The organism is Ventrimonas sp. (genome assembly GCF_048380235.1).
GTDB lineage: Bacteria > Bacillota > Clostridia > Lachnospirales > Lachnospiraceae > Brotaphodocola.
In genome coordinates this window covers 1-45,787 of record NZ_DBFCCJ010000083.1, presented here as the reverse complement: position 1 = coordinate 45,787, position 45,787 = coordinate 1, and the positions used below count along the sequence as shown (strand labels likewise).

Genomic DNA, 45,787 nt, shown 5'->3' with positions numbered 1-45,787 from the left:
CAACGGTGTCATCGCTACGGTGGACGGTCATCAGGTGGCAGCTGGTAACGACAAGCTCATGAATCGTCTGGGGGTCCAGGCTATTCCGTGCCACAGCGTAGGCACCATTATTCACATGGCGATTGACGGGAAATATGCCGGACATATTGTTATTTCCGACATCGTGAAGCCTCACTCCAAGGAAGCCATCCAGGCATTAAAGTCGGCTGGGGTTCGCAAGACTGTGATGCTTACTGGTGACGCCAAGAAGGTGGCTGACAGTGTGGCCTCCGCTTTGGAGTTGGATGAGGTTTACAGTGAACTGCTTCCTGCTGACAAGGTGGAGAAAGTGGAGCAGTTGATTCAGAACAAACCAGAGAAAGAAAAACTGGCTTTTGTGGGAGATGGCATCAACGATGCCCCGGTGCTTCGCCGGGCAGATATCGGCATCGCTATGGGTGCCATGGGTTCTGACGCCGCCATTGAGGCTGCTGATGTGGTCCTGATGGATGATGACCCCTTGCAGATCTCCAAAGCAATCAAAATCTCCCGCAAGTGCCTTGGCATCGTTTATCAGAACATCGTGGTGGCCATCGGCGTAAAACTGGCCTGCCTCGTGCTGGTCGCTCTGGGCTTCGCCAATATGTGGCTGGCCGTGTTTGCTGATGTGGGCGTGATGATTATAGCCGTCCTCAACGCTATCCGGGCACTGTTTGTGAAAAATCTTTAAAGATCAGAAATAAACGAAAACAGAAAGAGGGACTCTTCCCGCATGAAGGTTTTAACTCAAATATTGTATCTTAACTCAAAAAGAGTTATAACACAGAAAAAGAGTTAAGATTGCAGGTGATGACATGGAATATCTCGATAAAGTTCTGGGAGTCAAGGTTATCTATGATGATGTAGAGTTTAAGCATTTGCCCAATTTTATAGCCACAAGGTATCGCTTACAGATGGTGTCTATGAATGAACAGAAGATGATTTTTCTTTACAATGATTTGAAAGACCCCTCCGTCAGCGGCTTTTTTTGCTTCCCCGCCAAGGTTGGGGACGGAATACCATCGGCGGATTCAATTCTATGATTGAGTATATTTTTTCATTAGTTCTTGACAAGTAACCATTCGGTAACTATAATAGAGTTACCGAATGGTTACTTTGATAAAGGAGAGGTTTTCTTCTAATTTGCGTAAAATGCTGACGCTGGAATTCTATGGTCCAATGTATCTTTTATACAGTGTCTACGACGGTGCTGAGGAAAAAGAATCTGCTTCTTCTTTGCTGGCAACACATATTGATCGCTTTATTGTCAAGGTTGAGTCTGATTACAGAAAGAAGGGGAGAACAACATGAAAGATAGCGAAGAAGAAAAGCGCTGGGTCTTATGCCCGTGGTGCGGTGCCAAGACGCGCTTGCAGATATTGCGGGAGACGGAATTAGTAACTTTTCCTCTGTTTTGTCCCAAATGCAGGCATGAGAGTATTATCAACGCAAAAAATTTTATCATTGAAACCAAACAGCCAGACGCTAAGACGCAGTGCTGATCGCAAAATCGATCATGCGCTGCGTCTTATTTATTTTGAAGGGAGGATCTGCTATGGATGCAATTATTTACACTACCAACACTGGAAATGGCGAGCGCCTTGGAACATGCAAAAAACGAGGATGGCTTTGTAAAGCTCACCTGCTTCATGGTTGACGGCCGCACAAGCGTGGAAGCTTACTTTTGTGATGCGTGCAGAAGGATCAAGATTCAGTATTGAGCGGTGCAGTGAGAAGCGAAAATATTCTGCTGCCGATCATGCAAAATCATTGATAAGAGAGAAGGAGAAAAAGTTATGTCAGAAAAGAATATTATTATTCGTCTGGAAACGAAAAACGATTACAGAGCTGCCGAAAACCTGACCCGCGAGGCATTCTGGAATGTTTACCGGCCCGGCTGTATGGAGCACTATGTGCTGCACTGTTATCGGAATGCCCCGGCATTTGTGCCGGAGCTGGATTTTTTGATGGAACTGGACGGTGAGCTGATCGGGCAGATTATCTATGTGCAGTCGGAGATTGACTGTGATGATGGACGAAAGGTATCGATCATGACCTTCGGCCCCATCAGCATTGCACCCGCATACAAGCGGCAGGGCTATGGAAAGCAGCTGCTTGACTATTCCATGGAAAAAGCCAGGGAAATGGGCGCAGGAGCGCTTGCCATTACCGGTAATATTGACTTTTACGGCAAGTCTGGCTTTGTTCCGGCCAAAACCAGGGGCGTACGCTATGCCGACGACCCGGATGCGGACTATTTTCTCATCAAAGAACTGAAATCCGGATTTCTGGACGACATTTCCGGCACTTACAAAGACCCCGATGGGTATTTTGTCTGTGAGAAAGATCCGGAGGAGTTTGAACGGTTTGAAGCCACCTTCCCGGTAAAAGAAAAGCAGAAGCTGCCGGGACAGCTGTTTTGAACAGGAGGAATAATGACATCAAGTAAAGAGTATCTTCATTTCATTTTAGAACAGTTATCCGCTTTGGAACTTATGCCTGCGGCAATTTGCGATCTTCCGTATGAGGGTGGTTGTTATGAACATCTGTGCCCGATCCTAACCTTTGGTTAATGGTTATCTTTTTTAATCCGACGTATAATATCTGTACGGTGGATTTTATATTTGACTTAGGAGGAACGGTAAAATGAAGGGTTGGAATAAATGTATGGTTTTTCTGCTGGCGCAGGTCACATGTCTTAGCCTTGCCGCTTGCGGAGTGGGCAGCAGTGAAGGTGAAAACGAAGATTACTATATCCCCGGTGTGATTGAGGACACCAACTATGACTTCACCGATGATAATCCGGCGGAGCAACTGGGTTATGACTCCATTGAGGATATGCGCACACAGGAACATGAAATCATCTCTTCCGATGATAACGACAACACAGTCGCCGAGGGATATTGGTATCCTGACGGGGATAGGAGCAGCCCCCTCTATTTTATGGTCCAGAGAGATACCATTTACTGGTATGAATTTGACCCAGAGCAGGGGGATGTTCAAGTGGGAGCCCCAGATGGAATTGTACTCAAGTTAGGAAATAAGCGTCGTCTTCAGAGCGGGCAGACATTTCAGTACACAACTTCCAGAGGATTGGATATGAGCTACAGCAAAATCTGTTTCGAGGGAGACACAACAGAATATTTTTGGAGAGAGCGCTGAAAGGTATTCCTGTGGTTGCGAAAGCAAGGCGTTGCCCGTTTTCCGGTTCTTTAATGCAAGAGTATATTTTTTGATTAGTTCTTGACAAGTAACCATTCGGTAACTATAATGAAGTTACCGAATGGTTACTTTAATAAAGGGGATAATTATGGCAGAGAGTACAAAGGAACGGATTTTGAGAACAGCACTGGAGTTGTTTGCGCAGAACGGCTATCTGGGGACATCTATGAATGATATTGCAGGGCAGTTGGGATTTACGAAAGCCGCCTTATATAAGCATTATGCCAGCAAACAAGAAATCTTAGATAAGATCGTGGAGCGGATGAACAGGATGGACTATGAGCGCGCTGAGGCGTATGAAATGCCGGAAACGGAACCGGACGGCTTGGCGGAAGCTTATCTGCATACACCAATTCAAAAAATTCGCACATACAGCCTTGCCCAGTTTGATCATTGGACAAAGGAACCGTTTTCCTCCAATTTCCGTAAAATGCTGACGCTGGAGCAATACCGTGATCCAAAGCTTGCACAGCTTCACCACGATTATCTGGCGGGAGGTCCTCTGGAGTACATGGCGGCCATCTTTCGCAAGCTGGCAGATTCTGATGAGGACGCTATGCAGCTGGCGTTGGAATTCTATGGCCCAATGTATCTTTTATACAGTGTCTACGATGGTGCAGAGGAAAAAGAATTTGCTTCTTCTTTGCTGGCGACACATATTGATCGCTTTATTGCCAAGGTTGAGTCTGATTACAGAAAGAAGGGGAGAACAACATGAAGGATGGCGAAGAAGAAAAGCGCTGCGTCCTTTTTTGTCGGAGCGGAGATTGTCTATCTGGGCTGGATCATGGCAGGTTTGGTCAAGGGCTATGCAGTGGCTGCGAAGCGCTATCGGGTGTGCGCTATACTGACGACCCGGAGGGGGTTGAATAGTTTGAAGTCACTTTTCCAGCAAAAGAAATGCTGTTAGTGGATGAGGTTGATAGCAAAGCGTTTTTTATGAAACTGTTTGAGGCAATGTACGATGAATTGCTCTTACCAAAACAAAAATGAAAGAACAACTGAGCGCGGTAGAAACCACATTCATGGGAAAAGGGAAAGTAAAACTGGGAGTATTGGAGGAATAACGGATGAAATATATTCGGATCACAAAAGAAAATATTGACAAGGAACATATCTGCTGCGCCATGTCCGGCAGGCAGAGTGTTGCAAAAAAGGAATGGCTGAGACAACGCTTTGATGATGGACTTGTTTTCTATCGCAGCGAAGAACGCGGCAAATGTTTTATCGAATACATTCCGGCTGAAAATGCCTGGGTTCCTATTGCGGCAGATGGTTATCTTTACATTAACTGCCTATGGGTATCTGGTTCTATGAAGGGACACGGATACTCGAATGATCTGCTGGAGGCGTGTATCCGTGATGCTAAGGAGCAGGGAAAGAAAGGTATTTGTATTCTGTGTGCGGAGGGCCGGAAGCGGGAATTCCTCGCTGACCCGAAATTCCTTACTTATAAGGGGTTTTGTGCGGCAGACATATCCGACTGCGGGATCAATCTCATGTATCTTCCAATTGAATCGGGCACACAGCCGCCGCATTTCAAGGAATGTGCGAAACATCCGGTGATTAAGGAAGCAGGTTTTGTTCTCTATTACACCGATCAGTGTCCATATACCTATTATTGGGTGCCAAGGGTGCAGGAGGCGGCGAAGGAGCATGGTATCCCGTTCAAGGCTACCCATATTACTGACAAAGAATCTGCACAGAATGTACCTACACCGGTCACGACCTATGCCCTGTTTCGGGACGGTCAGTTTCTAACACAGAGTGTCCAGTCAGATAAAAAATTCCTGGCGCTGGCAGGTTTGTAAAATTGAGTTTACTCCGCTATTTGTTGCGTATGGAAGGAGTATAAGTGAAATTATGAAACAAATTTACAATATTATGCCAATTATTGCGGGAATCTGTTTTGGCTCAGCCGGAATTTTTGTACGCGAATTAAGTGAGAATATGAACAGCACCTCGATTATTTCATCCCGAGTGCTTCTGGCAATTGTCCTTCTCGGAGCATGGATCGCGATCTGCCATCCGATATATTTTAAGATAAGGCTCACAGATATCTGGATTTTCGTGGGAGGTGCTGGTGCTGTTTTTTACGCATTGTATAGTGTGTTTTCAAAAATCGGAATGAAAAAAGATTATCCGGCACTTACAATTACCTTTTACAGCATGGTCGCAATTGCGGTTGTCCTGCTTCCGTTTACCCAGTGGGGACGTATTGCTCATTATATTACCGTGGATCCGGTAAGAAATACCTTGTTCATGCTGATGCATTCTTTGTGTACAGCAATGTGTCCTTATGCTTTTTATACAGTAGCACTGGATCATATGGAGGCGGGAAAGGCATCTATTCTGTGTTCCTGTGAGCCGGTTGCGGCAATGGTATTTGGCGTTTTCTTTTTTAGGGAAATTCCTACAGTGCTTTTGATTACAGGACTGATCATTGTACTGACCGCACTTGCTATACTTGTGCTTTTGGGTAAAAAGCCGAAAGACGCGGAGGAATATGATCATGTCAAAAGATGAGTATTGGCTATAAATGATACAGAAAAAGAGTTTGTCTCTGAGAGAAAGCCTGAATGATGAGAAAGAGGATGATATATGATGAAACAGAAACCGACAATCATTTATGAAAATACAGTTACTGGGATATTTGTCCGCAGAATCAACCGTTTTACAGCGGAGGTGCTGATTGACGGAGAACCGGAGATTGTTCATGTAAAAAATACTGGTCGTTTGCAGGAACTGCTTCTGCCGAAAGCAAAGGTGACGCTGCAAAAGACATTGAACGCGAATCGAAAAACGGCATACGATCTGATTTCTGTATATAAGCAAAGGCTGAAGTGGGTGAATATAGACAGCCTGGCACCGAATATGCTGATGAAACAGCAGTTAATGAGCCTGAACTACGATCTTGTGAAACCGGAATATACTTACGGAGAATCCAGAATTGATTTTTACATGGAAAGTAATGGCGAAAGATTTCTGACTGAAGTGAAGGGCTGCACGCTGGCAGATGATTTGCATCCGGGGACCGGATTGTTTCCGGACGCACCGACGGAGCGAGGCGTGAAGCACTTACAGGAACTGACAAAGGCGGCAAAGGAAGGCTACCATTGCTCAATTGCTTTTGTGATTCAGATGAATGGCATTCATTGTGTGCTGCCAAACGAGGGGGCGCAACCGGAATTTAAGGAGGCACTTGTGAAGGCTGCCAGGGCAGGTGTCCAAATTGTCTGCTACAGCTGCCATGTCGAAGTCGACAGCATAAAAATCACGGGCGTAGTGGGAGATACTTCGAGATTCGTAAATATGTAGGACCTGTTATTTTGCTATGCCTGAGAAATCTGGGAGGTGTTGACATGGGGAAAGACAAAAAACCGGACAAAATAGAAGTCAGAGGCGCAAGAGTTCATAATCTGAAAAATATCAGCGTTGATATTCCGCTGAATGAGATTGTCGGGATTGCCGGAGTATCCGGCTCCGGTAAAAGCTCTCTTGCGCTGGGGGTGCTGTATGCCGAAGGATCGAGACGTTATCTGGAATCTCTTTCTACATACACGCGCCGGCGGATGACGCAGGCATCGAGAGCGGATGTGGATGAGGTGCTGTATGTTCCGGCGGCGTTGGCATTGCATCAGAGACCGGCGGTTCCTGGCATCCGTTCGACTTTCGGGACAGCAACAGAGCTGCTCAACAGCCTGCGGCTGATGTTCTCCCGCCTTGCCAGCCATCGCTGTCCGAATGGCCACTACCTGAAGCCCAGCATCAATGTTGCCGCGATGAATGGAGAATTAGTCTGCCCGGAGTGCGGGGAGCATTTTTATGCCCCGGGGGCAGAAGAACTTGCCTTTAATTCCACCGGGGCGTGCAAATGCTGCAGCGGCACGGGAATGGTGCGGACTGTTGACCGTGCAACACTGATTCCGGATGAAAATAAAACCATTGATGAGGGAGCCGTTGCGCCATGGAATTCTCTGATGTGGTCTTTGATGACAGATGTCTGCCGGGAGATGGGGGTGCGCACGAATGTTCCGTTCAAAGACCTGACAGAGCGGGAAAAGGAGATCGTCTATGATGGTCCGATGGAGAAGAAGCATATCTTCTATGTCCCGAAGAATAAGAATAGCGCTGCGGTCGGGGAACTGGATATGACCTATTACAGTGCCACGGCAACTGTCCTCAATGCACTGAATAAGGTAAAGGACGAAAAGGGCATGAAAAGGGTTGAGAAATTCCTGCGGGAGGATATTTGTCCGGAATGTCATGGGACAAGACTTTCAGAAGAGGCCAGGGCGCCGAGACTGATGGGGATTTCGCTGGCAGATGCCTGCAGGATGACCCTGAAAGAGTCTGTTGCCTGGGTGAAGCGTGTACCGGAAGCTCTGCCGGAGGAGATGCGGAATATGGCGGAAGCTGTTTGTGAGTCGTATCTGGAAGCAGCTGTTCGACTCATGGATTTAGGGCTTGGCTATCTGACACTGGATCGGGCATCTTCCACGCTCTCCACGGGGGAACGGCAGCGGATGCAGCTTGCAAGGGCTGTGCGCAACCGCACAACAGGCGTTCTATATGTTCTGGACGAGCCTTCCATTGGTTTGCATCCGGCAAATATTGTGGGGTTGAACGGTGTGATGCATGATCTTGTCCGGGACGGCAATTCAGTCCTGCTGGTAGATCATGATACACAGATCCTGCAGGAAGCGGACTGGCTGGTGGAAATGGGACGCGGTGCCGGAGCGGACGGAGGAACGGTGATCGCCAAAGGAACGATCGGTGACATCGGAAAAAACCCGGATTCGGTCATCGGACCGTATCTCTCCGGTGCAGAGACTGCCGGAAAAAAGACAAAGCACAAAGCTGATTTTTCCGATGGAGTCATCCACATGGAAACCGGATCGATCCATACGGTAAAGCCGCTGACAGTGGATATTCCAAAGCACCGGCTGACTGTGATCACCGGAGTATCCGGTTCCGGAAAGACAACGCTGGTTCTGGAAAGCCTGGTTCCCGCATTGGAGGCAGTCTGTTACGGAAAACGTATGCCGGAGCATATCCGGAAGATCGATGCAAATGGAATTCATCAGATCAAGCTGATCGATGCAACACCGATCGGCGTGAATGTGCGTTCAACGGTTGCCACCTATGCGAATGTGCATGATGAGCTGCGAAAGATTTACGGCAGGACAGCGGAGGCAAAACGGCTTGGATATAAAGCCGGAGATTTTTCCTACAACACGGGAAGTCTGCGGTGTCCGGTCTGTGATGGTACCGGTATGATCTCACTGGATGTCCAGTTTTTGCCCGATGTGGATATTCCATGTCCGGAGTGTCGTGGTTCACGCTATGGAAAACAGGCGAAGCGGATCCGTTATACAAACAAGGATGGAGAAAAACGGTCATTGCCGGAACTGATGAATATGGATGTCAACGCTGCCGCGCAGTACTGCCGGCACATGAATTCAGTCAGACCGAAGCTGGAAATCCTGCGTGATCTGGGACTTGGGTATCTGACCCTTGGGGAGGAAACACCGTCACTTTCCGGTGGAGAGGCACAGCGCTTAAAGCTGGCAAGCGAAATGGACCGGAAACAGACGGATTCGGTTTTTGTTTTTGATGAGCCGACCATTGGTCTGCATCCGAAAGACGTAGAAACCCTGCTTCAGGTCTTTGCAACCCTGATCGATAATGGTGCAACGGTGATTGTCATAGAGCATGATCTGGATGTGATCCGCACCGCAGACTATCTTGTGGATATGGGGCCGGACGGCGGTGAGGACGGCGGCAGGATCGTTGCCTGCGGCTCACAGGACGATATCGTAAACTGCAGGGAAAGCGTAACCGGAAGATTTATCTGACAACAGACGAGCCGGTTGCTGCAAACTTTTGTGATTGCGGATGGCTGGCATTCCGATGCCGGTTGTTTTGCAGGATTGAAATTCCCGTTACTTAATGATAGAATCAGTATACCTGTCAGCATGAACAGAGTTTAACACCAGAAAGGGATTTGTTTTTATAATGAAAGAGAGGGATGGTTTTAAAAGCCGGACCGGTTTTGTGCTTGCGTGCATCGGTTCGGCGGTTGGTATGGGAAATATCTGGCGTTTTCCATACATTGTTTCAGACTGGGGTGGCATGACATTTCTGCTTCCCTATTTGATGTTTGTGGTTTTGATCGCTTCTACCGGCGTGATTGAGGAGATGGCGCTGGGACGTGCGGCCAAGAGCGGCCCCATCAAGGCCTTTGGAATGTGCACAGAGCTTCGGACCGGAAAGAAACGGGCGGGAGAGCTGATCGGCATGATCCCGGTTCTGGGCTCCATGGCGCTGGCAATCGGTTATACAGTAGTAGTCGGCTGGATTTTCAAGTATGCGTTTCTGGCGCTTAGCGGAAATCTGTATACACTGGGACAGGATATGGGGGCCATTGGTGGTCTGTTCGATGGTACTGCTTCCGGATTTGGAAATAACAGCTGGCTTGTCATCACAGTTCTGGTAACTGCAGTCATCATGGCTTTTGGTATTGCCGGTGGAATTGAAAAAGCCAACAAGGTAATGATGCCGCTGCTATTTGTGCTGTTTCTGGGACTTGGCGCATACATTTTTACCCTGCCTGGTTCTGAGAACGGCTATCATTATATTTTTACCATTGATCCGGCAGGCTTAAAGGATGTACGCCTTTGGATCTATGCGTTTGGCCAGGCATTTTTTTCTCTGTCTATTGCCGGAAATGGAACAGTTATTTACGGTTCCTACTTAAGTGATTCCGAGGATATTCCTGGTTCGGCAAGAAATGTGGCATTTTTTGACACACTGGCGGCGCTGCTGGCTGCCTTTGTGATCATTCCCGGCATGGCGGCAGGCGGAGCGGAGTTATCCTCCGGAGGCCCGGGTCTGATGTTTATTTATCTGCTAAACGTATTTAACGGCATGCCGGGCGGCAGAATCTGCGGCATGGTATTTTATGTCTGTGTCCTGTTTGCCGGCATGAGTTCCCTGGTCAATCTGTACGAGGCTCCGGTGGAAACCCTGCAGGAGCGCTGCGGTCTGAAACGCCCGGCAGCGGTTGCAGTGATCGCGGTGCTCGGCTGCGGTGTGGCACTGTTTATTCAGGGGATCGTATCAGGCTGGATGGATGTGGTATCCATCTATATTTGTCCGTTAGGGGCTATGCTTGCGGGTATCATGTTCTTCTGGGTGGCAGGAAAAGAATTTGCCTTGGAGGCAGTCAACCGCGGCGCAAAGCGTGAGATTGGTGTCTGGTTTGTACCGCTTGGAAAGTATGTGCTGGTACCGGCGGCCTTTGTGGCACTGGTGGCCGGCGCGCTGATGGGCGGTATCGGCTGATAATAAAGGACAGGAAGGAGACTGGGATCATGAGAGAAAAACTGACAAAATCAGACGTGGAAAAGATTCAGGCAGAGATTGAGCATCGGAAACTGGAGGTGCGTCCTAAGTGCCTGGAAGCAGTCAAGGAAGCGCGTGCCCACGGAGATCTGAGTGAGAACTTTGAATATCATGCGGCAAAGAAGGATAAAAATCAGAACGAAAGCCGCATCCGTTATCTGGAGAATATGCTGAAAAACGCAATTGTGATCTCCGATGAGTCAAGATCCGATGAGGTCGGTCTGAATAAGGCGGTTACCCTCTATATGGAGGATGACGATGAAGAGGAGACCTACAAGCTGGTCACCAGCATCCGCGGCAACTCCATGCACAATATGGTCAGCATTGAGTCACCTCTTGGCAAAGCTATTCTGCGCCACAAGGTGGGGGACCGGGTAGAGATTACCACGGACAACGGTTACAGCTATTTTGCGGAGATCAGGAAAATTGAAGATATTGGAGATGAGGATGATACGATCCGAAAATTCTGATATTTCTGAGATATCAGAACTCCCGGATTGGAGGATCAGTATCTTGATCTGGTGTAAAAATTGATCACAAACTCCATAAAATGATGCACATAAGGCTTTAAGATAAAATTCTTATGGTAAACCAGATACAGGCTGCGGCTGTCTGCAACCATCGGAAGATCAAAAACAAGAAGTTTCTGATCCGATCCGGGGCTGCAGGCGGCCGCTTTTGATATGACAGAAATACCCAGACCGTTAGCAACGAGATTTTTGATGGATTCCTGGTCGTTCAGGCGGGCGGTGACCTGCAGGGAGCTTTCCGGAATGTTCAGCTTTTCCAGCAGTTCGCAGACAAATTTGCGGCTTCCGCTGCCTTCCTCCCGCAGGATCAGGTCCTCGGTCTGCAGAATCTGCTCTATGGGAAGGCAGTTGTCCTTAAGCTTCTGGAAATAGTGGTTTTTCTGTGTGATAAGCACCATCTGGTCCTGGTAGAAGGGTTCAAAGCAGAACCGGTCATCTTCGCTGATCATGCCAACCAGACCCAGGTTAAAGCTGCCTTCCAGAATTTTGTCCAGAATGCCCTGGCTGTCACTTTGATGGATATTGAAATAGGTTTCCGGACACAGCTTTTTGTAGGCAGGAAGAAGCTCCGGCAGCAGATAGGTGGACGGAATCGTGGAGGCACCCATGTGGATCACGTTCCGGCTTTCATTGGTCCAGCTTTCGATTAAATGATTTTTCAGACTCAGAATGCTTACGGCGCATTCATAAAATTCCTGTCCACGAGGCGTAAGCTCAATGCTTTTGGTAGTACGCACCAGCAGACAGGACTGAAACTCATCCTCCAGCATACGGATATGGGTGCTTATCGTAGGCTGGGAGATGAAAAGTTTCTCTGAGGCTTTCGTAAAGCTGCCATAATCGACGACAGCGACGAATGATTGCAGTTGCTTGAATTCCATATGTCTCCTTTGTATCAGATCCAGCCGCCGTCCAGGCCGATCACCTGGCCGGTCAGATAAGAACCCTTGTAACCAAGGTGATAGACAAAGTCTGCTACCTCCTCCGCGCGCCCAAGGCGTCCTGCCGGAATTTCCTCGACAAGCTGGATCAGCTCGTCTTCCTCCATCCACTGGTTCATTTCTGTGTCAATGGCGCCGCAGGCTACTGCGTTTACCTGAATATTACTGGGAGCCAGTTCCTTGGCCAGCGCTTTTGTGAAGGCGTTGATGCCGCCCTTGGTTGCGGAATAGGCAACTTCACAGGAGGCACCTACACAGCCCCAGACAGAAGAAATATTGACGATCTTTCCGTGTCTGGCCGGAAGCATCAGCGGGATAGCCAGCTTGCAGCAGTTAAAGACGGAAGTCAGATTGGTGCGCAGGATGCGGTCCCAGTCTTCCGAAGACATGTCCTGAAGAAGGCCGATGTAATCGATCCCGGCATTGTTGACAAGTACATCCAGAGAGCCAAATTGCTTACGGATCATGGAAAACATCTGCTCACAGACGGACATATCCCCCATGTCTCCGAGAAATGCGGTACAGGTTACCTGATAGCTTTCGATTTCTTTTTTAGTCTGCATCAGCTCCTGTTCGCGGTGCGCGCAGTTGATAATAACGTTGTAGCCTTTCTTGGCGAATTTTACGGCAATGGCCTTTCCGATCCCACGGGAAGCGCCGGTCACAAGCACAACTTTCTTTGCCATAAAGATCACTCCTTTCTTTGGCTCTATTCTACCATAAAAATGAAATATTTGCCCTGTAGTTTCTGAAATGATTGAGACATTTTACAATTCAATTACAATTTTGCGAACGCTCTGTAACTTTTAAGATAGTTATGCTATACTGGAGGACAGATTACAGTGGAAACAGGACAATGGCTGTGGCTTCACAGCTGGAAAGGCAAATACGCATGAATATATGGAAGAGAGTACTGGTAGTGAGCTGTCTCTGCGCAGCGACATCCAGCCCGTTTGCCGCTTATGCGGATGCATCAAAGTCTGTTCATGAGGCAACACTTGTGGCAGCACCTGCAGATTATGAGAATATTGCGGTATCGCAGGTATCAGATTATGTAAACATTCGGGAACAGGCAACTACAAATAGCAAGATTGTCGGTAAAATCTATAATAACTGTGCGGCTACCATTCTGGAGACGGTGGAAGGAGAGGGCGGAAGCTGGTACCGCATCCAGTCCGGAACAGTTAACGGTTTTATCAAATCTCAGTATTTTATCACCGGACAGGAGGCAGAGACTCTGGCGCAGTCGATCGGGCGGGAGTTTGTCACTGTCAGTGCGGATAACCTGCGCCTGCGAGAGGAACCGAACCTCACCAGCAATGTCCTGACTATGGTTTCCAGCGGTTCCCGCTACGTGGTCCAGGGAGATGAAGGTGATTTTTATAAGGTTGAGGTCGATGCAGACCTGATCGGCTACATTGCCAAGTCATATTGTCAGGTAGAAGTGGAATTTGATCAGGCAGTATCCCTGGAGGAAGAACGCCAGAAGCTGGAAGAAGAAGCGCAGAGAAAGCGTGATGCCCAGACAGCTATCGCAAACCTGGAACAGACCATCAAGATGGAAGAAAATAAGGATGTCATCATTGCGGCCAATCCATCCCAGAGCGATGATTCCGCAATGACAAGTGCTCCGACGGCGAATAATGCGCAGAGCAGTCAGTCCCAGAGTTCGTCAGCAGGCCAGTCCCAGAGCCCGTCAGCAGGCCAGAGCAGTCCAGGCAGCAAGCCGGCGGCCTCTGCTCCGGGAAAGACAGATTCTTCGCAGAACAGTTCCTCTCAGAGCGGCTCCAGCCAGATCGGATCTTCCGGTCCGTCTGCCGGTACGGTATCTTCACCGGTTGCCGGTCCCGGAAGTCCTGCAGCAGTCGTATCTGCGACCAGAACAGCTATCGTGGCTTATGCGAAACAGTTTTTGGGCAATCCATATGTTTACGGAGGCACCAGCCTGACAAATGGCGCAGACTGCTCCGGCTTTACCCAGTCAGTTTTTGCTCACTTTGGTATTACGACAGGAAGAAGCTCAAGAGATCAGGCGGCAAAGGGAAAAGAAATTTCCATGTCAGCCATTCAGCCGGGCGATCTGCTGTTCTATGCCAGCGGTAATTATATCAACCATGTGGCTATTTACATAGGCGATGGAAAAATCATCCACTCCAGCAATCCGACTACGGGTATCACCATCACCAAATACAACTACCGTACGCCGTGCAAGGCCGTAACATTCCTGAATTAGGAGTGAGAGGGCTATGAATGAAAAAAAACAATACTGCGGCCTGGATCTGCTGAAATTTATCATGGCAGTCCTGGTGGCCGCGCGGCATATGATCCAGGTATTTTATCCGGCAGAGAGCCGCTGGCGTCTGGTGATCGGCAGCTGGCTTTCTAACCTGGCAGTTCCGGTGTTCTTCATCATTGCCGGTTTTCTGCTGTTTCGCAAGATCCCGGATACCGACAAAAAGAGCGGATGGCCGGTGGCAGGACGTTATGTCTGGCGCATTGTGAAGCTGTATCTGCTCTGGTGCGTGATCTACTGGCCCATTGATATCTTCAACTGGTATCATGGTACAGCCGGTATTGCGGAGACCGTGAAGGCATATATCCATTCCTTCTTTTTCTCGAGTACCATTGCCCAGCTGTGGTATCTTCCGGCGCTGGCAGTGGCGGCCCTTCTGGTCTGGACCGCTTACCGGGCAGGGCTGGGCGTGCGGCAGCTGCTGGTGCTGACCGGTGCGCTGTTTGTGTTTGGATGCATCTGCGACAACTGGTATTTTACCGAGCGGGCGCCTATGAAGATCCAGGAGTTCGTCTGGTGGTACGCACCAAAGTTTGTCACCATGCGAAACGGTCTGTTTTATGGCAGTTTTTACCTGACACTCGGACTCTGGTTTTCCAGAAAGACCTGGCGCATGCCGGTACTGCTTTCTCTTGGAGGCAGTGTGGTGTTTCTGATTCTCATGTACAAAGAGGTGTCCACCTGCTTCAATACCAATATGGTATTCACCGCGGCTCCGGCGGCAGTCTGCCTGACAGAGCTTTTTATGGGCTTTGCGGGAGCGTATTCCCGTTTTTTTGTAATCCTGCGGGAAATGAGTGAATGGATATACTTTTCCCATTTTTATTTCTTCTATTTCTTTTCGTGGACAGTAAAGTGGAATCCACTTCCGCTCACCAAACAGAATATTACGCTGTGTATTTTTGTGCCGATGCTGCTGTTTGCGCTTTTGGTATCACTTTTATCCCACCGGGAAAAAGGAAAGTGGCTTCGGAAATTTATTTGAATGAACGTCAAAACGCCTCCGGGAAATCATATTCCCGAAGGCGTTTTGTGTATGAAAGTACTCTGATCCTCGTATGGAATTGTTTAGAACTCCGGCTCGATCAGTCCGTAGGTCTGTCCTTTTCTCTTATAAACAACGTTGACTTCCTCAGTCTCTGCATTTAAGAATACGTAGAAGTTATGTCCTAACAGCTCCATCTGCACGCAGGCTTCTTCCGGATCCATGGGTTTCATGGCGAAACGTTTGGTCTTCACGATCTGGATCTCGTCCTCAGCCTCGACCTCTTCACTGATGAACAGATCGGAGAAGGCCTGTGCGGACTGTTTCTGGTCAATGAGTTTGTTTTTGTACTTACGAAGCTGGCGTTCGATGATCTCTTCTACCAGGTCAATGGATACGTACATATCACTGCTGGATTCTTCGGCACGGATAATGTTGCCCTTAACCGGGATGGTAACCTCGATCTTCTGTTTGTCTTTCTGTACGCTGAGCGTTACGATGATTTCTGTATCCGGAAGGAAGTAACGTTCCAGTTTTCCGATTTTTTCCTCAATGGCGGCGCGAAGCCCCGGAGTCACATCAATATTTCTGCCTGTAATTGTATAACGCATAAGTCATCAGCTCCTTCTTTTGAGATGTTCTAAGTATAACATATAAAACCGAAAATTTCAACAAAAACGAGGAAATTGTTGAGACAATTATTGGGAATGAAATATAAAAACGCATACTTTATCCACAAAAAATAAATTGCATTTCTACCTGCATGTCAGCGGAAAAGTCAAGCGCTTTTTGTGTATTTTTTGGCGTAAACAGTGGATTTATAAGATATGAACAAAGAAAAGCGCGGAGTTTCCGAATGTGGAAGAACTGAAAAATGTGGGGAAATTATGTGGATAATGTGGATAACTTGGTGTATAACTCAATTTTGGCTGAAAAACGGGGGGAAGAAATGTGGATGCAGATTTCGTGGATAATGTGGATAACGTGGATAAGTTGTGAATCGAACATAGTTTTTGTGCAACCTGACAAGTTTACCATAATTTCACAATTATGTCACCTTTGTATCGAGGAAATTAATTTTTTGTGAACAAGGGGCCTAAAACTTGAATAAATCAGGGAATGGTGGTACAATATCAAAGATTGACTTATAATAGTAGAAATGTGACAGACGAAACAAAGAAAATTTAGGAGAAAGAACTATATGAATCTCATAGAAAAAGTATTTGGCACCCACAGTGAGCGGGAACTGAAGATGATCTATCCGATCGTGGATAAGATCGAGGCGCTGCGCCCGACCATGCAGGCAAAGACCGATGAGGAGCTGCGCGACAATACCCGCATCTTCAAGGAGCGCCTGGCCAATGGCGAGACTCTGGACGATATTCTTCCGGAGGCATTTGCCACCGTACGTGAGGCCGCAAAGCGTGTGCTGAACATGGAACATTACCCGGTACAGCTCATTGGTGGTATCGTCCTGCATCAGGGCCGTATCGCTGAGATGAGAACCGGTGAAGGTAAGACCCTGGTTTCTACTTCCCCGGCATATTTGAACGCACTGGCCGGTAAAGGCGTTCATATCGTAACGGTCAACGACTATCTGGCAAAGCGAGATGCGGAGTGGATGGGACAGGTTCACCGTTTCCTGGGTCTGACCGTCGGCGTGGTATTAAATCCGATGACCTCTGAGGAGCGTAAGGCTGCATACAACTGCGATATTACCTACGTTACCAACAATGAGCTGGGCTTTGATTACCTGCGTGATAACATGGCCATCTACAAAGATCAGATGGTTCTGCGGAATCTGGATTACGCCATCATCGATGAGGTCGATTCCGTCCTGATCGATGAAGCAAGAACCCCGCTGATCATTTCCGGACAGAGCGGTAAATCCACCAAGCTGTACGAGGTCTGCGATGTGCTGGCCCATCAGCTGGTACGCGGTGAGGCCTCCGGTGAGTTCACCAAGATGAATGCCATCATGGGTGAGGACATTGAAGAAACCGGAGATTTCATTGTAAACGAGAAGGATAAAGTCGTTAACCTGACTGAGGAAGGCGTTAAGAAGGTAGAGCAGTTCTTCCATATTGAGAACCTGGCAGATCCGGAGAATCTGGAGATCCAGCACAACATCATTCTGGCACTGCGCGCAAACTACCTGATGTTCCGTGATAAGGACTATGTGGTAAAAGATGATGAGGTACTGATCGTCGATGAATTTACCGGACGTATCATGCCGGGCCGCCGTTACTCAGATGGCCTGCATCAGGCAATTGAGGCGAAGGAGCATGTGAATGTGCGTCGTGAGAGCAAGACTCTGGCAACCATCACCTTCCAGAACTTCTTCAACAAATTCCGCAAAAAATCCGGTATGACAGGTACTGCGCTGACTGAGGAGAAAGAGTTCCGAAACACTTATGGCATGGACGCGATCGCAATCCCGACCAACCGTCCGGTAGCGCGTATCGATCATGAGGATGCCGTATACAAGACGAAAAAAGAAAAATTTGAGGCTGTTGTCAACGATGTTGTAGCTTCTCATGAGAAGGGACAGCCGGTGCTGGTTGGTACCATTACCATTGAGACTTCCGAGCTTTTAAGCAAGATGCTGAACAAACGCGGCATCCAGCATAAGGTCCTGAACGCGAAGTTCCATGAGCTTGAGGCTGAGATCGTAGCAGATGCAGGTATTCATGGAGCCGTAACTATCGCAACCAATATGGCAGGCCGTGGTACCGATATCAAGCTGGATGATGAGGCAAAGGCAGCAGGCGGTTTAAAGGTTATCGGTACCGAGCGTCACGAGTCCCGCCGAATCGATAACCAGCTGCGCGGCCGTTCCGGACGTCAAGGAGACCCGGGTGAATCCCGTTTCTATATTTCCCTGGAAGATGACCTGATGCGTCTGTTCGGTTCTGAGCGTCTCATGGCTATGTTCGAAGCTCTGGGTGTTCCGGAGGGCGAGCAGATCGAGCACAAGATGCTTTCCAGTGCCATTGAGAAGGCACAGATGAAGATCGAGAACAACAACTACGGTATCCGTGAAAACCTGTTAAAATACGACGAGGTCAACAACGAGCAGCGTGAGATCATCTACGCAGAGCGCCGCAAGGTTCTGGATGGAGATAACATGCGCGACCTCATCTTAAAGATGATCACCGATATCGTGGAGAACTCCGTAGATCTGTCCATTTCTGATGAGCAGGCATCCTCTGATTGGGATCTGAAGGAGCTGAACAGTCTTCTGCTCCCGATCATTCCGCTTGAGACGATTACGGCAGAGAATCATCCGGTGACCAAGAAAAATGAGTTAAAGCACATGCTGAAGGAAGAAGCCATCAAGCTGTATGAGGCGAAGGAGGCTGAATTCCAGGATGCAGAGCAGATCCGTGAGCTGGAGCGTGTGGTACTTCTGAAGGTGATCGACAACAAGTGGATGAGCCATATCGATGACATGGACCAGCTGCGTCAGGGTATCGGCCTGCAGGCTTACGGCCAGAGAGATCCGGTTGTTGAGTATAAGATGAATGCCTACGAGATGTTCGAGGCCATGACGGCTGCCATCACCGAGGAGACAGTCCGTATTCTGTTCCACATTCGCGTAGAGCAGAAGGTTGAACGAGAGCCGGCAGCGAAGGTAACCGGGACCAACCGTGACACCTCTGCGCCGCAGGCACCGAAGGTACGCCAGGTGCAGAAGATTTACCCGAATGATCCGTGTCCGTGCGGAAGCGGTAAAAAGTTCAAACAGTGCCATGGCCGCGATCTGATGCCGAGATAAGATTCAGAAATATAATTATGAAAGAAGGTGACACAATGGTAGAATTAGATCAGTTCAAGTACACATTATCGACCTTTGAAAAACCATTAGTGGAAGTGAGGGATTCACTTTGACCTGGATAACAAGGTCAGACGAATCGATGAGTTAGATAAATCCATGGAGGAGCCAGGCTTCTGGGACAATGCCGACCGTGCCACCAAACTGGTGCAGGAGGCAAAGAACCTGAAGGATACCGTAGATCTTTACCGTGGTCTGGAGCAGCAGTACGAAGATATCCAGGTGATGATCGAGATGGGCTATGAGGAGGAAGATCCTGCCCTGATACCGGAGATCCAGGAGATGCTGGATGAGTTCGAGCGCAATCTGGAGAAACTGCGCATGGAGACGCTGCTGTCCGGAGAGTATGACAAATACAATGCTATCCTGCGTCTGAATGCAGGCGCAGGCGGTACCGAATCCTGTGACTGGTGCAGCATGCTTTACCGTATGTACTGCAGATGGGCGGACAAGATGGGCTATAAGACCGAGGTCCTGGACTACCTGGACGGCGATGAAGCAGGCATTAAGTCTGTTACCATCCAGATCAATGGTGAAAATGCATTCGGCTACTTAAAGTCCGAACGCGGTGTGCACCGCCTGGTGCGGATCTCTCCGTTCAATGCGGCAGGAAAGCGTCAGACGTCCTTTGTATCCTGTGATGTTATGCCGGATATTGAAGAAGATCTGGATGTGGAGATCAACCCGGATGACCTGCGGATCGATACCTATCGTTCCAGCGGTGCCGGTGGTCAGCATATCAACAAGACCTCCTCTGCGATCCGTATCACCCATATTCCGACCGGAATCGTGGTACAGTGCCAGAATGAGCGTTCCCAGTTCCAGAACAAGGATAAGGCCATGCAGATGTTAAAGGCAAAGCTGTATATGTTAAAGCAGCAGGAGAATGCAGAGAAGCTTTCTGACATCCGGGGCGATGTGAAAGAGATCGGCTGGGGGAACCAGATCCGCTCTTATGTCCTGCAGCCGTATACCATGGTCAAGGATCTGCGCACCGGAGAGGAAACCGGAAATGTGGCCAATGTGCTGGATGGCGGGCTTGATCCGTTTATCAGCGCTTACCTGCGCTGGCTGAGTCTGGACTGTCCGGACCGCAAGGCATCCGCAGAAGATTAATTTGAAATTCTTTATAAAAGCAGAGTGTATGCAAGAAAAAGCTTGCACTCTGCTTTTTTTTGTGCTAATATCTCTCACATGAGCACAAATGTTCATGATAGACGAACATGAAATGTGCCGGGAGGATTGATTATGCCAGAGGAAAAAACAAAATACTTTGTGGTAAAACAGAAAGCGGTACCGGAAGTATTACTGAAGGTGGTAGAGGCGAAAAAGCTTCTGGAGTCGGAACGTGTGCTGACCGTGCAGGAGGCAACGGACCGTGTAGGTATCAGCCGCAGTTCTTTTTATAAATATAAAGAGGATATTTTCCCGTTTTACGACAATACCAAGGGCAAAACGGTTACCTTTGTGGTACAGATGGATGATGAACAGGGCCTTCTTTCGGACCTGCTCCATATTGTAGCGATTTATAAGGCAAATATTCTGACGATCCACCAGAGTATTCCGGTCAACGGCGTGGCAACCCTGACCTTGTCCGTAGAAGTAAAGGACAACACCGGCAATATTTCCAAGATGGTGGAAGAAATCGAAGAACAGGATGGTATCCATTATGTAAAGATTGTTTCCAGGGAGTAGCACCGGAGTTCGCAGATATTGGGGAGTTTATACGAATAAATGAATCGATAACAGAGAGAAAAGTGAGGAAAGAGCAATGGTACAGGTAGCAATCATGGGATATGGCACAATTGGTTCCGGAGTAGCGGAGATTTTGGCCAGGAACGCAGAGCAGATCAAAAATGGCTGTGGTCAGGATGTGGCTCTTAAGTATGTTCTGGATCTTCGGGACTTTCCGGGAAGCCCGGTGGAAGACAAGATCGTACATGATTTTTCCGTGATCGAGCAGGATCCGGAGGTCAGCGTGGTGGTAGAGACCATGGGCGGACTGAATCCGTCGTACCCGTTTGTAAAAGCAAGCCTGTTAGCCGGCAAGCATGTGGTAACTTCCAACAAGGCGCTGGTGGCAGCCTATGGAACGGAGCTTCTTGCCATTGCGAGGGAAAAGAACGTAAACTTCTTTTTTGAGGCCAGTGTGGGCGGCGGTATCCCGATCATCCGTCCGCTGTACCGCTGCTTAAAGGGAGAGAAAATCCTGGAGATCACCGGTATCTTAAACGGAACCACCAACTTCATCCTGACTAAGATGGATAAGGAGGGTGCTTCCTTTGAGACTGTATTGAAAGAGGCACAGGATTTAGGCTATGCAGAACGCAATCCGGAGGCAGATGTAGAGGGCTATGATACCTGCAGAAAGATCGCGATCCTTACAGCAATGGCAACCGGAAAAGAAGTAAACTATGAGGATATCTGTACTGAGGGCATCACGAAGATTACCGATGTGGATTTCAAGTATGCAGATAAGCTTGGAACTTCCGTGAAGCTGTTTGGAACCAGCCGCATGGACGGCAATGAAGTTCACGCATGGGTCGCACCGGTCATGATCGGAAAGGATCATCCGCTGTATGCCGTAAATGATGTATTTAACGGCATTCTGGTAAAGGGCAACATGCTGGGCACTTCCATGTTCTACGGAAGCGGAGCCGGAAAGCTCCCGACCGCAAGCGCTGTCATTGCGGATATTATGGAAGCGGTTGAGAATGCGGACCATAACGTTCCGTTCGGCTGGAGCGGTGAGCGTCTGACGATCGCAAACCAGAAAACTTCCGTACACCGCTATTTTGTGCGTGTGGAGGGAAATGGGGCAGAGCTGGAGCAGGCCGCAGCCGCTGCATTTGGAGGTGGCCGGATTGTAAAGCTTGAAAATCTGACCGATGAATTCGCGCTTCTGACCGGTGAAATGAGTGAAGCAGCATACGCAGACTGCGCTGCTGCCTTTGAGAAAACCGCAAAGATCCGCCAGAGAATCCGCGCAGAGTTCTAAAATGAAATATGAGGAAAGCATAGAAAATGCCAGGCAGCATCCTTTGATGCTGTCTGGCATTTTGCCTGAAATACGGTTGCTGACAGCTTACTGCGCTGTCGTTCCCATGTGGTTTAGAATTTCCTGAGCCTGGTGATATACCTGACGGATCAGGTCGGCATTGGCTGGATCCCGGGCTACTTCGTAGACCAGCATATACTGGAAAAAGATAAAAAAGCTCAGCAGGATGCAGAAGATTCCAATAACAAATCCAGCAATTCCGGCACCGGTAAAATGGTGCTCTTTCCGGGAAAACCATGCGCTCAAAGCCGCAGAAGCTCCGAGTATGATCTGAACCGGCGGATAAAACCAGCTGAAGATAGCGAAGATGCCGAGAAAAAGGCTGGTCCGCGCGAGTCTGTTGGGGGAGGGGCGTTTGGCGCCGGTGTTTTGTTCCATGTAAATTCCTCCGTAGGTAGAGATAAAATAACATTCTTAATCATAACACGAAAACAAAAAAGCCTCAAGGGAGAATCTTGAATGGCTTGCGCCGCATCTGGTTATGGATTATAATGAAAGATACAGCTTAAAGAAAGACAAAAGGAGTTTTACACCAGATGGATATTTTTAAAATATTGCAGGAAGAACTGCAGATTGGATATAAGCAGGTGGAGGCAGCGGTCCAGCTGATCGATGAAGGAAACACCATTCCGTTCATTGCCCGTTACCGCAAAGAGGCAACCGGCTCTTTGAACGATGAGGTACTCCGAAATCTGGACGAGCGTCTGCGTTACCTGCGCAACCTGGACGAAAAGAAGGAACAGGTGCTTTCTACCATCCGGGATCAGGAAAAGCTGACACCGGAGCTGGAAAAACAGATTCAGGCGGCCATGACCATGGTAGCCCTGGAAGATCTCTATCGTCCATACCGTCCAAAGCGCCGAACCCGCGCCATGATCGCGAAGGAACGTGGCCTGGAGCCATTGGCGGATCTGATCCTTGCGCAGCAGGCGGAGGAACCGTTAGAGAAGCTTGCAGAAGGCTATGTGTCGGAAGCCAGGGAGGTGCCGACGGCGGCTGATGCCATTGCCGGAGCAAAGGATATCATTGCGGAGCGCATTTCCGACCAGGCAGATTACCGCACTTATATCCGAAAGGTTACCACAGAGCAGGGCATGCTCCGTTCCCAGGCCAGGGATGAAAAGGCAGAGTCTGTTTATGAGATGTATTACCAGTACGAGGAACCGGTCAAAAAATGTGCCGGTCACCGTGTCCTGGCTTTAAACCGCGGTGAAAAAGAAAAGGTGCTGACCGTGAAGGTAGAGGCTCCGGAGGAGAATATCCTGCGCTATCTGGAAAAACAGATCGTCACTCAGGACAACCCATATACCGCACCGGTTTTAAGAGAGGTGGCTGCAGACAGCTACCGCCGTCTGATTGCGCCGGCGATTGAGCGTGAGATCCGCAGTGCTCTGACTGAGACTGCAGAGGCCGGAGCAATTAAAGTATTCGGCAAGAATTTAAAGCAGCTTCTGATGCAGCCGCCGGTTGCAGACCGTGTTGTGCTGGGCTGGGATCCGGCATTCCGTACCGGCTGTAAGCTGGCTGTTGTGGATGCGACAGGCAAGGTGCTGGATACCACCGTTATTTACCCGACTGCACCGCAGAATAAGGTAGAGGAATCCAAGAAAATCGTAAAAGACCTGATCAAAAAATATGATATTTCGCTGATCTCACTCGGAAATGGCACAGCTTCGCGTGAGTCTGAGATGATCATCGTGGAGCTGCTCAAAGAGATTCCGCAGCAGGTTCAGTACGTGATCGTCAACGAGGCAGGAGCCTCTGTGTATTCTGCCAGCAAGCTGGCTACCGAGGAGTTCCCGAACTTTGATGTAGGGCAGCGAAGCGCAGCTTCTATCGCAAGAAGACTGCAGGATCCGCTGGCAGAGCTTGTCAAGATTGATCCAAAGTCCATCGGCGTGGGGCAGTATCAGCATGATATGAACCAGAAAAACTTAAGTGAAACCCTGCAGGGCGTCGTGGAGGATTGCGTAAACCGTGTGGGCGTGGATTTAAACACCGCTTCCGCCTCCCTGCTTGAGTACATTTCCGGTGTCTCCAAGGCCATTGCGAAGAACATTGTGGCATATCGTGAGGAGAACGGCGTATTCACAAACCGCAGACAGCTTTTAAAGGTAGCAAAGCTTGGCCCGAAGGCATTCGAGCAGTGTGCCGGCTTCATGCGCATCAAAGGCGGGGACAATCCGCTGGATATGACTTCCGTGCATCCGGAAAGCTATGAGGCAGTACAAAAGCTTCTGGAAAAGGTAAGCTGCAGACCGCAAGATATTGCCGCAGGCGGCTTAAAGGAACTTGGCAGAAAGGTACGCAGCTGCAAAGGCCTTGCAGAGGAGCTTGGCATCGGTGAGATCACGTTAAAGGACATTGTAAAGGAGTTGGAAAAACCGGCCAGAGATCCCCGTGAGGAGATGCAAAAACCGATCCTGCGTACCGATGTCCTTGAGATGAAGGACCTGACACCGGGCATGGTACTGAAGGGAACCGTGCGCAATGTCATCGACTTTGGTGCCTTTGTGGATATCGGTGTGCATCAGGATGGCCTGGTCCATATTTCCCAGATGACAGACCGCTATATCAAGCATCCGCTTGAGGCAGTCAGCGTTGGTGATATCGTAGAGGTGAAGGTATTAAGCGTAGATCTGAACAAGAAGCGCATTGGCCTGACTATGAAGCTGTAAAAATGAAACAAAGGATTCTGCGAGGATGCCTTAGACGGCGGTCTGAAGCAGTGTTTGGAAAGGAACGGTGAATGCGATGGCAAACGAGAAACATGCGGCAAGTGAAGTCAATGAGACTGCCTGCACCGGCAAAACGGTAGATGTGACTTTGCATATTACGGCGAAGGATCTGTGGGCATTTTCCATGTATCATGCGAATGCCGGATTTATGGGAATTTTTAATGGGCTCTTTTCCCTGGCAGCGCTGTATCTTCTGATCTTCCGCTGGAATACCACTACGGTTCCATATAGGTGCCTGCTTGTGGTCTGTGCATTGATCTTTACCGTCTGGCAGCCATGCCTGCTCTGGCTCAAGGCAAGCAAACAGGCAAAGCGTCCGGCTGTAAAAAATCCAATGCGGCTGATGTTCGATCAGGAGAAGCTGACGGTTAGCCAGGAGGACAATTCCGCAGATTTTACCTGGGAACAGATGGGGCGGCTGGATGCGAAGCCATCCATGTACATTCTTTATATGGACCGGGTTCATGCCTATCTGATCCCGAAAACGGCTCTGGGCGATCAGGAAGAAGCGTTCCGGGAACTGGTGACGGCATATCTCCCGAAAGAAAAACGGAGGAAAATCTGATGGAATATACAAGCAACAGCCCACAGGAAACCTTTACCCTTGGGAAACGCCTGGGGGAACAGGCAAAGCCGGGAGAGGTGTATTGCCTGGACGGCGATCTGGGAGTGGGCAAGACTATTTTTACCCAGGGCTTTGCAGCCGGACTCGGAATTGATGAGCCGGTGAACAGTCCGACCTTTACGATTGTACAGCAGTACGACAGCGGACGGATTCCCCTGTACCATTTTGATGTATATCGCATCGGCGATATCAGCGAGATGGACGAGATCGGCTATGAGGACTGCTTTTACGGAGAGGGCGTCTGTCTGATCGAGTGGTCCCAGCTCATTTTGGAGATTCTGCCGGATAAGGTTGTCCACATCTGCATTGAAAAAGACCTGGAGCAGGGATTTGATTACCGCAAGATAACGGTGGAGGGATTATCATGAAGATACTTGGAATAGAAAGTGCGTCACTGGTGGCTTCTGTGGCCGTGGTGAGCGATGGCCTGGTGACAGCAGAATATACCGTGGATTTTAAAAAGACCCATTCCCAGACGCTGCTTCCCATGATTGATGAGGTGACCCGCATGCTGGAGCTGGATCTTCATGAGGTCGATGCGATCGCGGTGTCAGGCGGTCCGGGCTCCTACACGGGCCTGCGCATCGGATCTGCTACGGCAAAGGGTCTTGGACTTGCGCTGGAGAAGCCGCTGGTCCATGTTCCGACCATGGATGCCATGGCTTATAATTTATATGGAACATCTGCACTCATCTGCCCGGTCATGGATGCAAGAAGAGGTCAGGTCTATACCGGACTCTACCATTATGAAGAGGCTTTTGAGGTTGTAAAGCCGCAGTGCGGCATGGATATCCACGAACTGATCAGGGAGCTGAATGCGCGCGGAGAGCGCGTGATCTTTCTGGGAGATGGTGTGCCGGTCAATGAGAAGATCATCCGTGAGGAGATGACGGTATCGTTTTCCTTTGCTCCAGCCCAGGTAAACCGCCAGCGCGGCGCCAGTGTGGCTGCCCTTGGAAGCGTATATTTTGCGGAAGGCAGGACTGTGTCAGCCATGGATCACGCGCCGGATTATCTGCGCAAAGCCCAGGCGGAGCGCGAACTGGAAGAAGCAAAACGCCAGGGGAAGACGGACGAGCTGGCAGCAGGACACAGTGTCGGTACAGGAGACTCACAGTGATCCGCCGCATGGAAGAACGGGATATTCCGGAGGTGGCAGAGCTGGAGCGCATCTGCTTTTCGGAATGCTGGTCTGCCCGCATACTGGAATCCGGGATCCACAGTCCATATGATGTCTATTATGTGTTTGAACAGGATGAAAGGATCCTTGGCTACTGCAACCTGCGGGTCCTTGCCGGAGAAGGTGAGGTTCAGCGGATTGCCGTGCATCCTGACAGCCGCCGTTATGGTGTCGGCAGAAAAATGATGGATGCTATGGTAGAATATGCTGTCCGGGAAGGTGCCTGTGCCATGAGTCTGGAGGTGCGCGAAGGAAACACGGCAGCCAGAAATCTGTATGAATCCTACGGTTTTATACAGGAGGCAGTGCGGAAATCCTATTATCATAACCCGACAGAGGATGCACTCATCATGTGGAAGCGAGATCTGCCGGAAAGAATTACCACTTAAAATCGTGAATATTTCTGTTTATAATGTAGGAGATAAGGCAGCAGTGCCGTATCTCCTGTTTTGTTTCACGCCTATGCTTTGAAGTGTGAATCATGGCGCCGGAACAGGAAGAATAAGTGAAAAGAAAAGGTGAGGGACCAACATGAGAAAATATCAGGAAAGCGGAAAACTGGAAACTGTGATCTGCAATGGATGTGGAAAGAAACTGGTGGTAGAGCGGGGGATTCTGCGGGAGGGCGGATTTTCCGTGAATTATCCCTGGGATTATTTTTCGGAAAAAGATGGGGAGGTTCACCACTGGGATCTGTGCGAGGCGTGCTATGACCGGCTGATCCGGCAGTTTCGGATCGCACCGGAAATCGAGGAAGCGGTTGAATTCATTTAAACGCTATGCTATGATATCAGCATCAAATGAAATGAGGTTAATCGATTTATGTTAGATATCTGTTTACTGGGAACCGGCGGTATGATGCCGCTTCCGTATCGCTGGCTGACTGCAATGATGGCGCGCTGTGACGGCAGTAGCCTTCTGATTGACTGCGGAGAAGGAACGCAGGTAGCGTTGAAAGAAAAAGGATGGAGCCCGAAGCCCATTGATGTGATCTGTTTTACCCATTATCATGCAGATCACATCAGCGGACTTCCAGGGCTTCTTCTCACGATGGGCAACGCAGAGCGGACGGAACCGGTGACATTGATCGGACCGAAGGGACTCGAGCGTGTGGTGAACGCGCTGCGCACCATTGCGCCGGAGCTTCCTTTCCAGTTAAAATTCATTGAATTGGAAGAAAACAGACATCAGTTTCATATCGGACCTTATGTGATCGATGCCTACCGGGTGAACCACAATGTGGTCTGCTACGGCTATTCCATCTCCATTCCGCGGGTGGGCCGCTTTGATGTGGAGCGTGCCAGGGCTCAAAATGTGCCGATGAAGGCATGGAGCCGTCTTCAGAAGGGTGAGACGCTGGAGCTTGACGGTGTGACCTATACACCGGATATGGTGCTGGGACCGGACCGTAAGGGACTGAAGGTCACCTACTGTACCGATACCAGGCCGGTTCCGGTCATTGCGGAGTATGCTGAACATGCGGATCTCTTTATCTGCGAGGGCATGTATGGTGAGGACGGCAAGGAGACGAAGGCCAGGGAGTACAAACACATGACCATGTACGAGGCTGCAAATCTGGCAAAAAAAGCGCAGCCTGCAGAAATGTGGCTGACGCATTACAGCCCGTCCTTAAACCGGCCGGATGAGTTTATTGACAAAGTACGGGAAATCTTTCCGGGAGCGAAGACGGCGCGGGACGGCTGGACCCGTGAGCTGACCTTCGATGAGGAGTAAGAGAAATGATGGATACAGAAAAGAAGACAATAGAAATAAATGAGAAGAAAGATACACTGATCCTGGCTATTGAGAGCTCCTGCGATGAAACGGCCGCTTCCGTGGTAAAGAATGGCCGTGAGGTCCTTTCCAACGTGATCTCGTCCCAGATCGCGCTGCATACCCAGTTTGGCGGCGTGGTTCCGGAAATCGCCTCAAGAAAGCATATTGAGAAGATCAACCAGGTTGTAACCCAGGCCCTGGAGGACGCCGGGGTAACTCTGACAGATGTGGATGCCATTGGCGTGACCTACGGTCCTGGGCTTGTGGGGGCTCTTCTGGTTGGTGTGGCTGAGGCAAAAGCTATTGCTTTTGCGGCAAAGAAACCCCTTGTGGGTGTCCATCACATTGAGGGACATGTGTCTGCAAACTACATTGAGAACCCGGATCTGGAACCGCCGTTTGTGTGCCTGATCGTGTCTGGCGGACATACCCATCTGGTTATTGTAAAGGATTACGGAGAGTTTGAAATCATTGGCCGCACCCGAGATGACGCAGCAGGCGAGGCATTTGATAAGGTGGCCCGTGCCGTTGGACTCGGCTATCCGGGAGGTCCGAAGGTAGATAAGACTGCAAAAGAGGGAAATCCGCATGCCATTGAGTTCCCACGGGCAAAGGTGGAAGGCTCACCATATGATTTTAGCTTCAGCGGCCTGAAGTCTGCTGTGCTGAATTACATTAATAAAGCCCATATGACCGGCGAAGAGATCCGGGTGCCGGATCTGGTGGCATCGTTCCAGAATGCAGTGGTGGAGGCGCTGGTAAGCCGTGCAGTTCTCGCCGCAAAAGAATATGGCTATGACAAGCTGGCTATTGCCGGCGGCGTGGCATCCAATTCCGCACTCCGGGCAGCCATGCAGGAGGCCTGTGATAAGGAACATATCCGGTTCTATCATCCGTCTCCGATCTTCTGCACAGACAATGCAGCCATGATCGGCTGTGCTGCCTACTATGAATATAAAAAGGGCACACGTCATGGCTGGGATCTTAATGCGATTCCGAATCTGAAGCTTGGTGAACGGTAACATAAAATAGAAACAGGATTGAGAAAGAAGAAATATTATGATTGATACATTTCGGATCGGTGCGGTCATCCTGGCAGGCGGCCGGGGCAGCAGGATGCACAGTGCCATTCAAAAACAGTACATGCTTTTAAATGGCAGGCCGCTGATTTCGTACGCACTGGAAGTCTTTGAACAAAGCTGCGCGGATGAGCTGGTGCTGGTGACCGGTGCCGGAGAAGAATCCTATGTGAGAGAGGAAATCCTGCCTGTCCTGGGCCTTACCAAGCTACGCGCTGTTGTGACCGGAGGAAAAGAACGTTATCATTCGGTATATGAAGGACTGAAAGCACTGCAGCATTGTGATTATGTGCTGATCCATGACGGTGCAAGGCCTCTTGTGACGGAGGAGATCATTTCCCGTGCGGCACAGGCTGCTGTTTCGGATGAAGCCTGTGTAGTGGGGATGCCGGTGAAAGATACCATCAAGGTAGCAGATGCAGGTGGCTTTGCGGAGTCCACGCCGGACCGTTCCCGGCTGTGGCAGGTACAGACTCCGCAGGCATTTTCCTATCCCCTGGTGCGCGGTGCCTATGACCGTCTGATGGCAGATGAGACACAGCAGAAGGGCATCACGGATGATGCCATGGTGGTAGAGCACTTAAGCGGCACAAAGGTGCGCCTGGTGGAGGGAAGCTACGAAAACTTAAAGGTAACCACACCGGAGGATCTGGTACTGGCAGAGGCTTTATTAAAAAAACGCTTGAATCCGTAAATGACGGGAAAAACGTTATTTTTTAAACTGATATTGGGAAAAATGCTGAAAAATACGGAGAATAGCTAAAGAAAGTTAACAAAATAACGAAGAATTATCGCGGAAAGTGCTTGTATATTTTGAAAAATGATGCTATACTCTGTAATAGCTGATAAATAAATATACACATTGCATAGAGAGAATAGAGCAGCGCAGGTGTGTAGGACATTTCTTTTAGAGTCCATGTGGAACGTAAGGTGTCGTACGACTGCGCTATTTTTGCGCTTAAAAGCAGTGTATATTTCTTATCTATGAAAACGTCCGGTTAACACAGGCTGGACGATTATAAGAAAACGGAGGAAATGTGTATGAAGAAAAAAATCGCATTGTTGCTCAGTGTTGCCATGCTGACAGCATCCCTGGCAGGCTGCGGCGGAAAGTCCGGTTCCACATCGGCTCCGGCCGGTGACTCTGGTTCCGCAACAACAGAGGCAGGAGGCACTGCGGCAGGCGGTCACAAAGACACCCTGGTTATCGGTACCGATGCTGACATCAACAATCTGGATCTCCAGCAGCAGCAGGATCAGATCAACAACATTATTTTAAAGAATACTCATCAGACCCTGGTATTTTTCAATAATGGTTCCCAGGGAGATGAGCGTTTCGGTCCTTGCCTGGCAACCTCCTGGGAGTTCAAGGATGACACCCATATCGAGATGAAACTGCGTGATGACGTTCACTTCAACGACGACGACAAGACCCCGATGACCGCAGAGGATGTAAAGTTTACTCTGGATATGGCAACCGGCAACATGGTAGCCTCCATTCTGGCTGGCTATGTTGGCTGTACCGTAGTTGATGATTACACCATCGAGATTGAAATTGAAAAATACAACAATGAGTTCATCCAGTCTCTGGCATCCGTTCCGTTATCCATCCAGTCCAAGAAGGCTTATGATGACGACGTAGAGGATCCGTACTACATTGGTACCGGCCCGTACAAATTTGATGAGTGGGTAGAAGGTGAGTACTGCCGCCTGGTTAAGGTTGATGATTACTGGGGCAACGATCTCCCTGCAGACGACAACCTGGCTCCTGGCGTAGCTGAGACCATCGAGTTCCGTCCGTACATCGAGGCATCCTCCCGTGTTATGGCATTGCAGGCCGGCGAGATTGATGTTTGTGTAAATCCGCCGATCAATGAGCTGCAGTACTTAGAGGATGATGACAATATCACCGTTTACGAGCAGACCGGTACCCGTCTTTTCTACTTTGCATTTAATGTAGAGAAGGAGCCGTGGAACAATCAGACCTTAAGACAGGCTGTTGCATGCGCGATCGACCGTGACGCGGTTCTTGAGGCAGCTGTATATGGCAAGGGCACACTGCAGACCACCATCTTAAACCGCGGTCTGTGGGGCTTCTATGATGACATGGAAGGCTTTGACTACGATGTGGACAGAGCAAAATCCTTAATGGCAGAGGCCGGCTATCCGGATGGCGGTATCAGCACAACCTTAACCTATGCATCCGGTGCTCCGTATGAGCAGATCGCAACCATCGTTCAGGCAAATCTGGCAGACATCGGCATCGACGTAACTCTGGAGCCGATGGAGACTGCAACCTTAAAATCTACCTGTGTAGACGGCAAGCAGGAGCTCTTCCTGTGGAGATGGAATGAGGACTCCAAGGTTGACTTTGTATACCGTGACCTGTTCTACACCGGTTCCGGTTCCAACTATCATCACTACTCGGATTCTAAGGCAGATGAGATGATTGATATCGTAGCAACTGAGAAAGATCAGGATAAACGTCTTGAGACAGCAAAAGAGCTGCAGACCTATCTGGTAGATGCATGCCCGCAGGTTCCGTTATACATTGCAAATCTGGTTGTTGCATACAACAAGAACCTTCAGGGACAGTACTTCTACGGCGGCGGCAACCACGACTGGCGTCATGCATACATCGCAGAGTAAAGAGAAACAAAGACATAATGGCTGAAAAGACTTGCGGGTGCTTCAAAAGCCCCGCAAGTTTCCATATGAGTCACTGAACATAAAAAAAGGAGCGACAGGCAAATGCTGAAATACATTGGGAAAAGACTTATCATGCTGATCCCGGTTATTCTGGTAACCTCATTTCTGATCTTCTGGGCCATGAGCCTGACCGGCGGCGACCCGGCGTTAATGCTTGCGGGTGATAACGCAAAGCCGGAACAGATTGAGCAGATCCGTGAAGACCTTGGACTGAATGATCCGTTTATCGTACGTTATGGAAACTATATGAAAGGCATGTTGACTGGTGATATGGGTAAGTCCTATGTGACCAAGCGGGATGTATTTAAGACCTTCATGGAGCGTCTTCCGAATACCCTGCTGCTGGGCGGAGCCGCCGTGCTCATCGCTGTAGTGGTATCCCTGCCGCTCGGTATTTACACTGCGATACATCAAAATACATGGAAGGATACAGCGGGTATGATATTTGCCCTATTCGGCACGTCCATGCCAAACTTCTGGCTGGGACTTATGCTGATCATCATATTTTCGCTGAAGCTGGGCCTGTTTCCAACGGGCGGTAAAGGCGGGCTGGACAGCCTGGTGCTGCCGGCAGTAACAGTAGGCTTCGGACTGGCTGCACTCATTACCAGAACGACACGCTCATCCATGCTGGATGTACTCCGTCAGGATTACATGACCACCGCGAGGGCAAAGGGCTGTTCAGAGAAGCAGGTCATCACCGTACACGGTTTAAAGAACGCGCTGATCCCGATCATCACTGCGATCGGTCTGCAGATGTCTCTGGTTATTACCGGCTCCGTTCTGGCAGAGACGGTATTCTCCTGGCCGGGAATCGGACGTCTGGTATATGACTCCATCTCCAAGCGTGATACCCCGATGGTTACAGGAGCGATCATTATGTGCTCCATCCTTATGTGTATCATTAACCTGGTGGTAGACCTGATCTACGCATTCTTTGATCCGAGAATCAAAGCTCAGTACAGTAAGAAGGGGTGATAACATGGCACAGGCAAGCGAAATCAAAAAACAGTATAAAAAAAGGACGCTGTTTCAGGAAACCTGGCGGCGCCTGACCAAGAACCGCGGTGCCATGCTGGGACTGGCCTTTCTGGTCCTTCTGGTACTGGCAGCGGCGCTCAGCCCGGTTATTTTCAATTACGAGAAAGACGTGATCGGCCAGAATATGAAAGACCGTCTGATGGGACCGTGCGCGGCTCATTGGTTTGGTACGGATGAGTATGGCCGTGACTTATTTGCACGTATCGTCTACGGTGCCCGTTATTCCCTGATCATCGGTGTCGGCTCCGTTTTGCTGGGACTTCTCGTCGGAACCATCCTGGGTTCCCAGGCAGGCTTCAAGGGCGGAATTACCGATTCCATCATCATGCGCGGCATTGATATTTTCTATTCCATTCCGAACATCATGACAGCGGTAGTTATTGTATCTCTGTTAGGACCGAGCACGGTGAACCTGATGATCGCGCTGGCCTTCTCCTGCGCCAGCAGTTTTGCGCGTATCGTGCGCGCTTCCGTTATGACCATTCGTGATCAGGAGTATGTGGAATCCTCCTACGCCATGGGACTGCCGACCTGGAAGATCATCGTAAAGCACATTCTTCCAAACTGCCTTTCCCCGATCATCGTGCAGATCACGCTGCTGATCGGTACTACCATCATCTCGGCTTCTTCCTTAAGCTTCCTTGGAATCGGTGTTCCGGCACCGGCACCGGAATGGGGTGCACTGCTTTCAGCAGGCCGCAGCCACATCCGTGACGCAAGCTATATGTGTATCATTCCGGGTCTTGCCATTATGTTCACGGTTCTTGCATTGAACCTTCTGGGTGATGGCTTGCGAGATGCGCTGGATCCGAAGCTGAAAAAGTAGGTAATACATAAGATTTAGGAGGAATAGGGTATGGCTGACGAGTTAGTACTTGATATAAAAAACCTGGTAGTCCATTATGAGACCGAAGATGCCGATGTCCATGCAGTCAATGGCATTGACCTCTCCATCGCCAAGAAACGGACTCTGGGTCTGGTGGGCGAGACCGGCGCGGGCAAGACTACCACGGCACTTTCGATTTTGAATCTGGTTCCGAATCCGCCGGGGGTTATCAAAGACGGCGAGATTAAACTGGATGGAAAAGATGTATTGAAAATGACACCGGAGGAACTGGAAAAGATGCGCGGCAATGAGGTTGCCATGATCTTCCAGGATCCCATGACTGCGCTGAATCCGGTTATGACGGTTGGTGACCAGATCGGTGAGAGTATTGCGATCCACCAGAATATTTCCAAGAAGGAAGCCTTCGAGAAAGCAAAAGAAATGTTAAAGATGGTAGGTATCGCGGAATCCCGCGCTTACGATTACCCACATCAGTTCTCCGGCGGAATGAAGCAGCGTGTTGTCATTGCGATTGCGCTGGCCTGCAGTCCGCAGCTTCTGATCGCGGATGAGCCGACCACTGCGCTGGATGTAACCATCCAGGCACAGGTTCTGGAACTCATGAAACAGCTGATCCGTGACAAGGAAATGTCCATGCTCATGATCACGCATGACCTTGGAGTTGTGGCAGAGGTCTGTGAGGATGTCGCAGTCATGTATGCAGGCCGTATCGTGGAGAAAGGAACTGCAGACGATGTGTTCAACCACATGCGCCACCCATACACGGAGGGACTGTTCGATTCTCTTCCGAACTTAAAGCAGCGTGGTGAGGAACTGGTTCCGATCAAGGGCCTGATGCCGGATCCGTCTGATCTGCCGCCGGGATGCGCGTTTGCACCGAGATGTCCGTATGCGACAGAGGCATGCACGAAGGCTGTTCCGGAGCTGACATCTGTAGAGGGCAGCGCAACCCACTTTGTTGCCTGCAGTGCCTACAAGGATCCAGAATTCAGATTAGGGGAGAACAAAGATGGCAGGTAAGACAATTCTTGAGGTCCAGAACCTCACAAAATTTTTCAATACTCCGGGTGGACAGCTTCATGCGGTCGATGGCGTGAGCTTCAAGATCGAAGAGGGCAGGACACTTGGTATTGTAGGTGAATCCGGATGCGGAAAGTCCACGACCGGACGTACCATTTTAAAACTGTTAGAGCCGACGGGAGGCAAGATCCTGTTTGACGGTAAGGACATCACAAACTACAGCCGCAAGCAGATGCGTCCGCTGCGTCAGGAGATGCAGATGGTATTCCAGGATCCGTTCTCGTCCCTGGATCCGAGACAGACTGTGATGCAGCTCATCAGTGAGCCGATCATTGAACACAAGCTGTTAAAATCCAAGAGCGATATTGAAGAGAGAACCCTGGAGCTGATGCGTACGGTAGGCCTGGCGGAGCGTTATATGAACGTATACCCGCATGAACTTGACGGCGGACGCCGTCAGCGTATCGGCATTGCGCGTGCGTTGGCTGTAAGACCGAAACTGATCGTCTGTGATGAGCCGGTATCGGCTCTGGACGTATCCATTCAGGCGCAGATCTTAAATTTGTTAAAGAAGCTGCAGGCAGATCTGGGACTGACCTACATCTTTATTACCCACGACCTGTCGGTAGTTAAATATTTCTCCGATGATATTGCAGTTATGTATCTGGGCCAGATGGTCGAGAAAGCACCGGCTGATGTGCTGTTCCAGAATCCGGTCCATCCATATACCAGAGCATTGTTGTCTGCAATTCCCCTTCCGATCGTGGGAAAGGAAAAGCCGGTGCGCCAGTTGATCCGCGGCGAGATCACCTCTCCGGTCAATCTGCCGGACGAGTGCCGGTTTATGAAACGGTGCGACTGCGCGGCAGAATGCTGCAAGAATGGCAACCCGCAGCTGCGTGAGATTGAACCGGGCCATTTTGTTGCCTGCACCAGAGTAGGTGAATTTTAAAGATCACACTATGACAACTGAATCCATACACGCGAGAGAATAAGAGGAAGCGTAACCATAAGAGCACAGAACCGATCTGTGTTTCTTGGGGTACGCTTCTTTTGTTTTCCGTATGGAGGATAAAAGGATGCGCAATGCATGAACAGCAGCGAGAAAGGAAAAGGGGGTATCTGGAATGCTGAAGCTTTGGCCGGTACTGGCACAGTTTACAGCTCCGGAGCTTTGGGTTCAGGTAGAATACCTGGTGCGCATTTTTGTGGCGGCGTGTCTGGGACTCCTGATCGGAAGTGAGAGGAAAAATCGAAATAAATCGGCGGGCATTCGTACCCATGTGATCGTGGCGTTGGGAGCAGCTCTTATTATGGTAGTATCGAAATATGGGTTTATGGATGTGGAAAAGGCAGATGCCGCCCGTGTGGCAGCGCAGGTTGTCAGCGGTATCGGCTTTCTGGGTGCCGGGGTCATCTTTGTACGCAACAATCTGGTAAACGGGCTGACCACGGCAGCCGGAATCTGGGCCACCGCGGGCGTGGGTCTGGCTCTCGGGGCTGGTATGTATGTGGTAGGGATCAGCAGCGCCCTGCTGGTTCTGCTCATTCAGTTTGTTATGCACCGCGTTGCTTATTTTGCGGATGTGGCATCCGGTGGACTTATTCGTATGACTCTGGTAAAACGGGAAGGCATTGTGCAGTCCATGGAGGATTATCTCCAGAGAGAGAAGCTCAGTGTGATTTCCGTAAAAATCAACAAGACCAAGAAAGACGAAGTGAAACTGGAGTTTGATGTGGTTTTTCCGCCTGGATATAAAAAAACAAAACTGTTGGCCAGACTGGTAGAGATGGATGATGTGCTGGCAGTCAGCGAGTAAAAAGAATTTTGTTTGCGCCATACGCGGGCGAAAACAGATGAAGGTCCGGTAATGGACCGGGAATAGAGGAGACAGGAGTATGAACAGTATGAAATACGATGTAGTGGTCATTGGCGGCGGTGTGATTGGCTGCGCGGTTGCCAGAGAGCTTTCCAGATATCAGTTAAAGACCTGTGTTGTGGAAAGGGAAGAGGACGTATGTTCCGGAACCTCAAAAGCCAACAGTGCGATCGTGCATGGAGGCTTTGATGCGGAACCGGGGAGTTTAAAGGCAAAATTCAACATTCAGGGAAGCAGGATGATGGAAGAGCTCTCTGAAGAACTGGATTTTGAATACAAGCGCAATGGTTCCCTGGTGCTGTGCTTTGCGGAAGAAGACAAACCGGCGCTGCAGGCACTTTATGAAAAAGGCATGCAGAATGGCGTGGAAGGTATGTCTGTCATCAGCGGAGATGAGGCGCGTAAAATGGAACCGAATATTGAGGATACCGTGGTTGCCGCGCTGAATGTACCAAGCGGCGGCATTGTCTGCCCGTTTGGCCTGACGATTGCCCTGGCAGAGAATGCCTGCGACAACGGTGTGGAATTCTGCTTTCTGACTGAGGTAGAGCACATTGAGAAAACAGCAGAGGGATATCGGATCAAGACAAACCAGGGGAATATCGAAGCAGCCTGTGTGGTAAACGCGGCAGGCGTATATGCGGATACGATCCACAATGAAGTAAGTGAAAAGAAGCTTCACATTACTGCCAGAAAAGGCGATTACTGTCTGCTTGATAAAGAGGCGGGAAATCTGGTCAGCCATACCATTTTCCAGCTTCCGACCAGGATGGGAAAGGGTGTTCTGGTCAGCCCGACCGTACACGGTAATCTGTTGACAGGACCAACCGCAACGGATATCGATGATAAGGAGCAGACCGCAACAGCGGCAGAGGAGCTGGAATCCCTCATGAGCCGTGCTGTATTGAGCGTCAAAGGCATTCCGTTCCGTCAGGTCATAACATCCTTTGCAGGACTGCGTGCCCATGAGGATGGGGATGATTTCGTGATTGGTGAGGCAGAGGATGCTCCGGGCTTTTTTGACGCAGCAGGCATTGAGTCTCCGGGACTTTCGAGTGCCCCGGCTATTGGCCGGTGGCTGGCTGAAAAAGTGGCAGAGAAATTGCATGCGGCAAAGAAGGAAGACTGGAACGGCAGAAGAAAAGGCATCGTACGCACGGAGCTTTTAAGTAAGGAGGAACGGGCAGAGCTGATCCGCAGGAATCCGTCTTACGGCACGATCATCTGCCGCTGTGAGAACGTCAGTGAGGGCGAGATTGTGGACGCCATCAACAGAACCCTGGGCGCAAAGTCCTTAGATGGCATCAAGCGCCGCGTGCGTCAGGGCATGGGACGCTGTCAGGCTGGCTTCTGCACACCGCGAACCATGGAAATTCTTTCAAGAGAACTTGGAATCAGCATGGAAGAGGTCTGCAAGAATGCACCGGGATCTGAAATGCTGAAGGGTCATAAATAAGGGGGGAGCAATCATGAAACATGACATTGTAATCATCGGAGGCGGACCGGCAGGCCTGGCAGCGGCAGTGGCAGCAAGAAAAGCCGGTATTCAGGATATTCTTATTCTTGAGCGTGACAGCAGCCTTGGCGGAATTTTAAATCAGTGCATCCATAATGGTTTTGGCCTTCACACTTTTAAGGAAGAGCTGACCGGACCGGAGTATGCAGCGCGTTATATTGCCATGGCAGAGGAGGCGAAAATCCCATACCGTTTAAATACCATGGTCATTGATATCAACGAGAAGCGAGAAGTAACGGTCATCAGCCGTGATCACGGCATGGAGACCATCGAGGCAGGTGCGGTGATCCTGGCTATGGGCTGCCGGGAGCGTCCGAGAGGCGCCTTAAACATTCCCGGATATCGTCCTGCAGGCATTTATTCCGCAGGAACCGCGCAGCGTCTGATGAATATTGAGGGCTACAGCGTCGGCAAGGAGGTTGTGATCCTTGGCTCCGGTGATATCGGCCTGATCATGGCCCGGCGTATGACCTTAGAGGGGGCTAAAGTTAAGGTTGTGGCAGAGCTGATGCCGTATTCCGGCGGTTTAAAGAGAAACATCGTCCAGTGTCTGGATGACTACGGCATTCCGTTAAAGCTGAGTCATACGGTGGTGGATATTCAGGGCAAGGAACGTGTGACCGGCATTACCCTGGCTGAAGTGGGACCGGACAGAAAACCGATTCCGGGAACGGAGGAGCATTACAGCTGTGATACACTGCTGTTGTCCGTAGGTCTGATTCCGGAGAATGAACTGACTAAAGAGGCAGGTGTGGAGATGAACCGTGTGACCTCCGGACCGAACGTCAATGACCAGTTAGAGACCAGTGTGGAGGGAGTATTTGCCTGCGGAAACGTACTGCATGTGCACGATCTGGTTGATTACGTATCTGAGGAGGCCACTCTTGCAGGAACCAATGCGGCAGCTTATGTGAGATCACAGAACGGAGAGACAGAAGCAAAGGCAGAGTCTCATACAGTGACTTTGAAGGCAGAAAACGGTGTGCGCTATACCGTTCCGCAGACCATTGACGTCAACAATATGAGAGACCAGGTCGTTGTGCGTTTCCGTGTGGCAGACGTATACCGCGACCGCAGTATCAGTGTATATCTGGATGGAGTACGCGTACAGGCAAGGAAGAAAAAGGTTCTGGCGCCGGGGGAGATGGAGCAGGTGATCTTAAAGAAAGAAGATCTGCAGAAGTATCCAGACTTAAAAGAAATCGTGATTTGTACGGAGGTGGAATAAGATGGAGAAGAGAGAACTGATCTGTATCGGATGTCCGCTGGGATGCCCTCTGACTGTGACGATGGAAGGTGAGCAGATCACGGTAGCCGGAAATACCTGTAAGCGTGGTGAAATCTATGCAAAGAAGGAAGTTACCAATCCGACCCGTGTGGTGACCTCCTCGGTTCATGTAAAGAATGGCGAGATTGCTATGGTTTCTGTAAAGACAAAGAATGACATTCCGAAAGATAAGATTTTTGCGTGCATGAAAGAAATCAGTACAGTTTCTGTTCCTGCTCCGGTCCATATCGGAGATGTTGTGATCGAAAACTGCGCGGGAACCGGAGTGCCGGTCATTGCGACTAAGAACGTAGAGAAAGCATAAGGGAAATATAAAGAACCTATAAAGAAAATACAGATATCGCAGTGTATGCGGTTGTGATGGCCCTGCCCGTATAGACATGCGGGCGGGGCTGTGTTATGATACAAGATGATGACAGGAGGACAGGAAGATGAAAGTATATGCACATAGAGGTTACAGTGGAAGATATCCGGAAAATACCATGCTGGCCTTCAAAGAGGCAGAAAAGACCGGCTGCTACGGCATTGAGCTGGATGTGCAGCTCACAAAGGACGGTGAGGTCGTGATCATCCATGATGAGCGGGTGGACCGGACAACGGACGGAACCGGCTGGGTGAGAGATTTTACCCTTGAGGAGTTGAAGAATCTGAACGCGGCAGCAGTATGGAACGGGAAGTATGGTTTTGAACCGATCCCGACTCTGGAAGAATACTGCAGGTGGGTGAAGGATACGGACATGGTGACCAATATTGAAATCAAATCCGGTGTGTACTACTATGAAGAACTGGAAGAGAAAACCCTGGCACTGGTGAAGAAATACAGTCTGGAAAAGAGAATTGTATTCTCATCCTTCCTGCATTCCTCCATTACCCTGCTTCGCAAACTGGCACCCGAGATTCCATGCGGCGCGCTGGTGGAGTATGATGACCTGGGAAATCCCGGCTACTATTGTGAAAAGTTTGATTTTCAGTACTATCATCCGGGCGTGAAGGCTTTGACGGAAGAGATGGTAAAGAGCTGTAAGGAACACGGAATCCCGTTAAATGTCTGGACGATCAACGATATGGGCGCCCTGGAGCAGATGTATGAGTGGGGCGTAGAAGGCGTGATCAGCAATTACCCGGGTGTATGTAAAGGATGGATTGACAGTAAAAAATGATAAAAGCGATTGATTTGTTGGAAATGTCACCGGTGATCGCAGCGATTAAAGATGATGCCGGTCTGAAAAGATGCCTGGATACGGAATGCCAGGTGGTGTTTATTCTGTATGGAAATATCTGTAATATCAAGGACATTGTCGCAGCGCTGAAGGCACACGGAAAATGTGCCATGGTACATGCGGATCTGGTCCAGGGACTCGGATCCAAGGAAGTGGCAATTGACTTTATAAAGGAGCAGACCGGGGCAGACGGTATTATCAGCACCAAGCCAATGCTGGTGCGCAGGGCCCAGGAACTGAAAATGTTCGGGATTCTTCGCGCTTTTATCATTGACTCTATGGCAGTAGCCAATACCCAGAAGATGCTGGATACTTTTCGGCCGGACATGATCGAGATCATGCCGGGTGTGATACCAAAAATCATAAAGAACCTTCGTGGCATCACCGATATCCCTCTGATCGCAGGAGGACTGATCTCGGAGAAGAAAGAGGTTCTGGAGCTGTTTGCAGCAGGAGCTGACGCAATCTCTACAACCAGACAGGAACTCTGGTATATTTAAAAAGTGATTGACATTTTCCATGAAACTGCATATAATAACAAAACAGACAGTTCGTTTGTACCATCCTGTCTATAAACAAAACCAGGGCTAAAGATTGCAGGACCATTTTAAGAAACAAGGGCAGACTCTGGCATGGGTCTGCCTTTTTTGTTTTATAAAGCAATTCAAGTTTATCTATAAATCTTTTTCTGGTTTTATTACCCAAATAAAAAATACAAGTTCAGAGAGGAAAATCAGATATGTACCAGTTAAAAACGGTTGCAGATTTTGATTCGGCACATTTTCTTTCGGGATATCAGGGAAAATGCGCCAATATCCACGGTCACAGATGGCATGTGGAGATAGAAATTCAGGCGGAATATTTGGAAATGCAAGGCCAGATGAGAGGAATGCTCGTTGATTTTGGAGATCTTAAGCGGGATCTGAAAAAGCTGGCGGATGAGTTTGATCACACGCTGATTTATGAAAGCGGGACACTCAGGGAAAAGACGATTGAGGCACTTCTGGAAGAAGGCTTTCGGCTGACGAAAGTAGACTTCCGGCCGACTGCGGAGAATTTTTCCAGGTATTTCTTTGACAGGATGTGCGGATCCGGATATCCGGTATCCTGTGCAACGGTTTACGAGACTCCGAATAACTGCGCCGTCTATCGCAGGGATCAGTAAAAATACAGGCTCAGACAACGTGAAGGTGAGAAAATACGGAAAAGGAAATAGCAACGATGGAAAATCAGAAGAGCGCTCCTGTTTATCAGGTTGTGGAAAAATTTGTCAGTATCAATGGAGAAGGCCGGCGTGCAGGGGAACTTGCGGTATTTATCCGAATGAAAGGGTGTAATCTTCACTGCAGCTACTGTGATACGTATTGGGCAAATGAGTCAGATTGCGAGAGCACGGAGATGACCGCAGACGAGATCATTTCTTATATTGAAGAGAGCGGGATTAGAAATATAACGCTGACCGGCGGGGAACCACTTCTGCGTGAGGGAATGACACAGCTGATCTGCGCGATTTTGCAGGATCCGCAGCGGCGCGTTGAGATTGAGACAAACGGAAGCATTGATCTCACACCTTACTGCAATCTTGAAAGAAGGCCGTCATTTACGATGGATTACAAGATGCCGGAGAGCGGGATGGAGCATGCGATGCTTCTGGCTAATATGGAAAAATTATCGAATGAAGATACTGTAAAATTTGTGGTCAGCAGCAGGTCGGATATGGAACGGGCTGTTGAAATCATGGAGGAATATCGTCTGCGGGAGCGGACCGCAGTCTATCTCAGCCCGGTATTTGGTAAAATTGAGCCGGTGGAAATGGTAGATTTTCTGATAGAGAAAAAACTCAATGATGTGAAGCTTCAGCTTCAGCTGCACAAGATCATCTGGGACCCGCAAAAGCGCGGAGTATAGAAGGAACAGGAAGCGGATAACGAGATGAAGGATGAGAAAATGAGACAGGAACAGACGGGGGCTGTGTGCAAAACCGCGCAGAATAATCTGAGAAAGATCGATACAGAGGCCATCAGGCTGCATATTCGGGGAATCCTCCAGGCCCTTGGTGATGATCCGGATCGAGAGGGACTTAAAGAGACACCGGAGCGAGTCGCAAAAATGTATGAGGAAGTTTTTGAAGGAATGGGCTATTCCAATCAGGAGATTGCCGATATGTTCCGGAAAAATTTTGCTCAGGACAGTACAGAGAATTCGCAGGATATGGTGCTTGTGAAAAATATTGAGATTTTCAGTTATTGCGAACATCATCTTGCGTTGATGTATGACATGAAAGTCAGCGTTGCTTATATTCCAAGGGGAAATGTTCTTGGCCTGAGTAAAATTGCGAGGATTGCGGATATGGTTGGAAAACGTCTCCAGCTTCAGGAACGGATTGGAAGTGATATTGCAGAGATCATGGAGCTGGTGACAGATTCTCACGATGTGGCGGTGATGATTGAGGGCTGCCACAGCTGTATGACGGCTCGCGGGATCAGGAAGACAAACGCGGTCACGACAACAACGACACTTCGCGGCCAATTCAAGACGGATCCAATGCTGCAGATGAATCTGTTTCAGCAGCTTCATGCAGGCAGATGAAGTACAGAAAACAAAAGAAGAAGGAATTGAGCAATGGAAAAAAATAAAGAGATAAAAAAAGCCATGGTGTTATCGAGCGGTGGTGTGGATTCTACGACCTGTCTCGGAATGGCAGTTGAAAAATACGGGAAAGATCAGGTGATCGCGCTGTCAATTTCTTACGGACAGAAACACCAGAAGGAGATGGAGGCATCCAGAAAGGTGGCAGAGTACTATGGGGTTGAGCATTTGTATCTGGATCTTGCTCCTATTTTCCAGTACAGCAATTGTTCGCTCCTGAAACATTCAGACAGCGAGATCCCACATGAAAGCTATGCCAAACAGCTGGAGAAAACAAATGGAATACCGGTATCGACTTATGTTCCGTTCCGAAATGGCCTTTTTCTCTCATCAGCAGCGAGTATTGCACTCTCAAAAGGATGCAGTGTGATCTACTACGGTGCCCATGCGGATGATTCAGCAGGAAATGCATATCCGGATTGCAGCCGTGCTTTTCACGAGGCGATGAATCAGGCAATTTATGAAGGAAGTGGGAAACAGCTCCGGATCGAGGCACCGTTTGTCAGTTGGACAAAGGCACAGGTTGTCAGGAAAGGTCTCGAACTGAATGTTCCTTATGAGATGACCTGGAGCTGCTATGAAGGCGGAAGTGTGCCATGCGGAGTTTGCGGAACCTGCGTGGACCGTATGGAAGCGTTTCGGCTGAATGGAGTGGAAGATCCGGTAAATAGGATCAGATATGGAGGAAAAAGATAATGAGCAGAGAAGCAGAGCTTGAAAAAGAGGGCATCAGCCTGTTGGGAAATCAGAATGTGAAGTATCCGGATCAGTATGCTCCGGAGATTCTGGAAACATTTTTAAATAAGCATCCGGAAAATGATTATTTTGTAAAATTCAATTGTCCGGAGTTTACGAGTCTTTGTCCGATCACCGGACAGCCGGATTTTGCAACAATCACAATATCATATGTTCCGGGGGAGAGAATGGTGGAGAGTAAGTCCCTGAAACTCTATCTGTTCAGTTTCAGAAATCATGGTGATTTCCACGAGGATTGTATGAATGTTATCATGAAAGATCTGATCCGTCTGATGGATCCGAAATATATCGAGGTCTGGGGCAAATTCACTCCGCGCGGAGGCATTTCCATTGATCCGTATTGTAATTATGGAAAACCTGGAACACGTTGGGAAGCAGTTGCATGGCAGAGACTGTCACAGCACGATATATATCCGGAAAAAGTGGATAACCGCTGATCTGGATGAAAGTAAGCGGCAGCCATCGCCGGGATAACTGTGGTTTTCAAGTCTGCGGACCATTCTTAGCGATGCGCTGCCATTTGCTTGTTGTGGCAGGAATGAAAAAAAATAAAAAATGTAAAAAATAGGGTTGACATCGGAAATGAACTGTGCTAAAATTCATCAATGTCGCGTGTGACGAACGAAAAGCTTCAAAACATACGATGAAAAAACTTCAAAAAAGTTCTTGACAAAAACAAAAAGCTTTGATAAAATAGCAAAGCACGTTTGAGGAGAGATATCGAAGTGGTCATAACGAGGCGGTCTTGAAAACCGTTTGTCCGCAAGGGCGCGTGGGTTCGAATCCCACTCTCTCCGTTGGACAAGCAAAAGGCTTGCCGATGACAATATAATATTTACTGATGTTCAGGCATCGGGACTTTGCAGAAGTACCCAAGAGGCTGAAGGGACACCCCTGGAAAGGGTGCAGGTCGTTAATAGCGGCGCGAGGGTTCAAATCCCTCCTTCTGCGCTTCATCTTGAAAAAAGATGAAAAAAGTTGTTGACAAAGCGAAAACAACGTGATAAAATATCGGACGTTGCCGCTGAGAACAGCAACAACATGAACCTTGAAAATGAAAGATTGAACAGTGTTTAAAACCCTGAAAATTCTAATAAAAAGAGTCCTGGTTGGACATCTTTGAAATGAGATTTCAGAACAAAAACAAACCAAACAACAGTAGAACGGTTTAAAA

Annotated in this window: 47 protein-coding genes, 2 tRNA genes and 1 pseudogene; 46 read left to right on the top strand and 4 right to left on the bottom strand. The window is 49.2% G+C overall.

Features of this window, described 5'->3' with window-relative positions; translation table 11 throughout:
- The 13 genes and pseudogenes from ACMP1L_RS13640 to greA form a co-directional block, all read left to right on the top strand.
- On the top strand, window positions 1–709 hold a 709-nt coding region (locus tag ACMP1L_RS13640), incomplete at its 5' end, for an HAD-IC family P-type ATPase (protein WP_418453341.1).
- A 616-nt stretch (window positions 710–1,325) separates the two neighbouring features.
- The gene (locus tag ACMP1L_RS13635) at window positions 1,326–1,520 is read left to right on the top strand and encodes a cysteine-rich KTR domain-containing protein (protein ID WP_117499543.1); all 195 of its coding nucleotides are present in this window, start codon (window positions 1,326–1,328) and stop codon (window positions 1,518–1,520) included.
- 294 nt (window positions 1,521–1,814) lie between these two features.
- The gene (locus ACMP1L_RS13630; RefSeq protein WP_418453340.1) at window positions 1,815–2,441 is read left to right on the top strand and encodes a GNAT family N-acetyltransferase; all 627 of its coding nucleotides are present in this window, start codon (window positions 1,815–1,817) and stop codon (window positions 2,439–2,441) included.
- A gap of 223 nt (window positions 2,442–2,664) precedes the next feature.
- Window positions 2,665–3,180, top strand: a complete 516-nt coding sequence (locus tag ACMP1L_RS13625) for a hypothetical protein (protein ID WP_177304467.1) — start codon at window positions 2,665–2,667, stop codon at window positions 3,178–3,180.
- Window positions 3,181–3,355: 175 nt separating this feature from the next.
- Window positions 3,356–3,958 (top strand): TetR/AcrR family transcriptional regulator, encoded by a 603-nt coding sequence (locus tag ACMP1L_RS13620; protein ID WP_418453339.1) that lies wholly within the window; start codon window positions 3,356–3,358, stop codon window positions 3,956–3,958.
- A gap of 3 nt (window positions 3,959–3,961) precedes the next feature.
- Window positions 3,962–4,150 (top strand): hypothetical protein, encoded by a 189-nt coding sequence (locus tag ACMP1L_RS13615; RefSeq protein WP_418453338.1) that lies wholly within the window; start codon window positions 3,962–3,964, stop codon window positions 4,148–4,150.
- Window positions 4,132–4,233, top strand: a pseudogene (locus tag ACMP1L_RS13610) (TfoX/Sxy family protein); the annotation flags it as partial. The gene ACMP1L_RS13615 and the pseudogene ACMP1L_RS13610, both read left to right, overlap by 19 nt.
- Before the next feature lie 77 nt (window positions 4,234–4,310).
- Window positions 4,311–5,051: an N-acetyltransferase gene (locus ACMP1L_RS13605; RefSeq protein WP_418453337.1), complete on the top strand. Its 741-nt coding sequence runs from the start codon at window positions 4,311–4,313 to the stop codon at window positions 5,049–5,051.
- Between the two features lie 52 nt (window positions 5,052–5,103).
- A complete protein-coding gene (locus tag ACMP1L_RS13600; RefSeq protein WP_418453336.1) occupies window positions 5,104–5,766 on the top strand; it encodes an EamA family transporter in 663 nt (220 codons plus the stop codon).
- Between the two features lie 75 nt (window positions 5,767–5,841).
- On the top strand, window positions 5,842–6,558 hold the full coding sequence (gene sfsA / locus ACMP1L_RS13595; protein WP_418453335.1) for a DNA/RNA nuclease SfsA: 717 nt from the start codon (window positions 5,842–5,844) through the stop codon (window positions 6,556–6,558).
- 44 nt (window positions 6,559–6,602) lie between these two features.
- Window positions 6,603–9,098, top strand: coding sequence for an excinuclease ABC subunit UvrA (locus ACMP1L_RS13590; RefSeq protein WP_418453334.1), 2,496 nt, complete (start codon window positions 6,603–6,605; stop codon window positions 9,096–9,098).
- A 160-nt stretch (window positions 9,099–9,258) separates the two neighbouring features.
- Window positions 9,259–10,587, top strand: coding sequence for a sodium-dependent transporter (locus tag ACMP1L_RS13585; RefSeq protein WP_118733389.1), 1,329 nt, complete (start codon window positions 9,259–9,261; stop codon window positions 10,585–10,587).
- 29 nt (window positions 10,588–10,616) lie between these two features.
- The gene (gene greA / locus ACMP1L_RS13580; protein ID WP_118733388.1) at window positions 10,617–11,117 is read left to right on the top strand and encodes a transcription elongation factor GreA; all 501 of its coding nucleotides are present in this window, start codon (window positions 10,617–10,619) and stop codon (window positions 11,115–11,117) included.
- 35 nt (window positions 11,118–11,152) lie between these two features.
- Here greA and ACMP1L_RS13575 read toward each other — a convergent pair whose 3' ends face one another.
- Together ACMP1L_RS13575 and ymfI are read right to left on the bottom strand one after the other, a co-directional pair.
- A complete protein-coding gene (locus ACMP1L_RS13575; RefSeq protein ID WP_177304460.1) occupies window positions 11,153–12,058 on the bottom strand; it encodes a selenium metabolism-associated LysR family transcriptional regulator in 906 nt (301 codons plus the stop codon).
- 14 nt (window positions 12,059–12,072) lie between these two features.
- Entirely contained in the window at window positions 12,073–12,804 is a 732-nt protein-coding gene (gene ymfI / locus ACMP1L_RS13570) for an elongation factor P 5-aminopentanone reductase (protein ID WP_118733386.1), read from the bottom strand.
- 206 nt (window positions 12,805–13,010) lie between these two features.
- Here ymfI and ACMP1L_RS13565 point away from each other — a divergent pair, with 206 nt between their 5' ends.
- Window positions 13,011–14,351, top strand: coding sequence for a C40 family peptidase (locus tag ACMP1L_RS13565; protein WP_418453333.1), 1,341 nt, complete (start codon window positions 13,011–13,013; stop codon window positions 14,349–14,351).
- A 13-nt stretch (window positions 14,352–14,364) separates the two neighbouring features.
- Complete coding sequence (locus ACMP1L_RS13560; RefSeq protein WP_418453332.1) at window positions 14,365–15,396, top strand: acyltransferase family protein; 1,032 nt, start codon at window positions 14,365–14,367, stop codon at window positions 15,394–15,396.
- An 83-nt stretch (window positions 15,397–15,479) separates the two neighbouring features.
- On the opposite strand, the gene hpf is transcribed toward ACMP1L_RS13560, so the two are convergent.
- On the bottom strand, window positions 15,480–16,007 hold the full coding sequence (gene hpf / locus ACMP1L_RS13555) for a ribosome hibernation-promoting factor, HPF/YfiA family (protein ID WP_177304457.1): 528 nt from the start codon (window positions 16,005–16,007) through the stop codon (window positions 15,480–15,482).
- 590 nt (window positions 16,008–16,597) lie between these two features.
- Between hpf and secA the strand changes: the two genes are divergently transcribed.
- From secA to ACMP1L_RS13535, 4 genes are all read left to right on the top strand, one after another.
- The gene (gene secA, locus ACMP1L_RS13550; protein ID WP_118733381.1) at window positions 16,598–19,174 is read left to right on the top strand and encodes a preprotein translocase subunit SecA; all 2,577 of its coding nucleotides are present in this window, start codon (window positions 16,598–16,600) and stop codon (window positions 19,172–19,174) included.
- Window positions 19,175–19,209: 35 nt separating this feature from the next.
- A protein-coding gene (prfB, locus tag ACMP1L_RS13545; RefSeq protein WP_418453331.1) for a peptide chain release factor 2 occupies window positions 19,210–20,347 on the top strand; the annotation gives its coding sequence in 2 pieces (ribosomal slippage) (window positions 19,210–19,284 and window positions 19,286–20,347; 1,137 coding nt in all).
- A 132-nt stretch (window positions 20,348–20,479) separates the two neighbouring features.
- Window positions 20,480–20,926, top strand: a complete 447-nt coding sequence (locus ACMP1L_RS13540; RefSeq protein ID WP_118733379.1) for an ACT domain-containing protein — start codon at window positions 20,480–20,482, stop codon at window positions 20,924–20,926.
- A 76-nt stretch (window positions 20,927–21,002) separates the two neighbouring features.
- The gene (locus tag ACMP1L_RS13535) at window positions 21,003–22,229 is read left to right on the top strand and encodes a homoserine dehydrogenase (RefSeq protein ID WP_418453330.1); all 1,227 of its coding nucleotides are present in this window, start codon (window positions 21,003–21,005) and stop codon (window positions 22,227–22,229) included.
- 87 nt (window positions 22,230–22,316) lie between these two features.
- On the opposite strand, the gene ACMP1L_RS13530 is transcribed toward ACMP1L_RS13535, so the two are convergent.
- Window positions 22,317–22,667 carry a hypothetical protein gene (locus ACMP1L_RS13530; RefSeq protein WP_177304455.1) on the bottom strand — a complete coding sequence of 117 codons (351 nt, stop codon included), beginning with the start codon at window positions 22,665–22,667 and terminating at the stop codon, window positions 22,317–22,319.
- Between the two features lie 158 nt (window positions 22,668–22,825).
- Here ACMP1L_RS13530 and ACMP1L_RS13525 point away from each other — a divergent pair, with 158 nt between their 5' ends.
- From ACMP1L_RS13525 to ACMP1L_RS13395, 27 genes are all read left to right on the top strand, one after another.
- Entirely contained in the window at window positions 22,826–24,967 is a 2,142-nt protein-coding gene (locus ACMP1L_RS13525) for a Tex family protein (RefSeq protein WP_418453329.1), read from the top strand.
- A 76-nt stretch (window positions 24,968–25,043) separates the two neighbouring features.
- Window positions 25,044–25,592 carry a YcxB family protein gene (locus ACMP1L_RS13520; protein ID WP_418453328.1) on the top strand — a complete coding sequence of 183 codons (549 nt, stop codon included), beginning with the start codon at window positions 25,044–25,046 and terminating at the stop codon, window positions 25,590–25,592.
- On the top strand, window positions 25,592–26,020 hold the full coding sequence (gene tsaE, locus ACMP1L_RS13515; protein WP_177304452.1) for a tRNA (adenosine(37)-N6)-threonylcarbamoyltransferase complex ATPase subunit type 1 TsaE: 429 nt from the start codon (window positions 25,592–25,594) through the stop codon (window positions 26,018–26,020). The genes ACMP1L_RS13520 and tsaE overlap by 1 nt, the downstream gene beginning before the upstream one ends.
- Complete coding sequence (tsaB, locus tag ACMP1L_RS13510) at window positions 26,017–26,772, top strand: tRNA (adenosine(37)-N6)-threonylcarbamoyltransferase complex dimerization subunit type 1 TsaB (protein ID WP_118733373.1); 756 nt, start codon at window positions 26,017–26,019, stop codon at window positions 26,770–26,772. The genes tsaE and tsaB overlap by 4 nt, the downstream gene beginning before the upstream one ends.
- An 8-nt stretch (window positions 26,773–26,780) precedes the next feature.
- On the top strand, window positions 26,781–27,221 hold the full coding sequence (gene rimI / locus ACMP1L_RS13505; RefSeq protein ID WP_177304474.1) for a ribosomal protein S18-alanine N-acetyltransferase: 441 nt from the start codon (window positions 26,781–26,783) through the stop codon (window positions 27,219–27,221).
- Between the two features lie 142 nt (window positions 27,222–27,363).
- A complete protein-coding gene (locus tag ACMP1L_RS13500; protein WP_118733372.1) occupies window positions 27,364–27,606 on the top strand; it encodes a hypothetical protein in 243 nt (80 codons plus the stop codon).
- A 48-nt stretch (window positions 27,607–27,654) separates the two neighbouring features.
- Complete coding sequence (locus ACMP1L_RS13495) at window positions 27,655–28,566, top strand: ribonuclease Z (protein WP_418453326.1); 912 nt, start codon at window positions 27,655–27,657, stop codon at window positions 28,564–28,566.
- Between the two features lie 8 nt (window positions 28,567–28,574).
- Window positions 28,575–29,630: a tRNA (adenosine(37)-N6)-threonylcarbamoyltransferase complex transferase subunit TsaD gene (tsaD, locus tag ACMP1L_RS13490; protein ID WP_418453343.1), complete on the top strand. Its 1,056-nt coding sequence runs from the start codon at window positions 28,575–28,577 to the stop codon at window positions 29,628–29,630.
- Window positions 29,631–29,667: 37 nt separating this feature from the next.
- Window positions 29,668–30,381 carry a 2-C-methyl-D-erythritol 4-phosphate cytidylyltransferase gene (gene ispD, locus ACMP1L_RS13485; RefSeq protein WP_418453325.1) on the top strand — a complete coding sequence of 238 codons (714 nt, stop codon included), beginning with the start codon at window positions 29,668–29,670 and terminating at the stop codon, window positions 30,379–30,381.
- Window positions 30,382–30,728: 347 nt separating this feature from the next.
- On the top strand, window positions 30,729–32,336 hold the full coding sequence (locus ACMP1L_RS13480) for an ABC transporter substrate-binding protein (RefSeq protein ID WP_418453324.1): 1,608 nt from the start codon (window positions 30,729–30,731) through the stop codon (window positions 32,334–32,336).
- 102 nt (window positions 32,337–32,438) lie between these two features.
- Window positions 32,439–33,374: an ABC transporter permease gene (locus ACMP1L_RS13475; RefSeq protein WP_118733368.1), complete on the top strand. Its 936-nt coding sequence runs from the start codon at window positions 32,439–32,441 to the stop codon at window positions 33,372–33,374.
- Between the two features lie 4 nt (window positions 33,375–33,378).
- Complete coding sequence (locus tag ACMP1L_RS13470) at window positions 33,379–34,263, top strand: ABC transporter permease (protein WP_118733367.1); 885 nt, start codon at window positions 33,379–33,381, stop codon at window positions 34,261–34,263.
- Window positions 34,264–34,293: 30 nt separating this feature from the next.
- Window positions 34,294–35,304: an ABC transporter ATP-binding protein gene (locus ACMP1L_RS13465; RefSeq protein WP_118733366.1), complete on the top strand. Its 1,011-nt coding sequence runs from the start codon at window positions 34,294–34,296 to the stop codon at window positions 35,302–35,304.
- Window positions 35,294–36,256, top strand: a complete 963-nt coding sequence (locus tag ACMP1L_RS13460) for an ABC transporter ATP-binding protein (RefSeq protein ID WP_118733365.1) — start codon at window positions 35,294–35,296, stop codon at window positions 36,254–36,256. The genes ACMP1L_RS13465 and ACMP1L_RS13460 overlap by 11 nt, the downstream gene beginning before the upstream one ends.
- Window positions 36,257–36,431: 175 nt before the next feature.
- Window positions 36,432–37,124: an MgtC/SapB family protein gene (locus ACMP1L_RS13455; protein WP_118733364.1), complete on the top strand. Its 693-nt coding sequence runs from the start codon at window positions 36,432–36,434 to the stop codon at window positions 37,122–37,124.
- Window positions 37,125–37,203: 79 nt separating this feature from the next.
- Entirely contained in the window at window positions 37,204–38,640 is a 1,437-nt protein-coding gene (locus ACMP1L_RS13450) for an NAD(P)/FAD-dependent oxidoreductase (RefSeq protein ID WP_418453323.1), read from the top strand.
- A gap of 10 nt (window positions 38,641–38,650) precedes the next feature.
- A complete protein-coding gene (locus ACMP1L_RS13445; RefSeq protein WP_118733362.1) occupies window positions 38,651–39,928 on the top strand; it encodes an NAD(P)/FAD-dependent oxidoreductase in 1,278 nt (425 codons plus the stop codon).
- A gap of 1 nt (window position 39,929) precedes the next feature.
- Entirely contained in the window at window positions 39,930–40,292 is a 363-nt protein-coding gene (locus ACMP1L_RS13440; RefSeq protein ID WP_118733361.1) for a DUF1667 domain-containing protein, read from the top strand.
- 127 nt (window positions 40,293–40,419) lie between these two features.
- Complete coding sequence (locus ACMP1L_RS13435; RefSeq protein ID WP_418453322.1) at window positions 40,420–41,148, top strand: glycerophosphodiester phosphodiesterase; 729 nt, start codon at window positions 40,420–40,422, stop codon at window positions 41,146–41,148.
- The gene (locus ACMP1L_RS13430) at window positions 41,145–41,708 is read left to right on the top strand and encodes a glycerol-3-phosphate responsive antiterminator (protein WP_418453321.1); all 564 of its coding nucleotides are present in this window, start codon (window positions 41,145–41,147) and stop codon (window positions 41,706–41,708) included. The genes ACMP1L_RS13435 and ACMP1L_RS13430 overlap by 4 nt, the downstream gene beginning before the upstream one ends.
- Before the next feature lie 239 nt (window positions 41,709–41,947).
- A complete protein-coding gene (queD, locus tag ACMP1L_RS13425; RefSeq protein WP_418453320.1) occupies window positions 41,948–42,373 on the top strand; it encodes a 6-carboxytetrahydropterin synthase QueD in 426 nt (141 codons plus the stop codon).
- A gap of 56 nt (window positions 42,374–42,429) precedes the next feature.
- The gene (gene queE / locus ACMP1L_RS13420) at window positions 42,430–43,116 is read left to right on the top strand and encodes a putative 7-carboxy-7-deazaguanine synthase QueE (protein WP_418453319.1); all 687 of its coding nucleotides are present in this window, start codon (window positions 42,430–42,432) and stop codon (window positions 43,114–43,116) included.
- Window positions 43,117–43,155: 39 nt separating this feature from the next.
- Window positions 43,156–43,797 (top strand): GTP cyclohydrolase I FolE, encoded by a 642-nt coding sequence (gene folE, locus ACMP1L_RS13415; RefSeq protein ID WP_418453342.1) that lies wholly within the window; start codon window positions 43,156–43,158, stop codon window positions 43,795–43,797.
- Between the two features lie 33 nt (window positions 43,798–43,830).
- The gene (gene queC, locus ACMP1L_RS13410) at window positions 43,831–44,553 is read left to right on the top strand and encodes a 7-cyano-7-deazaguanine synthase QueC (protein WP_418453318.1); all 723 of its coding nucleotides are present in this window, start codon (window positions 43,831–43,833) and stop codon (window positions 44,551–44,553) included.
- Window positions 44,553–45,050, top strand: coding sequence for a preQ(1) synthase (gene queF / locus ACMP1L_RS13405; RefSeq protein ID WP_118733355.1), 498 nt, complete (start codon window positions 44,553–44,555; stop codon window positions 45,048–45,050). The genes queC and queF overlap by 1 nt, the downstream gene beginning before the upstream one ends.
- 274 nt (window positions 45,051–45,324) lie before the next feature.
- Window positions 45,325–45,410 (top strand) — tRNA-Ser (locus tag ACMP1L_RS13400).
- 65 nt (window positions 45,411–45,475) lie between these two features.
- Window positions 45,476–45,564, top strand: a tRNA-Ser gene (locus ACMP1L_RS13395).
- The last annotated feature ends 223 nt before the right edge of the window (window positions 45,565–45,787 follow it).

What these genes read in the sequence shown, in the direction of transcription:
- queD (WP_418453320.1), top strand. Translation starts at nt 41,948, where the DNA reads ATGTACCAGTTAAAAACGGTTGCAGATTTTGATTCGGCACATTTTCTT.
- ACMP1L_RS13615 (WP_418453338.1), top strand. Translation starts at nt 3,962, where the DNA reads ATGGCGAAGAAGAAAAGCGCTGCGTCCTTTTTTGTCGGAGCGGAGATT.
- queC (WP_418453318.1), top strand. Translation starts at nt 43,831, where the DNA reads ATGGAAAAAAATAAAGAGATAAAAAAAGCCATGGTGTTATCGAGCGGT.
- ACMP1L_RS13575 (WP_177304460.1), bottom strand. Translation starts at nt 12,058, where the DNA reads ATGGAATTCAAGCAACTGCAATCATTCGTCGCTGTCGTCGATTATGGC.
- ACMP1L_RS13585 (WP_118733389.1), top strand. Translation starts at nt 9,259, where the DNA reads ATGAAAGAGAGGGATGGTTTTAAAAGCCGGACCGGTTTTGTGCTTGCG.
- ACMP1L_RS13565 (WP_418453333.1), top strand. Translation starts at nt 13,011, where the DNA reads ATGAATATATGGAAGAGAGTACTGGTAGTGAGCTGTCTCTGCGCAGCG.
- ACMP1L_RS13435 (WP_418453322.1), top strand. Translation starts at nt 40,420, where the DNA reads ATGAAAGTATATGCACATAGAGGTTACAGTGGAAGATATCCGGAAAAT.
- ACMP1L_RS13460 (WP_118733365.1), top strand. Translation starts at nt 35,294, where the DNA reads ATGGCAGGTAAGACAATTCTTGAGGTCCAGAACCTCACAAAATTTTTC.
- ACMP1L_RS13605 (WP_418453337.1), top strand. Translation starts at nt 4,311, where the DNA reads ATGAAATATATTCGGATCACAAAAGAAAATATTGACAAGGAACATATC.
- ACMP1L_RS13635 (WP_117499543.1), top strand. Translation starts at nt 1,326, where the DNA reads ATGAAAGATAGCGAAGAAGAAAAGCGCTGGGTCTTATGCCCGTGGTGC.
- folE (WP_418453342.1), top strand. Translation starts at nt 43,156, where the DNA reads ATGAGACAGGAACAGACGGGGGCTGTGTGCAAAACCGCGCAGAATAAT.
- ACMP1L_RS13535 (WP_418453330.1), top strand. Translation starts at nt 21,003, where the DNA reads ATGGTACAGGTAGCAATCATGGGATATGGCACAATTGGTTCCGGAGTA.
- ACMP1L_RS13440 (WP_118733361.1), top strand. Translation starts at nt 39,930, where the DNA reads ATGGAGAAGAGAGAACTGATCTGTATCGGATGTCCGCTGGGATGCCCT.
- hpf (WP_177304457.1), bottom strand. Translation starts at nt 16,007, where the DNA reads ATGCGTTATACAATTACAGGCAGAAATATTGATGTGACTCCGGGGCTT.
- queF (WP_118733355.1), top strand. Translation starts at nt 44,553, where the DNA reads ATGAGCAGAGAAGCAGAGCTTGAAAAAGAGGGCATCAGCCTGTTGGGA.
- ACMP1L_RS13530 (WP_177304455.1), bottom strand. Translation starts at nt 22,667, where the DNA reads ATGGAACAAAACACCGGCGCCAAACGCCCCTCCCCCAACAGACTCGCG.
- ACMP1L_RS13600 (WP_418453336.1), top strand. Translation starts at nt 5,104, where the DNA reads ATGAAACAAATTTACAATATTATGCCAATTATTGCGGGAATCTGTTTT.
- tsaB (WP_118733373.1), top strand. Translation starts at nt 26,017, where the DNA reads ATGAAGATACTTGGAATAGAAAGTGCGTCACTGGTGGCTTCTGTGGCC.
- ACMP1L_RS13590 (WP_418453334.1), top strand. Translation starts at nt 6,603, where the DNA reads ATGGGGAAAGACAAAAAACCGGACAAAATAGAAGTCAGAGGCGCAAGA.
- ACMP1L_RS13625 (WP_177304467.1), top strand. Translation starts at nt 2,665, where the DNA reads ATGAAGGGTTGGAATAAATGTATGGTTTTTCTGCTGGCGCAGGTCACA.
- ACMP1L_RS13450 (WP_418453323.1), top strand. Translation starts at nt 37,204, where the DNA reads ATGAACAGTATGAAATACGATGTAGTGGTCATTGGCGGCGGTGTGATT.
- ACMP1L_RS13470 (WP_118733367.1), top strand. Translation starts at nt 33,379, where the DNA reads ATGGCACAGGCAAGCGAAATCAAAAAACAGTATAAAAAAAGGACGCTG.
- rimI (WP_177304474.1), top strand. Translation starts at nt 26,781, where the DNA reads ATGGAAGAACGGGATATTCCGGAGGTGGCAGAGCTGGAGCGCATCTGC.
- queE (WP_418453319.1), top strand. Translation starts at nt 42,430, where the DNA reads ATGGAAAATCAGAAGAGCGCTCCTGTTTATCAGGTTGTGGAAAAATTT.
- greA (WP_118733388.1), top strand. Translation starts at nt 10,617, where the DNA reads ATGAGAGAAAAACTGACAAAATCAGACGTGGAAAAGATTCAGGCAGAG.
- ACMP1L_RS13540 (WP_118733379.1), top strand. Translation starts at nt 20,480, where the DNA reads ATGCCAGAGGAAAAAACAAAATACTTTGTGGTAAAACAGAAAGCGGTA.
- ispD (WP_418453325.1), top strand. Translation starts at nt 29,668, where the DNA reads ATGATTGATACATTTCGGATCGGTGCGGTCATCCTGGCAGGCGGCCGG.
- ACMP1L_RS13525 (WP_418453329.1), top strand. Translation starts at nt 22,826, where the DNA reads ATGGATATTTTTAAAATATTGCAGGAAGAACTGCAGATTGGATATAAG.
- ACMP1L_RS13560 (WP_418453332.1), top strand. Translation starts at nt 14,365, where the DNA reads ATGAATGAAAAAAAACAATACTGCGGCCTGGATCTGCTGAAATTTATC.
- tsaD (WP_418453343.1), top strand. Translation starts at nt 28,575, where the DNA reads ATGGATACAGAAAAGAAGACAATAGAAATAAATGAGAAGAAAGATACA.
- ACMP1L_RS13475 (WP_118733368.1), top strand. Translation starts at nt 32,439, where the DNA reads ATGCTGAAATACATTGGGAAAAGACTTATCATGCTGATCCCGGTTATT.
- tsaE (WP_177304452.1), top strand. Translation starts at nt 25,592, where the DNA reads ATGGAATATACAAGCAACAGCCCACAGGAAACCTTTACCCTTGGGAAA.
- secA (WP_118733381.1), top strand. Translation starts at nt 16,598, where the DNA reads ATGAATCTCATAGAAAAAGTATTTGGCACCCACAGTGAGCGGGAACTG.
- ACMP1L_RS13465 (WP_118733366.1), top strand. Translation starts at nt 34,294, where the DNA reads ATGGCTGACGAGTTAGTACTTGATATAAAAAACCTGGTAGTCCATTAT.
- ACMP1L_RS13430 (WP_418453321.1), top strand. Translation starts at nt 41,145, where the DNA reads ATGATAAAAGCGATTGATTTGTTGGAAATGTCACCGGTGATCGCAGCG.
- sfsA (WP_418453335.1), top strand. Translation starts at nt 5,842, where the DNA reads ATGATGAAACAGAAACCGACAATCATTTATGAAAATACAGTTACTGGG.
- ACMP1L_RS13500 (WP_118733372.1), top strand. Translation starts at nt 27,364, where the DNA reads ATGAGAAAATATCAGGAAAGCGGAAAACTGGAAACTGTGATCTGCAAT.
- ymfI (WP_118733386.1), bottom strand. Translation starts at nt 12,804, where the DNA reads ATGGCAAAGAAAGTTGTGCTTGTGACCGGCGCTTCCCGTGGGATCGGA.
- ACMP1L_RS13455 (WP_118733364.1), top strand. Translation starts at nt 36,432, where the DNA reads ATGCTGAAGCTTTGGCCGGTACTGGCACAGTTTACAGCTCCGGAGCTT.
- ACMP1L_RS13630 (WP_418453340.1), top strand. Translation starts at nt 1,815, where the DNA reads ATGTCAGAAAAGAATATTATTATTCGTCTGGAAACGAAAAACGATTAC.
- ACMP1L_RS13520 (WP_418453328.1), top strand. Translation starts at nt 25,044, where the DNA reads ATGGCAAACGAGAAACATGCGGCAAGTGAAGTCAATGAGACTGCCTGC.
- ACMP1L_RS13495 (WP_418453326.1), top strand. Translation starts at nt 27,655, where the DNA reads ATGTTAGATATCTGTTTACTGGGAACCGGCGGTATGATGCCGCTTCCG.
- ACMP1L_RS13480 (WP_418453324.1), top strand. Translation starts at nt 30,729, where the DNA reads ATGAAGAAAAAAATCGCATTGTTGCTCAGTGTTGCCATGCTGACAGCA.